Source organism: Actinomadura decatromicini (assembly GCF_008121305.1).
GTDB lineage: Bacteria > Actinomycetota > Actinomycetes > Streptosporangiales > Streptosporangiaceae > Spirillospora > Spirillospora syzygii.
The window spans coordinates 1,184,401-1,242,071 of sequence record NZ_VSRQ01000002.1 but is presented as its reverse complement, the minus strand read 5'-3'; the positions used below and the strand labels follow the sequence as shown (position 1 = coordinate 1,242,071).

Here is a 57,671-nt window from a genome sequence, read left to right as displayed (position 1 = left end):
CCTTGAGCGCGTCGATCGCGGCGCCCACCCGGTCGGGCCCGGGGATCGCCTTGTCGTAGACGGCCAGCGCCTTGGTCGCGGTGTCGCCGCGCGCGGACAGCTCGTCCTTCAACCGCCCCGCGCGGGTGAGCAGGTCCCTGCCGTACGCGACGACCTGGTCCTGGAAGGGCGCGAGGTCCAGCCCGGCCGGATCGACGTCGGTCAGCGGCAGGAGCGCCGCGACGTCGCCGAGCAGGCCGCTCAACGTCGTCTTCTGAGTCTTGGCGATCTGGTTCAGGTCTTTGAGGCGGTCGGCGAAGCGGGAGCGCAGGCGGCCGACCCGGTCGCGCAGCTCGCGCGGGGTCGATGGCCGCGGGCCCGGCTTGGTGGTGAGCAGCCCCTCGGCCTGCTGGAGGATCGTGAACCGCTGCTCGGCGGGCGTGGACGCCGGCAGGTGGTCGTACTGGTCGAGCAGCGCGTCGGCGGAGGCGAGCGCGCGGGTCATCCGCGCGGCGACCTCGGCGACGGCGGCCAGGACGGCGGTGAACACCCCGCGCCGCCACAGCGCCAGCTCGCCCCACCCGCTGCGCACGAGCCCGAACCCGCCCGCCGTCACGGTCAGCTTCGCGTACCGGGTGAGGAACGTGTCGATCCCGCTGACCAGCGCGGCGCGGGCCGGGTCAGCGCCCTCGGGGTACAGCGGCCCGAGGTCGGCGATGAAGTCGGCGACGTCGTCGCTCAGGTCGGTCAGGGCGTCCAGGACCTTGGCCGGACGTTCGCGCGGCAGCGACACGGCGTCGTCCGCGGCCCGGTCGGGCGGCGCGCTCCCGGCGGCCGGGGCCAGGTCGCTCGGACGCAGCGGCCGCGCGGTCGTCAGCAGCGTCCGCAGGGCCGCGACCAGCGGGGACAGCTCGAAGAAGCCGATCTTCCCGGCGAATCCGGGGCCGTTCTGGTCGGAGATGCGGGTGGTGTACTCGATCGTCAGCTCGACGTCCGGGCGCGGCTTCGCCTGCTCGATGACGACGCCGAGGATCCGGTCGTCCAGGTCGGTCATCGCGGCCTCGTCGGCCGGGCGCAGCGCCCAGAGCAGGTCGATCGGTTCGAGCCCGGTCTCCTGCTGGGTGACGAGCCGCTGCTTCTTCGTGCCGTCGCCCGGATCCCGCCAGGTCACCAGCGCGGCCACCGACGTGGGGTTCGGCAGGACGGCGGGCAGCCAGGCGTTCACGCCCGGCTCGGCCATGCCGCGCGGCGCTCCGCTGCCGGGCGGGCGGCCCGCCATGAGCTGGAGGCCGAGGCGGTGCGTCAGGGTGGTGCCGCTGCGCGGCGTCTCCACGACGGACGGTGCGGGCGCGACGCCCTCCTTTGCGTAGGCGTCCAGCGTCGCCGCGGCGCGTTCGGGATGGCCCTGCAACGCCTGGTGGGTGCCTTCGGCCACGGCGAGGTCGGCGAGCGCGTCGTGCACGTCGCGGAGCGCGTCGATCTCCTTGCCGATGTCGCCGACCACGCCCGCGTCGGCGGGTTGCAGGTCGGTGAAGCCGAACGGGTAGGGCTGGTCGGCCGCGGGCAGCGCGTTGACGTGCCGGAGCAGCGCCAGCCCGTCGATCACGTTGCGGGCCTCGACCTGTTCGACGCGGCGCGGCCGGGCGGGATCGTCCGGCGCCGGGACGGTCTCGTCGATCTTGTTGGCGCGGAGCGGGAACTTCAGCCGGAGCCCGGCGATGTACCGGTCGAGCCCGGCGCGGCGGTCGTGCAGGCCGCGCTCGAAGCGGTAGCCGAGCAGCGCGCCGAGCGACTGGCCCTGGCGCATCCCGTCCAGGATCGTGAGGGCGAGCCGGACGCGCTCGGAGCTGAGGTTCACCGCGAACGCGCTCGTGTCCGGCGTCCTGTTGGCCAGGTATCCGGCGCGGAGCACGGCGGCCGTGCGGGCGTGGGCGGGCGACGGCGTGTGGACGTAGCCGCCGTTGGCCGGGTCGAGCGGGATCGGCGCGGTCCCGAACACGGTCGCGAGGTCGGCGGGCGGCGTGACGTGGTCGACCTCGTCGCTCGTCCGCCGGGCGACGTTCTCCAGCCAGCCGTACGCGCCGAGATGGACGCCGCGCTTCGGGGCGTCCGTGCCGCCGGGGCCGTACCGCAGTTCGGCCAGCCGCTCGTTCGCCAGCCCGAGCCGCCAGGCGTCGAGCCGGTAGGTGGCGCAGTCGACGTGCTCGGCGAGCACCCGCTCCAGCCGCGCGGTGGGCAGCCCGGCGAGCAGGCCGAGCGCCTTGGTCTGCTCGTCGAGTTCCGCCGTGGCCGGGTGGGTGCCGAGCACCGTGCGGAGGTACTCGTGCACCAGCACGGACTGGCCGCCGGTCATCGCCGGGTCGGTCGAGTAGAGCGTGCGGTACCGGCTCTCGCTCAAGATCGTCTGGCCCGGTCTGGGGATCTTGATGTGCACGAACGGCGCGTCCCGCGCGTCGGGCGCCGCGACGCCCGGCGTGGCGAGGGCGAGCCGCCGCGCGGCCTCCGCCCAGCCGAGCAGCACCGCGTGCCGCGCCAGCAGGTACAGCAGCGCGGACGGCGGCAGGTTGTCGAGGAAGCCCTTCTCCTCGCGCACCTTGTCCAGGTCGTCGCGGGCGTTGTCGGCGAGCCAGCTCAGGTAGTTGCGGCCGTCGCCGGTGTACGCGCGGATCGGATCGGTCTCCGACAGCGGACGGTCGTCGACCAGCGGGGCCAGCAGCGGATGGTGGACGTCGGTGAACAGCCGCCGCAGCAGGTCGGGGTCGGCCGCCGGGTCGCTCGTCGGACGGCCGAACCGGGCGAGCAGCGCGCGGATCGGCTGCGGCATGGTCAGCTGGCGCTCCAGGGCGTCCTTCACCTGGGGGCCGAGCGCGCGGAGGTTCTCGCGGTTGAAGACGTCCTCGACGCTCTGCGCGTAGCGCTGGTGGAACTCCGCCGACGTCGGGTGGAGCGCAAGGATGTCCAGGAGCGCCTGGTGCGGGTCGTCGGCCGTGCCGTCCAGGTGGGTGACGTGTGCGAGCGCGTTGTGCCAGTCCTTCGACGCCTCCGTGAGGACGACGTTCAGCGCCTTGCGGTGTTTCGCCGCGTCCGGCCAGGCCAGCCGGGAGAACACGGTCGTCGGCAGGATCCCGTACGGCTGGCGGCCGATCTTCACGGCGGAGAGCGGGCCGCGTCCGGACACGTGCGCGAGGAAGAACGACCTGGTCTGCGCGATCTGGTCGTCACCGAGCACACCATTGAGCAGCGACCGCAGGTAGTAGCCCCAGGTCGCGGGCCACAGCGCGGTGTGCGCGGCCCGCGCGTCGCGGCGGTCGGTGCCCTCGGCGTTCGGCACCCCGGCGAGCACCGCCGGGTCGAGGCCGAGCAGCTCGGCGAACCACTCGCCGTCGGTCTTCGTCGTCCAGTCGGCGGCGGTGGCGGCGAACCCGGCCGCCGTCGCGAACCCCGCCTCCGCCTCGGCCTTGGCGTCCTGACCCGCCGGGGCCTGCTCGGTGTTGTTCGTCGGCGTGCCCTGCGGCAGCAGGCTGAACCCGGCCGGGCTGCGGAGCTGGCGAGTGAGCAGCCCGCCGAGCGCCGTCGCGGACTGCTCCGGTGTGACCTGCTCCCGCAGGCCCAGCACGACGAGCCGGTCGACGCCGTTCTGGAACGCGGATTGGAGGGGGATCCGGATCCCCATCCCGGCGTTGACGGCCTCGTTGAAGTCGGTCAGCCAGCGCAGCGCGGGCGGCACGGTCAACGCGCCCGTGGTCTCGTCGATCCTGAGCTGGTTCGCCTTCGCCTCGCCCGGGTCGGGGCTGACCGCCAGCTCCGCCCGCACCGGGCCGCCGGGCTTCGAGAACACCTGCGTGCCGTTCACGTACCCGAACGCGACGAACCGGTCGGGCAGCAGCGTCGCCTTCGCGGCGACCGTCCAGGACTGCGGCGCGATCTGGTCGGCGGCGGGCGGCGGCAGGACGAGGAACGACACCACGACGTCGTCGCCGCTGGTGACCGGCGCGCTGTCCACACCCTGTGGACGGCGGGCCCGGATCGCGTCGGCCCGGGTCTTCCCGACCGCCGCGAGCAGCGCGATGTCGGCGTCCCGCAGCTTGGCGCGGTCGCCGTGCGCGCGCCAGACGGCCGTCCAGTACGCGACGGCGGGCTGGCGGTCGTTCGCCGCGGGCGGCGCGGCGCTGACGATCACCAGGACGGTCGTCGTCGGCGGCACCCCGGTCGGACGGTCCGCCGGGTTGGCCGGACCGTGGCCTTGCAGCAGCCATCCGGCGCGTCCGGCCGGGACGCGGGCCACCAGTTCGTGCCAGGCGGCCTGCTCCCCCACCGCCGCCCCGCCGGACGCCCACAGCCCCGTCCAGTAGGCGTCCAGCGCGGCGAGTTCGGCGCGGGTGGGGCGGGGCTCGAACTTGTCGATCGCCCACTCGTCGGGGAAGACCCGGACCAGCAGCTCGTCGCGGGTGAACCGCGTCTCCACGCGGACCGGGCCGAGCAGCACCGGGAAGTCAAGGCTTAGGACGGGCATCCGGCAGCATCTCCTGCGCGTGTACGGCCACCAGGACCGGTGCCTGGAAGAGGATGTAGGCGACGTCCGCCGAACTGATGTCGGACCGCCAGCCCACGAGGATCTTTTCGTCGTCCCGGCGCTGCTCCGCCTTCTCCTGGTCGTCCTCGTCGCCGTTGAACTCGGCGAGCACGACCTTGATGTCGGCGTCGAACTGGATGAAGCGGTGCCGGTCGTGCGGGTCCACGCCGTCCCACGTCAGGTCGTTCCACACCTCGACGGGGACCGGGCCGCCGGGCTGCGCCTCGTCCACGCCGAACCGCGGCTCGCCCGGACGCTCCTTGATCACGAAGAACCAGCCGAGGTCGCCGCCCTTCCCGCGCGCCTCGTCGGCGTCGAGGTCGAAGCCGAGCAGGTAGACGTCCGGCTCGACCTTGGCCTCGTAGATCGGCAGCTTGACCAGGTCCGGCGGCGGGGGCAGGTTCTCCGGGAGCTTCGCGAGCTCGCGCTCGCCGCTGGTGTCGGGCACGCCGCGCACGAGGGGCCAGACGGCCTTGTGCGCGTAGATCGCCGCGTTCGGATACTTCTTGAGCAGCTCGCCACGGATGAGCAGCACGAGGTCGTTCTTCCGGCGGCTGTTCCCGCCCAGCGGAGTGGTCGTGCTCCACTTGTGGATCGGCGGGATGTCGTACAGCCGCTCGCGCCGCTTCGCCGTGGACTCGCCCGGCTGGGACATCGCCGCCCTCGGGTCCCAGAACTGCCTGAACGGCGTGCCGCGCATGTCGGTCGGGAATTCGCGCCAGAGCATCTCCCGCGCCATCTCGTGATTGAGCCCGACCAGATACGACTCGATGAACCGGCGGTTGTTCTCCAGCAGGGTGATCGAGTTCGCCGGGATCAGCCCGAGGTTCGGCACGAAGGTGTCCACCGACATCTTCAGCAGGTCTTCGTACATCGGCATGTCGAACACCGGGTAGGCCATGACCTCGGTCAGCTCGGTCAGCTCGCCGCTCACGGGCCTGAGGCGCTCCGGCAGGTTCATCGAGGCGATCAGGTTGTCGACGACGGTCTTGTCCGAGCGCAGGCCGGTCATCATGTCGGCGGTCGCGTCGACCACGCCGAGCTTCGGCGGGTCCTCGACGTGGCCGCCCGTCGCGGCGTCGCCCCAGCCCGCGTACAGCTCCCGCAGCGCCTCCTTGTAGGCGGCGGCCTCCGCGCTGTCGTGGTCCCCGACCGGCGTGGTGGCGGCATCGCCGTACTCGCGCAGCTCGAACAGCGGGTTGCGGGCGAGGACGTCGACCGGGTCGCCGGGCGGCTTCGGCGGGAGCCGCGCGTCCAGCTCCGCCGGGGTGACGACGGCCGCCGGGGTGCCCTTCGGGGACGCGGCCGTGACCTCCAGCTCGTCGATCCGCGAGACGAGCGTCTCGGCGGGCCTGACCTCCGGGAACTGGAGCGTCCTCATCAGCCGCGAGCCCGGCCGGGTGATCCGGCGCATCGCCGGGGACACCGGGGCCGCCGCGACCCGGCTGCGCGCCACCTTGAACCCGACCGCCAGCTGCTCGCCGAGGCCCGCGAGACCTTCGCCGAGGGCGGCGAGACCGCGCTCGGGGGCGCGTTCGACCACTCGTCCGTGCGCGGGGGCGGTCAGCGTCAGCGTCCTGGCCGAGGGCAGCGGCGGCGGCTCGGCGTCGCCGGCGAGCGGCGCCGCGGGGACGGCGGGCGGTTCGAAGTGCTTGTCGTGCAGGCGGTTCCCGACCTCGCGCGCAAGCTGCGCCGCCCGGATCCTCTCGTTCGCCCGCTGGGCCTCGCCGAGCTGGTTCCAGGCGGCGTCCATCAGCTCGTCCTGCCGCTTCTGGACGACCTGCGCCCCGAACTGCGCGGCGACCCGGAAGCGCGGGTCGAGGTTGAGCCGGTGCACCCAGTCGCGCAGGACGTCGTCGCTCACCGGATGGCCGTCGCCGTCGACGAGGAGCTGCGGCGTGAGCGCGTGCCAGCGCCCGTACAGCGGCGGCGTGATCACCGGGTCGGGCTGCGCCGCGAGGCCGGAGACGTGCGGCGCGAGCGCGGCGTTCGCCGTCGTCGGCGGCTGGTGCTGGTACGCCTCGGCCAGGTTGATCAGCCCGGCCATCGCCCGCTGCCACTGGTTCGGGTACTGCGGCGCGGGCGGCGGCCGCAGCTTGTAGTAGTTGTCCCAGTTCTCCCACTCGTCGGGGTTCGCGTCGGAGTCGGGCAGTTGCAGCGCGCCGCCGAGCTTCAGCACGCCGTCCGGCTGGGTCGGCGTCGTGACGCCGGGCAGGCCGAAGCCGGGACTGCGGTGCGCGTCCATGTCCCGGCGGCCGACCGGCTCCTTGGCCTCCAGCGGCTTCAGCAGCCGGACGAGGTACTCGAAGTCGCCCACCTCGCCCGTGGTGAACGACCAGCGGTGGTAGTAGGGCAACTGGCCCGTGGCCACGGTCTGCGGCACGCCCCAGCTCGGCGTCATCGCGGGGATCGCGCCCGGCGCGAGGCCGAGCCCGGCGCGCCGCCCCGTCTCGAACGCGGGCACCAGGAACGCGTCGTAGGTCGTCTTGGGCGAGAGGTGGCGCGGGCAGACCACCCGTGAGCACGCGCTGTCCGGCGCGTCGCGCAGGACCCGGCCGAGGTTCGCCAGCGCCGCGCCCATGTCGTTCGGATCGTCGATCGCGAGCGGGATGTCGAGTTCGCCGTTGACGTGGACGTGCGCCCACGCCCCCAGCTCGGCGGCCGGTTGCAGCGCTCGCGGGTCGGTGACGCTGATGGACGGCAGGGGGCCGCCGCCGGGCTGCTCCTTGAACTCGGTCCCGGCCAGCACGATCAAGGCGAGCCACGGCGCCAGCCGCTTCGTGCCGCCGTCCGGCGGGGCGGGGCTGTACCGCCACGGGAAGACCTCGTCGTAGAACTCGATGTGCGCGAGGTAGTTGGGCTCGAACGTGGCGATGGACGGCAGCGGCTCGACCCGCGAGATCGCCCGCGGGTCCACGCCGATCACGTCGCCGGGGCCGTAGATCTGCAACGGCTGCTCGACGAGGCGGCTGGGCGGGTCGTCGCCGTCCTTGAGCGCGTCCCCGGTCAGCTTCAACCGGACGTTGATCGTGGCCCGGGGCGCGGTGCCCGGCGGCTGGGTGATCCGCGTCGTCAGGCCGGTGCGCAGCCAGGGCAGGAAGGAGTAGGCGTTCGCGCTCACGCACCGCTCCCGCGCCGCTCGGACGACTTGGTCAGCTCGGCGCCCTGCCCGGCGGCGGACGCCAGCCCGGTACGGGCCACGCCGCCCGCGACGAGCACCTTCGCGCCGGAGGCAGCGGCGGCGAAGCCCCACCGCCCTTCGGCGAGGCCCGCCACCTTCGTCCAGGCTCCGGCGGAGTACTCCAGGGCGCTGCGGTAGCCCGCCTCGTCGTGGAGGTCGTCGGCGCCGCCGACCACCAGGACCTTCCCCGAGCCGAGCGAGACCGCGCGGTGCGACGATCGTCCGGCGGGCATCGGCGCGGTCTCCTGCCAGGTCCCCTGGGTCAGGTCGTACACCTCGGCTGTGGCGCGGGCGAACGGGTCGAAGCCGCCGTCGCCGGACGCTCCGGGCGCGCTGCCACCGGCGACCAGCACGCTGGTCGCGGACAGCGCCGTCGCGGTGTGCGCGCTGCGCGGATGGCGCAGGCTGCCGGTCGGCGTCCAGGTCTTGGCGTCGGTGTCGTAGAGCTCGCAGAACGCCAGCGCCGGGTCGTCGCCCGTCCCCACCGGGACGCTTCCGCCGCAGACGAGGACTTTCTTGCCGTCCTGGAGGACGACGGCGGTGTGCCCGGTGCGGGCGTCGGTCATGTCCTTCGCGGCGGTCCACGTCTCGTCCGCCGGGTCGAACAGCTCGGCCGAGCGCACCGCCGTCACCGTGCCGCCCGACCTGGTCGTACTGCCGCCCGCGACGAGGACCTGGCCGTTCGACAGCAGCACCGCGCTGTGCCCCCAGCGGGCGGCGGCCATCGGATGCGCGGTCGCCGTCCAGGTGCCCTGCGCCGGGTCGTACAGCTCGGCGGTGGCCAGCGCGGGCGCGCCGGGACCGCCCCTGCCGCCGGTGACCAGTACCTTCCCGCTCGGCAGCAGGGTCAGGGCGTGCAGTTGCCGGGCCGAGCCGAGCAGGACGGGCGCCGACCACGTGCCCTGCTCGAGGTCGAACACGGCGCTCTGCCGCACGGCGGCGGACGCGGCGTCCGCACCGCCCGCGACCAGCACCTTCTTGCCGTCCTTGAGGACCACGGCGGCGTCGTGCTGGCCGGACCAGCTCACCGCCGCGACGTAGTCCGGAGCTGACGACCAGGCGTCGGCGGCCGCCAGCGTGGCAGCGGTCATCTCGTCACACCCTTCCTCAGGGGAGGTAGATCTCGGCGGTGGCGGCGAGTTCGGCGGGATCGGGGCCGGGCGCGGCGGCCCCGGCCAGGGCCAGGCCGCCCGCCACGAGCACCCGGCCATCCGCCAGGTCGACGGCCGGGAAGTCCCAGCGGCCGGTGCCGAGGCGGCCGGTGGCCGTCCAGGCGCCGGAGCCGGGGTCGAAGACGACGGCGTCGCGGTAACCGGCGGTCGCGCGGGCCCGTCCCGTCCCGCCGATCACGACGACACCGGCGGGCGTCAGGACGCTCCGGTGCCCGCTGCGGCCGCCGCCGGGGAGGTCGGCGACGCGCGTCCAGGCGCCGGTGGCCGGGTCGTACAGTTCGGCGGACGCCAGGCCGTCCACGCGGTACGGCACGGACGGCACCGCGTCTCCCCCGGTCACCAGCACCCGGCCGTCGCTCAGCACGGTCGCCTGGTGGCCCTTCCGCGGCGTGAGCAGGCTGCCGGTCGGCGTCCACGTCTTGGCGGCCGGGTCGTAGATCTCGCAGAACGCGAGGGCGCGCTCGCCCTCGCCGGTCGGCAGCGCGCCGCCGATGACGAGCACCCTGCCGCCGATCGGGACCGCCTGGTGGCCGGTGCGGGCGCAGCCCATCGGCGCGACCTCGGCCCAGGTGGCGGTGTCGGGGTCGTACAGCTCGGCCGACGCGAGCGCCGCGCCGCGGGCTCCGGTGCCGCCCGCGACGAGCAGCCCGTCGCCCGTCGCCGTGGCGGAATGGCCGTGCCTGGCGGTGTGCAGGCCCTGCGGAGTGCTCCACGCGGCGGCCACCGGCTCGAACATCTCGGCCGAGGCCAGCGGCGCGCCGTCGGCGCCGAGCCCGCCCGCGACCACGACCCGGCCGTCCGCGAGCTTCGTCGTCGTGTGCCGCCGCCGGGCCGTCGCCAGCGGCGGGGTCGCGTCCGCCCAGGCCGCCGCGACCGGGTCGTACAGGGCGGCGGTCGCCACGGCCTTCCCGGTGGCGTCGGCTCCGCCCGCGACGAGCACCTTGCCGCCGGTCAGCCGGACCGCGTCGGCGCCCGCGACGGCGGACGGCGGCGGGCCCGCCACCGACCACGTCCCCGGCTGGGCCGCCGCGCCCCCGCCGACCTCGGCCTGCGGCAGGACGTGCACCTGCCCGGCGAGCGTCGGGTCGGCGCGGATCCAGTCGGCCATGGCGTCGGCGGCGGTCGCCGCGCTGCGGAAGCTCGACGTGGTGGAGCCCGTCGCGGCGGGCGGGAACGCCTGCCGGTTGTTGCGCCGGTAGGCGACGACGAAGCGATCGCCGGTGACGCGGACGGTCTCGTCCGCCGGGAAGGGCTGCCGCAGCCGTGCCTCCCGCTGCGAGAGCGGCGAACGCGCGGTGCTGCTGCCCTCCAGCAGTTGGCCGAACACCGCCGGAGGCGGGCTGTAAAGCTTCGGCGTGCGGCGTGCGGCGGGTGCGTCCGCGGCGGCCATGCGTGCCGCGGCCGGTCTCGGCGGCCTGCTGTCGATGATGTGCATCTCGTAGCGCGCGCTGCGCCGGACCACGCGCGGCGAGGCGATCGCGCCCTTCTCGGCGGTCAGCTCGATCCCGGCGTCCTGCTTCTCGTACGCGGGACGGGACAGCTTCGCCGCGTCGTCCATGTCCTGGAACTGGGCCATGGCGAACTGGTCGTCCGTGACCGACGCCCGCTCCAGCCCGCTGCCCGCGACCGGCGCGACGCTGAACCGCTTGCCGTCGCTCGGCCGCTGCGCGCCGACCCGGTCGATCCGGACGTCGAGCGGCACGGCCCGCTGATGGATGAACAGCGTGCCGAGCGGATGCAGCACCAGCTCGTCGCCCTCGGGCAGCCGCCGCAGCGTGACCAGCGGGTTCGTGCCGCCCGCCGGGAGCCGGGTCTGCCAGCCCTCGGGCTTGCGGACCTCGCGCTCCAGCAGTTCGAGCACCGCGACCGGCGGCAGCGTGGTGGTGCGCTCCTCGCCCCACGAGATGTCGAAGTCGGCGGAGATCTCGAAGAACAGCAGGGAGATCGAGCCGCGGCCGTGCGCCCGCCACGGTGACGGGCCCTCCAGCTGGAAGCGCAGGTCGATGCTGAACAGGCCGACCCCGAACGCCTTCAGCGAGACGCCCGCGGAGATCTCGATGACGAACGCGAACGGCGAGAACCGGAAGAGCGCGTCGAAGGCGAGGTGCCCCTCGATGCCGAAGTCGTCGAAGCCGAGCCGCAGTTCCGCCTTCGCGCCGAACTGGGCGGTGTTGCTGGTGACCGCGAAATAGCCGGACACCCGGATGAGGCGTCCCGGCGCGTTCAGGATGTCCAGCGACACGCGCGGCGGGATCGGGAACGGCAGCGGCGGCGGTTTGAACGACGGGTGGAACCCACCGACCGAGAGGACGAAGTCGGGATCGTCGCCCATGTTGATGAGCAGGCCCATCCCGCCGTCGATGGTGATGGTCAGGACGCGGGAGTCGACCAGCTGCGCGTAGAACCACAGCCGCGACTTGTCGACCTCGAACGCGCCGATGAAGTTGACCTGGAGCTTGAGCAGCGGCACGTCCTCGCTCGGCAGGACGCATTTCAGCACGCCGAGAATGGCGATGTTGCCCGGCGGGATCTCGATGATCACGCCGAGCGAGACGCTGACCAGCGCCGGCGTGCCCCAGCCGATCTTCGCCATGGGCCCGACGAGGAACCGGCCGTCCTCCGGCGGGAAGAACCTCCGCAGGTCGCTGATGATCCGCGGCGCGTTCGCGACCACGTCGCGCGGGAACATCACGGACTCGATCGCCCCGCTCGCCACCCCCTCGACGAGCGCCGCGAGGTCCATCCGGCGGTTCAGGCCGAGGATGCCGCCGACCGCGAGCAGGGTGAACCCGAACCCGAGCTGGATCCCGCCGCCGCCGAACTCGGCGGTGAGGACGATCAGCAGCGAGAAGCCCGGCCTGCCGTCCGGCATCCGCGTGCTGATCAGCCCGATCGCCTTGACGTCGATGAACCCGGCGAACTCGAGCTCCAGCGCGCCGGAGTACTCGCCCCGGTCCGGGTCGAACGACAGGTATCCGCCGCCCACCACGATCCCGGTGTCGATCTCCAGGCCGACGCCCTTCGGCGGCTTGAACCCGAGCGCGAAGTCGACCGGGCCGAGGTTGCCGCCCCCGGCCGGGAAGCGCGGCTTCGCAACGATGCCGATGCGCTCGACCGACGCCTGGATCGGTCCGAGCGCGCCCTTGAAGTCGGTGGACACCTCGATCGGCAGCGAGCCGTCGGCGGGCAGGCCGACGCTCAGGTGCAGTGTCGTGATCTCCAGCGGGCCGAGTTTCAGGTGCAGGGGCAGCGCGAGTTCGAGCGTCTCGCTGCCCTCCAGCCGGACGCCGGCCGAGGGCGTCCACAGCAGCCGCAGGTCGAACCCGGTCTCGAACCTCGCGCCGACGAGCTTGCCGATGAAGCCGTCCGCGCCGGACAGGTCGATGACGAGGTGGCCGCCGGTGACCTCCACCTGGGCGGACGGTTCCGCCGTCGCGGTGCCGTCCGCGCTCGCCTTGGCGTTGAGCGACAGCGCGAGGCTCGCCGTCTCGAAGGTCAGCCCGCCGAGCCGCGTGTCGCCGAGGACGGTGATCGGCTCACCGGCCTTGCCCACGGTGAACGCGGCCGTGGCGTTGAGCGCGGCCGAGGGCGCACCCTGCGGGGGCACGATCGTCACGCCCAGCGCTGGTGAGAGGCGCACCTCCGAGCCCGCGGTGACCGTGCCGTCGACGCCGACGCTGAACACGGTGCGTTCGCCGAGCGGGAACTTCTGCGTCGCCTTGCCGGTGATGCCGAGCCGGGTCGGGAAGGCGAGGCCGCCGTCGCGCACGCCGACGATGAGCCCAGGCCCGAACAGGACGGCGCCCACACCGCCCGCGCCGGTGGCGATGTAGGAACGGTCGAGACGGCCGTCCCCGGTGTCGAGCAGTTGGGCGAGGAGTTGGAGCAGCACCTTCCCGTCGAAGCCGGGTGTGCCGAGGCCGTAGGCGTCGCGGAGCAGCGACAGCGGTTGACCGAGGAAGCGTCCGATCCGGTCCCAGCGGATCGTCCACGAGAAGTGCGGCGGGAACATGGGGTCGGCCGCGTCGCCCGGGACGTCGAGCCCTTCGAGCAGCCCGGACGCGGCGAGCAGCATCGTGAACTTGGGCAGCCGCACCCGTAACCGGTCGACGATCAGGCGGGTGACGATCCGGCCGGGCAGATCGTTCAGCAGTGCCTGGGCCCGTACGCGCTGCGCGGGCGTGACCGAAGGCGAGTTCAGCGCCGCCGTCACGCCGGTCTGCACGCTCGCCAGCCCGTTCAGGACGGCGTCGATCCGCTGCGCGACCGCCGCTCCGTTGGACGTGATCCCGATCGAGTCGTCGACCTTGATCGCCACGTTCAGCGCGGTGACGAAGTTGCCGAGGTCCTCGACCGCGCGGGCCGTGCCGGCGGCGGCGCTCGCGAGCCCGGCGAGCGCGTCGTCGTTGATCGCGACGCCGAACTCGACCAGCAGCTCGCCCGGATCGGCGAGGGCCCTGGCGAGCGGCAGCAGGGCGTCGCCGATCAGCGCCGCCACCCGTTCGAACGTTCCCGCCTCGCTCATGACGCGCTCACGGGGTCGCCGCCAGCGCGGCCGCGGCGTCGAGCTTGCCCGCGCCCCACACCGCGTTGGGCAGGACGAGCTCGGGCGGGATGTGGTCCTTCTTCGTCGTCGCGGCGAGGATCCGCTGCACGTCGCGGTAGGTGAGCGTCGGGTTCTTCTGGAACATCAGCGCGATGACTCCCGTCACGTGCGGTGCGGCCTGGCTCGTCCCGGAGAAGATGACGTGGCGGTTGAGCAGCCACCCGCCGAAGCGGGCCTTGATGTCGTCCGGGTGCGTCTCCTGCGAGGCCGCGGAGGAGATGATGCGGCGGCCGGGCGCGACGAGGTGGGGCCGGACCCGGTCGGGCGGCACCCCGGACGCGGCGTCCAGGCCGCGGCTCGAACCCTCCGCGATCGAGCCGTAGGCGCTGAAGTTCGCCCCCGGCTCGGACACGTAGGCGCCGACCGCGACGACGCTGCGGGCCGTGGACGGCGAGGTCACCGTGTTGTCGGTGATGTTGTCGCCGAACGCGAGCTGCGGCCACAGGTCGATGTTCTCCCGCTCGACCCACACGTCGACCGTCCCGGCCGTGCCGCCGATCTCGTGCAGCTCGATCGTCCACGTCCCCTTGCGGACGGGGCCCTTGAGCGTGACGTCGATCTTGCGTTTGCCGTTGTTCGGGTCGGGCTGCGGCGGGGACACGACGGTCGCGACCGGCGTCCCGCCGATGGAGATCACGCTCTGCTGGCCGGGCTGCGTCCACGCGCTCGGGGTCGACCGGGGCGGGGTGACACGTAACTCGATCCGCGCCGCGCCGTCGTACCAGAAGTAGAGCTGGTCGTCGACGCGGTCGTCGGACAGTTTGGTGCCGTTGGGGAAGACGATCTCTTCGACCTCCAGCCGGAACGACACGTTGGCGAAGGCGTTGATGGTCTTGCGGCCGTGGCGGCGGACGTCGCCCTCGTTCCCTGCGGAGACGACGATCGCCCGCCCGGGGACGGGATCGCCGTTCGCGTCGTGCATGAGCTTGTCGATCGCCAGCTCCAGCGCGGACGACCCGTCGCGCGCCCCCTCGTGCGTGCCGAAGCTCATGTTGATGACGCAGGGGACGCCCGCGGGCCCGCGCTGCGACGCGATCTGGTGGAACAGCGCGACCGCCTCGCTGACGGCCCTGCTGGAGACGAGCGTGGCCGAATTGGCGAAGACGATGTCCGCCTCGGGCGCGACGCCCACGAAGGTGAACGGCGCGAAAAGGCCGTCCCTTCCGGACCCGTTGCCCGCGGCGATACCGGCGACGTGCGTGCCGTGGTCGAACTCGGCGCTCGTCCAGATCGCGCCGATGCGGTTGTTCGCGACGACGTCGGCGACGGCGGCCTCGTTCCACCAGACTCCGTAGTTGAACCCGGCGGGAAATCCGAATCCGCTCGGCGGCTTCTGCCCCGCGCCGGGCGTGGAGAACTGGTCCCAGTAACCGATGATGCGCGACTTCGGCGGGGTTATGTTCGGCACGTTGAATGTGGGATGGGTGACGGTGAGGCGGTTGTCGATGATGCCGACCAGGACGCCTTTCCCAGTGAGTCCGGGGACGCCGCCCGCGTTGTACGGCGGCGAACTGGCGCGGAGCGTGGTCGCCTTGATCTCGCTCATGCTGCGGTCGATGTGCAGCCGCGTGCGCGCGGACGCGGCCACCCAGCGGACGCCGGCCGTCGCGGCGAGCCCGCCGACGTAGGCGAGGGCGATCGACCCGGTGACGAGGTCGCCGTGGACGTGACCGGCGTCGAGACCGGCTTCGGCCAGCGCCTCGGGATCGCCGTCGAAAGTGACGAACACGTCGATTCGCTCGTCCGGGTCGGCGCCGTTCTCCTCCCAGTCGAGAAGGGCGCGGAGCACCTCCGCGTCGCAGTTCGGGCCCGCCGCCGGAGTCGACGTCGAAGTGGTCGCCGCTAAACGATCAATATTGTCGGATCCGCCGCCGCCCACCGCCATGCCAGCCCCCTTCGCCCACGCCCCGCTCGAAAGGTGTCACAGAAAGCATTCGGGTGACAGATCGTGGCCGGACTCGGCCTCTCCGTAGTCCGTCTGCGGCCATGGCCGGACGGGCGGCGGCAACCTCGGTGTTCTCCTTCAGGACGGGAGGACGTTGTGCGTACGTCGGAAAACGTTGGCGGGGTCGTAACGGCCCTTGACCGCGGCAAGGCGCCGGTAGGTGTCCGGCGGGTAGGCGGCGGTGACGTCCGCGGGTTCGGCCGAGCCGAGGAATCCGACATAGGCGCCCGAGCCCAGCGCGTTCACCCGGGACCAGCGGCGCAGCGCCCGGTCCCGCAGGCCGGGCGGCGCCGCGTCCGGGATCATGAAGGCGGCCGCCGCCATGACCTCGGCGTCGCGGTGGGCGAAGGCCGTCGCGTCCCGGCCGACGCGCGCGACCGCGCCGCCCATGGCGCGCAGCGAGACCGCCGCTCCGCCGCCGCTGAACAGCTCGTCGACGGCGGCGACGCGCGCGTCGTCGAACGTGGTGAAGAAGGTATTGCGCACTTCCATTCGCAGTCCGGGAGGCATCGAGGTGACGTCTTCGAGGATGTCGGCGTAGGGCATGGCCTTGACGCCGTCGGAGGTGACCGGGGCGAGTGCCCTGAACGGACGCAGCGCTTCCTCCGCCTCGTCGCCGTCCGGACTTGCATAGCAGCACGCCAGCGTGACGGTTCCGGCATGGCCCGGCGTCGCGGGCATGAAGCTCAGCGACGTGGTCAGCCTCTCGTCGCTCGCACGCATCAGGTCGCGCCAACCGGCGATGAGTTCCGGCAGGTCACCGGCCCGGTAGGTGATCATTCCGAAATGCACGGAGGTGACCGGGTGGGCGATGAAGTCGAAGCCGACCGCGACGCCGAAGTTGCCGCCGCCGCCGCGCAGCGCCCAGAACAGGTCGGCGTGCTCGACGGCGTCCGCGCCGATCAGCCGGCCGTCCGCGGTGACGATCTGGACCGCCGCCAGGCTGTCGATCGCCAGCCCGTGCCTGCGAACCATCCAGCCGATGCCGCCGCCGAGCGTCAGCCCGCCGACGCCGACCTGCCTGGTGTCTCCGGCGGTCAGCCCGAGCCCGTGCGGGCGCAGGGCGTCGGCCACCGCGCCCCAGGTCGCGCCCGCGCCGACGCGCACCCGCCCGGAGGACGGGTCCAGCAGGCGCACGCCGCTGATCCGCCGCGTGTCGATGACCAGGCCGCCGCCGCTCGCGCTCAGCCCCGCCATGCTGTGCCCGCCGGACCGCACCGTCACGGCGAGGCCGGTGTCGGCCGCGTAACGCAGCGCCGCCGCCACCCCGGCCGCGTCGCGCGGACGGATCACCAGGTCGGGCGTGCCCTTCGCGAACAGGGTCGTCGCGGCCTCGGCGTAGCCGTCGTCACCCGGCGCCAGCACCTCGGCGGCCCTGTCGAGCGTTACGGAGGGACGTTCACTGCTCGAAACATGTGTCATGGGGCGATGGTGCCGACCGCATGTCTAATCGGTCGTCGCGCACAGGGCGTGTGTTTCCCCTGCTCCGCGCGTAGTCACCCTGCGCTCGAGTACTGCGGTGAGAGTAGGCGGCAATCGTTACGGAGACTCAGCGCGGGCAGTTCTTCCAAGTGAGCTCGTAGAGGATCCTGGGGCCGTCGCTGAGGGAGTCCATCGAGACGAAGCTGGTCTTGGACGGGTCCGAAGTTCCCTTGTCGACACGCAGTTCGGTGGTGAGAACGAGGCTGCGCTGCTCGCCGCAGGGCTGGAAGAGGAGTTTGTCCGCCGGCTCCTGGTAGGCGACTCTCCAGTCGTCGTCGTGGGGCCCGTTCAAAGTCTGCGCGACCATCCCGTTGCCGGGGAGACCCTGGAAGTAATGGCCGAATTTCAGGGTGGCGTTCGCACCGCTCTCCAGCGTGGCCCAGATCGGATGGTACGACGAAGAGATGGCGTAGGTGACGTCTTGCGGCGCGGTCAACTGCAGGGAGAGCTGGCAGTTCTTGCGGGCGTCGACCGGTCTCGACGAACCGCCCGCCTGCGCGAGGTAATCGGTGTAGTTCACCGTGAGCTTTCCATCATCCCGCGCGGCCGCCCAGACGGTGTCCTTCGGGCACCCCGAACCGGTGACCGTCCCGACCTTGACTGTGAACTGGATCGGGTCGTGAGCGGCCCGCGATCCGGCGGCGGCCGGAGCGGCCGACGCCGCGGTGACGGCGAGCGCCGCGGCGGCTAAGACGGAAACGGAATTCCTGCTGCGCATACGATTCCTCTTCACGCGAAATGGACACGCCAAACGGCGTCCGCAAAGGCGGCCCGACGCCGACCTCGAATGGAGGCTAACTTCGGCGTCGATCACTATCAACGGCCTTTTATTCAATTTCCCCGGCTACCCCAGGGCCGCGTCGATGTGAGTGGTGGTCCGGTGTTCGTTGAGGGTGAAGACGGAGCCCGCCCTGTTGCGGGCGATGACCTGGACGGCGAGGAAGACGTCCACGATGGTCGGCAGTGAGCGCAGCGATCCGCCGATCAGTTCTTCGGCCCGGCTGATCCGGTACCGCACCGAGTTGGGGTGGATGTTCAACTCGTTCGCGGTGTCGTTGATGCTGAGATTGTTCCGCAGGTAGACGATCAGCGTTTCGAGGAGATGGTCGCTGCCCTCCAACCTGGAGAGCAGGTCGTGCGAGCGCCTTATCAACTGGTCTTCGTCGGCGGTGCTGATGGCGATGTCGGCGACGGCGAAGTCCTCGAAGCGCTGCACGGCGGGGACGTCGGTCGCGCGGGTCAGGGCCAGGCGCGCGTCCCGGTAGCTGTTGCCGATCAGGTCCAGCGACGCCACTTTCCGGCCGATCCCTGCCGACGCCTGGAGTCCGCGTGCGCTGAGGACGCTGACGGCCTCGTCGACGAGACGGGTGTCGGAGCATTGCAGGAGGACGACGGCCACGCCCTCGTGCGAGCCGACGAGGTGCGGCGACGAGGAACTGGAGACGAGGCCGCGCAGGATCTGCGTGACGTCCCTCAACTGCTGCGAATGCAGTTCGGGGTCGAGCCGGCGCCGGCTCCAGTTCGGCAGGGCGACGGCGGCGACGAAACAGGGGCCGTGCGGCTCGAATCCGAAACGGCGGACATGGTCCCAGCCGAACTTCTCGTAGCCGTTGTTCGATACCAGCCGTTGCAGGACGTCGGCCCGCTGCAGCGCCTCCTCGGTCGCTGCGGCGCGGCGGCTGAGGGCGATCACGTCGAGCAGTTGCTCGACGGTGGTGATCAACTGGGACACGATCTCCTGCGACGTCGGGTGGCCGCGCCGCGCCAGCACGATCCAGCGGTGCGCCTCCTCCGGTCCGCTGATCAGGGAGGCCACGACGTACCACTGCCCGACGGTGAACTGCTGCCGTTCCTGCGACGCCTTGTCGATGCGCTGCCAGATGACGTTCGTCGGGCCGTCGCCCGTGGCCGCGAGGAGCCGCCCGTCGGGGTAGTAGAGGATCACCGTGCTGTTGACGAGCGCGCCGAGGCGGCGCAGCAGCGAGTCAGTCGGGTCGGGCGTCGACACGGCGGCGATGAGGCTCGACTGCAACGTGAGCAACTGCTGGTAGAGGACGAGTTCGCTGCGCGCGACGCGCTCGTTGACGGCGTCCTTGATGGAGCGCAGCGAGGCGTTGGCCGGGGCCGAGAGCAGCGGCAGTTCGTGGGCCGAGGCGGCCTCCACGATGGCCGCGGGCAGCCGGGCGGCGTCCGCCGCCAGCGTATGGACGATGCCGGCCGCGCCCGCCGACTTCGCGGCGGCGATGAGCGCCTCCGCGCCGCCCGGACTCGCGTCCTCGGCCAGCCCGCTCGTGAGCAGCAGCACCGCGCGATGCTCGGCCGCGGGAAGTCGCCCCAGTTGCAGCACCTCGGCGCGGGCGATCTCCGCGGACGTGGCGCGGTTGCCCCCGGCCTTCAGTTCGAGGCCGAGATCGACGTTGCGTTGCAGGTCTCCGATTGTGAACATCGCACTCGTCCTAAACGACACGTTGACGGGAGCGCATCCGACACTCTACGGCGTCGCAGCCGGTTTGTTCCATCCCGAAATCGCTGGTCAGAAGCCTGATGTGCGAGGGGCGACCGGACCGGCCCCGGCGACGCGGGCCGGTCCGGCGCGTCCGCTCATCCGACGGCGGCCGGCTCCTCGACCAGAGAGGCCCGGGCGCTCGCGACCGTCCTCTTCACCTCCGCGCCGAGATCGCTACCGGGCACCATTGCCTGGCAGTAGGCGTCGATGGCCTTGTCGCCGAGCGCGCTCCACTTGTCGAGCCAACCGCGGATCAGATCGCGGTTCGCCTTTCCATGGCCGTCCGACCGCAAGGCGTACTCGACGAGCGCGTGCGACCATTTCTGGGTGCGGTCGCCGTCGACGAGCTGGGCGCGGCACAGCAGTGCGAGCAGCGTGTCGCCGTTCTCCTGCGCGACGGCGGAAAGGGCCCGCAGCATCGCCGCGTCGATCGCGGGCCGGGCCACGAGATTCACCGCGACGAACTGCTCGGCCCAGTCCCAGGCGACGAGGGCGCGCTCCATCAGCTCCCGGAATCCCTGCCACGCCTCGTCGTCCTCCCAGCGGGCGCGTTCCCCGCTGCCGAAACCGGCCGAGGGGTGGGCGGCGGCGAGTTCCGCCGTCCGGTAGGCGACGCGGGAGACCCAGCGCAGATGGTCGCCGGACTCGAAGATGAAGCAGTTCTCGATCGTGCTGGACGGGGCGAGCGCCGCGAGATAGGCGGTCGACATCTGCACCGTGTGCAGCAGGTAGCGGCTCGGCGTGTAAAGGCGCGCGAGTTGCGCGACCCATTCGTCGGACAGCCCGCTGTCGTGCTCGTTCTTGCTGTGGTCGTCGAGCAGGCCGTCGACGTGCGACTCCTGCCCGTCCTGGATCATGTTGTAGGTCCGGTAGACGAGCTGGTCGGGGTCCCGGAAACCGTCCCAGTCGGCGTGCCTGAGCGGTGATTCATTGCGGTATTTGACGTACCACTTGCTCAGCGGGACGTCCGGCCCCATGGCCCAGGGCGCGTCGTCGTCGGTGCTCCAGAGGAGCTTGGTGGAGACGATCTCGTACTCGGTCGGACGGCGCCGGTTCTTCGCGAGGTGGCTCCACGTCTTCAACGGCTTGGCGACATCGTTGGCATCGCTCATGTTTCTCTCCTAATTGTGAATGCCGTCAGGACTTCGTCATGAAGTACCAACGCATGTACTCGTCGTGCGTCTCGATCTGACCCGAATAGCCGGTCAGATTGATCTCCAGTTCCTGCATGGAGAAAGCCCGGCCGAGCAGCATTTCCATCGTCTGGCGGCGGATCACGAGGCCGCCGTCCGCCTCGACGCGCACATAGGTCCGGTGATCCTCGACGACGATCTCCTTCTCCGGGTTGTCGAGCTCGATCGCCTCGACGGCCACGACCGAGATCTCGCCGCCGCGAAGCAGCGGACCCGCGAAATTCGATCTGTCCTGCACCGTGGTAGTGGTCATCTTTTCTCCTGTGTCAGGCGTGGGAATGCTTCGGTTCGATCCCCTCGACCGAGACGAGCACGGCGCCGCCGTCGACCTTGACCGGATACCGGGCCAGTTCCGCGTCGTCGGGATTCACGCTGCGTCCCGAGAAGGCGTCGAACTCCCAGAGATGGGCGCCGCAGGTCAGGATCGTGCCGTCGAACTCGCCCTTTTCGAGCGGATGCTCCTGATGCGGGCAGTTCTTTTGGAGGGCGCAGATGTCACCGTCGTCTGTACGCAGCAGCAGCACCTCGACTCCGGCCACCGAGCAGAGCCGCATCTCCCCTGCCCACAGGTCGTCCTCCGCGCAAACCTCATGGAATTCAGATTCCGGCGCCGATGTCATCCGCGCCCACCACCTTCCGAGCGCCGGTCCGCCGGCCTTTCACGGAAAGGGCCGGCGGACCCGGCGCGTCTCATTGGTCCTGGGGCACGAAGACGTCGATCTGCTGGAAGTGCCGGAGCCCGGCCTCCTCGACCGTCATCGTCCGGGGGAACGGCTCCGCGTCGTCGGTGTCGGTCGTCGGGCGGACGAGCAGCGTCGCGCCCGGCTTCGGATGGCGGGCCTGGTAACCCACCGCGGGGGCGAGGCACGCCTCCACGACCTGGTCCATCGTGTAGCCGGTCTCGACGTCGATGATCCGGGTGTGCGCGTCGTACTGAAGCCGTCCGATCACCGCAAGGGGCTTCGACATCTCGGACTCCTCTCGTTCTTTGAGGTGCTGGGAACGCGCGTTCTCAGGCGCGTTTTCAGGCGCGTTTTCAGGCGTATGCCCACGCGAGATCGTGCGCGTCGGTCCCGACCGGGCTGATGACGCCGGCGCCCATGTACTTGAGGATGTTCTCCGGCGTGTTCGGGGAGATCTCGCCGTTGTACATGCGGTCGGCGATGCTGTTGAACGTCTTGTACCGGTCGGGCTCCAACTCGAAGATCCACTTGCACACGGAACTGCAGAAGCTGTACAGCCGGCCTTCGTGGTCGAGCTGGTGGGCGCGGGCCTTCCAGACCGTTCCGCCCTTGTTGGAGATCGGGATCTGGCACATGTTGCAAATGGCCGGCATGCCGATCGCCTGGGACTTCTCGGGGTGCCCCGCGCGGATGTTCTCGATGATCACGTCCCAGTACTGACCGAACGTGTCGTTCCAGCCGGGGTACTTGTGCTCCAGCCAGGCCCGCTCGCGGGGGCCGACGTTGCCGGTGGGGTTCCACCACAGCGTGTTCCGCCACGCCCACGTCGCGGCGGCCTGGCAGTGGTGGTGGGTCTCGACGTCTTCGAGGAAGATGTCCCAGTACCAGGGCCGCTCCAGCCCGAGGTCGAGCAGCTGCCGCTCGAACTGCTCGCCGACGAACTCGGTCATGTACTCCTTGAAGGAGCGGTCGCGCTTGTCGAGCGGAATCCAGTAGTCCATCGGGATTCCGGTGAGGATCGCGAAGAGCCGGTGGATGCGCCAGAACGCGATGTCGACCGCCTGCTGCGCCTCGGCCTTCCGCCCGTTCTTGATGAGGATCTTGAGGACGGGCGTGCCGATCTGCGCGTGCCGCGCCTCGTCCGACTGGATGCTCGTGATCAGGTTGGAGAACGTGAAGTCGCCCATGTTGGCGGCATCCGCCGAAAGGCCGATCATCTGGATGTTCGTCAGCCCGGTTTCGAACGCGAAGTTGAGCATGACCGAGGTCGTCACGGCGTCCCGGGTCATCATCACGTCGTCGAGCGCGTGCCGGCCGGCGATCGCGGCCCAGTTCTTGCTGTGGTGCGCCTGGTGGGCCCAGTCGAACTGGCGGTCGAGGGTCACGAGCTGGTGCGGGAAGTAGAGCTGGATCTGCCCGTGCCGCATCTCGTCGAGCATCCCGAACGTCGCCATGTTCCGCATTCCCGGCGCCTTCGAGAAGCGGGTCATCCGGGCGTCGGACTGGCACGCCGCGTACTCCGACAGGGCGATCGCCCCGTAATGCAGCTTGAGCATGCTGAGGTACGCGGGGTCGGCGTCCTCGTAGTAGCGGGACCGCGCGAGAGCGGCCTTCACCGAGTAGGCGCCCGCGTCCTTCTCCCGCTGCACGCTCACGTACTCGCGGTAGGAGACCTTGTAGGGCTCGTCGAACGACTCCCATTCCTCGATCGGGATGCCGTAGGGGTCGCTCTGGTCCGGCGGGAACAGCTCGTCGATGTCGACGTACCGCGGCGTCCAGTTCGTGTCGCGGGCGATGTCGTACCAGCTCGATCGTTCCAATAGCGCCATGTGAGATCGTTCCTCTCTCGTTTTTCGGCGTGCCGAACACGCCAGTCGGCGACGACCGTGAATTGTCGGTATGAGTTGCTGCTACTCGCCGGCCCAGTGCGAGCGGCAGCGCTCGTGCAGAATCGCGCGATATTTCTTGGTGGTTTCCGGAAGGAGCTCTCCTGAGCCCCAGTCGACGATCACGCCGTATTGCCGGACGAGGTCATAGGCCGTGAGCTCCCCGTCCTTGTACCGCTGGGCGACGTGCTCGGGGTCGGTCTCCAGGAGGCCCGCCCGGGTCGCGCGCAGCCTCCGGCGTTCGGCGGCGGTCGCGACGTCGTCGACCATGTAGAGGTCCGGGTCGCCCGCGTCGCGGACCACCACCACCCCGTAGTCCTTGCGGGCCCGCTCGATGGAGACGTAGCCGTCGACGACGTCCTCGCAGACCGACCGCGGGGCCCGGCGGAGCGGATCGCCGTATCCGCCGCCGCCCGCTGACGGCCGCTCCAGCGAGTCGCCGGGGACGACCGGCACCCGGGACGCCAGGGCCCCGAGGTAGCGCTCGTCGGTGGAGGCCGGGTTGATCCACAGGCCGTGCGGGCAACTGGACGATCCGCCGAGGCTGCCGACGATCACCGATTTGGCGCGGTCGGAGCAGTACGACAGGATCGCCCCCTCGCAGTCGGTGAGCATCACCTCCTTCACCATTCCGAGCCCGCCCCGGAATTCGCCCGGCCCGCCCGAGTCGGTCTTCAATTCGCAGACGCGGGTCATGATGGGAGAGGTGAGCTCCTGCATCTCGGTCGACTGCAGGGCATGCCCGACTCCGAATATCGAGGCCGTGGCGTTCGAGCCGTCCTTTCCGTTGCGCCCGCCCCAGCCCCCGGCCATCCAGTCGTAGTACATGAACTGCTCCCGGCCGTGCGGACGCGCGTCCCGTCCGCCCAGCAGGACGTATTCCAGGTTGAACGACGTGGCGATCGCGCGCTCGGGCATGATCTGTGACCAGATCTGGAATATGGCGTTCACGATCTTCTCGTACGGTCCTGCGTAGAACCCGGTGACGGCCCTCGGCCAGGCCGCGTTCACCACCGTCCCGCGCGGGCCGAAGTCCACGGTGAGGGCCCGGTAGAAGCCGGAGTTGAGCGGTACGTCGGGGAAGAACGTCTTGGTTCCGGCGATCACGGCCGAGTAGCTGCCGCCGAACGCCGAGTTGAGGAAGCTCCCGATGGCGGGATGCGACCCGCCGAGGTCGTAGTGGACGCCGTTCCCCGAAATGCGCATCCGAACTTTGATCGGGACGAGGCCCTCGCCGCCGCTCGGGTCGTTGTCAATGTAGTCCTCGGCCTCCCACGAGCCGTCGGGCAACGCCGACACGCGGCGGCGCACGACCCTTTCGACATACGCCTGGGATTCGCCGAAGGCCGCGATGACCGTCCCCCGGCCGTAGCGTTCGATGAGCCGGTGGACTTCGCGCTCGCAGACCCGGGTCGCCTCGGCCTGGGCGCGCAGATCCCCTTCCGCGTCCTCGGGAGAGCGCGTATTCGACGCGATGAGCCGTCCGACGTCCGCCAGATAGCGGCCGCGTGACCAGATTCGCACCGGGGTGATGCGAAGGCCCTCGCCGAAATGCTCCGTCGCGCTGGGGTCGAACGAGCCGGTCGCGGCACCGCCGACATCGGCCCAGTGGCCGTTGCATTGGGCGACGGCGATCAGCGCACCGTCACTGAATATCGGCCGCAGGACGCGGACGTCGTTGAAGTGCGTGCCGCCGGAGTACGGGTCGTTGAGGATGAATACGTCGCCCTCGCAGATGTCGCCGCGGAAGGCGTCCAGCACCGCCTTTGCCGCGAAGTGCAACGTTCCCACCTGCACGGCGACGTCCGAGCTGCCCTGGGCGACGGTGTCGCCGTTGGCGTCGCACAGCCCGCCGGAGAAGTCCCGCGCGTGGATCACGAAGGAATGGCAGGTGCGCAGCAACTGCTCGGCCATCAGATCGACGGCGGTCATGAAGGCGTTCCGGAGGACCTCGGCGGTTACTGGATCGAGGGCGTCCGCCTGCTCGTCCTCGATCATCCGAAGCGGTACACGCTGAGTGGTCATCGCGCCGCCCCCTCCACGTCCATGGAAATGCGGAGGTTGCCCATCTGGTCGACGGTCGCCGTCCAATCCGGCGGGATCAGCGTCGTCGAATCGGGTTGGGCGATGACCGCCGGACCCGTGACCTTCGCGCCGGGGCAGAGGTCCGACCGGCTGTACACCGGCGTCTCCAGCCAGCCCTTCGGCTCGATGAACCTGACCATCCGCCGCCCCACGGGTTCGATCGGCTTTCCGGTCCCGGAACTCAGCACGCCGAACCGCGGCTTCTCGATGATTCCGAGAGCCGAGACCGACAACTGGTAGAGATCGACGTCGCCGTGCTCCTGGTTGAACCCGAATTCCTCGCGATGCTGGACGTGGAACTTCTCGACCAGTCCGCCGATCGCCCGGACCGGCTGGTCCACGGCGATGGGCATCGAACGCGACTGCCCGTGGTACCGCATCTCGATGAACCGCTGCATGCTGATGCGTTCGGGCTCGACTCCGTCCTCAAGAAGGCTCTTGCGGGCATGCGACTCCAGCCTCAGGAACGTCGACTCGATCTCGTACGGATCGGCAGCCTGCGCGTTCCGGATGAACATCGCGCTGAAGTCATGCCTGATATCGACGAGCAGGCAGCCGAATGCCGAAGTGACACCCGGATGCGGCGGAACCACGACCGCCGGGAGAGAAAGTTCGCGGGCCAGATGGACCGCGTGCATCGGACCGGCACCGCCAAAGGCGACGAGCGCAAAATCGCGCGGGTCTTGGCCGCGACGAATCGAAAGGATCTTCAAAGCGTCCGCCAGGTTCGCCGACGCGACGCGCAGTATGCCGACGGCGGCGTCCTCAAGGGAGCAGTTGAGCTCCCTGGCGATTTTGCTCACCGCCCGCTTGGCGAGTGCGACATCGAGAAGCTGCGATCCCGCCGCCAATGACGTGTCGATCTGCCCCAGGACGAGTTGGGCGTCCGTGGTCGTCGCGGCCGTCCCGCCTAGCCCATAGCAGGCGGGGCCGGGGGCCGCGCCCGCCGACTGCGGGCCGACGCGAAGCGCGCCGCCGTCGTCCACCCAGGCGATCGAGCCGCCGCCCGCTCCGATTGTCAGGACCTCGAGGTTCGGGAAGCAGATCGGATGTCCGAAGTCGACCGACCAATTCCGCACGACCTTCAATTCACCGCCGCAGACGATGGAGATGTCGGCGCTCATCCCGCCCACGTCCAGGGCGAGTGAGTTCTCGTAGCCGCAGGCCAGCGCGATGTGCTTGCTCGCCACCGCGCCCGCGGCGAGGCCGGAGGACGCGAGCCGCGCGGCGTGCTTCTGCGCGGCCTGCGTCGTCATCACGCCCCCGCCGCCGTGCATCAGATGAAGCCGGCCGTTGTACCCGGACTCCGCGAGCCGCTTTTCAAGGCTGCTGGCGTAATGGCCGATCAGCGGCGACAGAAGGGCGTTCGCGACGGTGGTCGAGAAGCGTTCGTGTTCCAGGATCTCGTCCAGGACGGCGCTGGAGATCGAGACCGCGACGTCGGGCAGCTCGGCGCGCAGGAACTCCAGCATCGCGATCTCGTGCACCGGGTTCACGTAGGAGTTGACGAAGCAGACGGCGACCGTCCGCACCTGCCTGCGCCGGAGCGTGTCGACCAGTTCCTTGGCCTCGGCCATGTCCAGCGGCTCGATCACCCGGCCGGTCGCGTCGACCCGTTCGGTGACGACCAGCCGGTCGCGGCGCGCGATGTAGGGAGGGGCGACGTCCTTGTAGGCGTCCCACAGGTCCTCCTTCGTTCCCCGCCTGATCTCGATCACGTCGCGGAACCCGCGGGTCGTGACGAGGGCCGCCCGCGGAAAGGTCCGGTTGAGCAGCGCGTTCGTGGCGACGGTGGTGCCGTGGCAGAAGAACCAGGTGTCGACCAGGTCCGCACCGGCCTGGGCGATGCCGCGCATCACCCCGTCGATCGGGGACTCGGCCGTCGTCGGCACCTTGGCCACGCGGGGCGCCTCCCCGTTCTCCCCGAGCACGCAGACGTCGGTGAAGGTACCGCCGACATCGACCGCGACACGCAATGCCATCCGATCCCTCCTCGGCTCGCTGTGCGGGGCATTTGCCCTGGTCGTTGGACTAGATACTCGCCTGGGCCTCCAGGGCGGGCAATAGTGAAGAGTGAGAGAACGGAGCGACCGGATTGTTCAGCTCTCCCACCGACCGGCCGCGGATTCGCGATCGCCCGCGTACGTGGGGCTTGGGCGCCGCGGCGGACAGGGCCGCCCGCCGGAGGGGCCGCGGCGACGGAAGGCGCCGGTCGGAGACACGCACAATCCGATCACCGCGTTCTCTCAATCCTCACTATTGCCCGCCCCGGGGGCCCGGACGAGTATCTAGTCCAGCGACCAGGGGTTACGCCCTGATCGCGACCGTCACTGAGAGGCGTGTTGGCAGGAACCGCGGCCGCGGGAACGTGTCCAGCCGGCGATTCGAGGAACCCATCATGAGCCGATACAACGCCGCGGGCCGGCCCGCCGGGCAGACGTACACGAGCTGTGTCACCGGGGCACGGACCAGTCGACTCGACCTCACCGGGACGAACCGTCCGGTGGCCGCCGCCCGCCGGCACACCCGCGACACCCTGCTCCGCTGGGGCCTCGCCCCAGAACTGATCGACGACGCGCTTCACCTCGCGTCCGAGCTGGTCACCGCCGCCGAGGGGGACGCGGCGGAGGGCGCTCGGGAGTTCCAGCTCACTCTCCAGGCCGGTCACGTGAGCATCGCGGTCGAGGACGGCAACCGCCGGGCCTGACGACGAACACGATCCGCTCCCCGTTGGCGGAAGCCGCGAGGAATGCCTTTCCCATGCCGTCATTCGTGTTTTCGACGGCCTCGCGCCCGTTCCGCCGCCGCCGACTCACCAGTGGTGTGAACGACGAGGCGATCCCGCCTTGTCCCTATCCCCTGATCACATCCCCCCAAGGAGATGGCAATGAGCGAACGCCTGACACCGGGAAACAGACCGCTCCAGATCATCGACCACGACGACCCGGAGGTCGTGCGCAGCGCCGCGACCGAGGACTACGCGCTGCACGTCGCGCCCTTCACCTGGCGTTCCGGCCGGGTGTCGCTGCTCATGGCCTGGTACGCGTTCGCCAGCGCGATGTTCTGGCTCATCGTCGGCGCCACCGTCGCCCTCGTCGTGGGCACCGGGGACACCCTCATCGGGCTCGGCCTCTCGGTACTCGCCTACAGCGTCATCGGCGGGCTGATCAGCCGCTACGCGGCGCGGACGGGCGTTTCGAGCGCGCTGTTCTCGCGCTGCCTCTTCGGCTATCTCGGATCGGTGATCGCACCGCTCGTCATCGGCGCGACCGCGCTCTACTACGGCGTGTTCGAGGGCTCGGTCATCGCGTCCGTCCTGCACCAGTACACCGGGACGGGCTCCATCGAGCTGTGGTACTTCATCGTCGCCGCCTACAGCATCCCCCTCGTCGTCGGCGGCGTGCGGAAATGGCTCGACAAGATCAACGGCATTCTGCTGCCGTTCTACTACATCGGGCTCATCGTCGTCATCGTCTGGGCGATCGCCCGGCACGGCTACTCCAATGACTGGCTCACCGCCGGACCGGTGGCCGACGCGAACCTGCACGCGCCCGGCTGGTTCTTCGCGTTCACGACCTACATGGGCGTCTGGATCATGATCCCGTTCACCTGGGACTACGCGCGGCTGGCCAGGACGGCCGACGCCCGCTACCACCGGTGGCTGACCTTCGGGCCGCTCTTCTACATCCTCACCCTGGTGGTCAACGCGGTCGTCGGGATCTTCCTGGCGAACACTCTCGTGACGAACGGCCCGCTCAGCGAGCTCTCCGCGGTCGACGGCATCGTGAAACTCGCGGGCATCTTCGGGGTCGCGCTGGTGTGGATCAGCCAGACCAGAATCAACACGGCCAACTACTACCTCGCGAGCATCAACGCCGAGAGCTTCTTCGCCCGGCTGCTGAGGATCCACCTTTCGCGGCGCGTCTGGGTCGTCGTGATCGGCGTCGGCGCGTTCGGGCTCATGCTCACCAACCCGATCTCGTATCTGCTCAAGGCGCTGCAATGGCAGGGCGTCTTCGTGGTGGCGTGGATCGCGATCGCGCTGGTGTACCTGGCGTTCGCGCGGCGGGACGGGCGCGCCGCCGAGGACTTCGAGTTCAGGCCCGGCCGGATCCCCGCCTTCAACGCCGTCGGGCTCGTGTCCTGGCTGGTCGCGTCGGCGGTGGGCGTCACGCTGGCCCAGGCGGGCGGCTCGTTCGGCGCGACCTGGTCCGCGCCGATCACGTTCGTGCTGGCGGCGGCCATGTACGCGGCCGGACGCTTCGCCACCGGGGAGCGCCACGTCGTGCTGCGCCGCCCGTTCGACCCGCGCGCCGAGGTCGACGACCCCTGGGAGGCCCGCGTCCGGTGCGCCTCGTGCGACCGGCACTACATCGCGCAGGAAATGGACCGGAATCCCGCGACGCACGACCACGCGCCCATCTGCGCCGAATGCGGCAGCGACGACCTCGCCTACCTGCGCGCCTCCTACGCCGAGGCCCGGTCCGGCACGGTCGGCCGCCCCGACGCGGATCTGGTCGCCACCGACTGACCCGGTTGTTCACGGACGTGCGGAACCGCACGTCCGCGAACGGTCATTGACTTCCACACAGGGCTAGTGAAGGACGTGCGATGCAGCAGAGCACTATCGACACCATCTACCCGCCGACCGGGTCGCTGATCGGCGGGGAATGGCGGAAGGCCCGCTCCGGCGCGACCTTCCCCGTCCACGACCCCGCGACCGGAGAGGTCATCGCGACCGTCGCGGACGCCGACCCCGAGGACGCGGCGGACGCCATGGAGGCGGCGGCGGCGTCATTCCCCCGCTGGTCGGCGACGCCGCCGAAACAGCGGGCCGCGCTGCTGCACAGCGCCTTTCTGACCCTCCAGGAAAGGGCCGAGGAATTCGCCCGGCTCATCACCCTGGAGATGGGCAAGCCGCTGGCCGAGTCGCGGGCCGAGGTCGCCTACGCCGCCGACTTCCTGCGGTGGTACGCGGAGGAGGCCGTCCGTGTCTCGGGGACGTTCCGCACCGCCCCGGACGGCACCGCGCGCCACCTCACCCTGCGGCAGCCGGTCGGGCCCTGCCTGCTGGTGACACCGTGGAACTTCCCCCTCGCGATGATCACTCGGAAGGTCGGGCCCGCGCTCGCGGCGGGCTGCACGGTCATCCTTAAACCGGCGGAGGAGACACCGCTCTCGGCGCTCCGGTTCGCGCACGTGCTCACCGAGGTCGGGGTGCCCGCCGGGGTGGTCAACGTCCTGAACACGAGCCGTCCCGGCCCGCTCGTGGAAACCTTTCTGCGTGACAGGCGGATTCGCAAGCTGTCCTTTACCGGCTCCACCGAGGTGGGACGCGAACTGCTGGAACAAGCCGCGCCCGGCGTGCTCCGGACCTCCATGGAACTGGGCGGCAACGCGCCGTTCATCGTCTTCGACGATGCCGACGTCGACGCCGCCGTAGAGGGGGCGGTCGCGGCGAAACTCCGCAATGGCGGGCAGTCCTGCGTCGCGGCGAACCGCTTCGTCGTCGCCGACTCGGTCGCCGCGCGGTTCGTCGATGGGCTGGCCGAGCGGCTGCGCGGGCAGGTCGTCGGCCCGGGGACCGACCCCCGCTCGACGCTCGGGCCGATGATCAACGAGAAGCAGCGGAACCGTGCGGTCGGCTTGGTCGACGACGCCGTGTCCCATGGGGCCGTCCCCGCCGTGCACTACCGAACGGCGGGCCCCGGAGACGCCTTTCTCAACCCGGTCCTGCTCGACCGGGTGCCGTCCTCCGCGCGGATCGCGCGGGAGGAGATCTTCGGACCCGTCGCGACGGTCTACCGTTTCTCGACCGAGCAGGAGGGTCTCGCGCTGGCCAATGCCACCGAATCCGGATTGGTCGGCTACGTCTACACCCGAGACCTGAACCGCGCCCTCCGAGCCGTCGAGGCGATGGAATGCGGAATGGTCGGGGTGAACCGGGGATACGTCTCCGACGCCTCAGCGCCGTTCGGCGGTGTGAAGCAGTCCGGCCTGGGACGCGAGGGCAGCGAGGTCGGCATCCAGGAATACCTGGAGACCAAGTACGCGTCGATCGACGCCGGGGCTCTCGCATGACCGCGTCCGGGCGTCCGACCGCCGTGATCGTCGGCGCCTCGGTCGGCGGCGTCCGGACCGCCAAGGCGCTGCGCTCGGCCGGGTACGCGGGCGAGATCGTCCTCGTGGGCGCCGAGGACCACCTGCCCTACGACCGGCCGCCACTGTCCAAGGGCTTCCTCGCCGGGACGGCAGCGCGCGAGGACCTGACGCTGCTCGGCGAGGACGCGGCGGCCGCCGCCGGAATCCGGCTGGCACTCGGAACCCCCGCGACCGGCGTGGACATGGCAGGCCGCGCGGTCGAACTGGCCGACGGCCGCCGCCTGAGCTTCGACGAACTCGTCATAGCGACGGGCGCCCGGCCGCGTCCGTCGCCGTGGGGCGCCCCGCGCGGCCTGCATGTCCTGCGGACGCTGGACGACGCCCTCGCACTGCGCGCGGACCTCGGACGAGGCGGGCCGCTGGTCGTCATCGGCGCCGGTTTCATAGGCGCCGAGGTCGCGGCCGCCGCCACCGGATTCGCGGACGTGACGCTCGTCGACCCGATGCCCGTCCCGCTCAGCCGCGTACTGAACCCCGTGGTCGCCCGACGCTTCGGCGACCTCCACACCGCGCGCGGGGTGACCACCCGGTTCGGAGTCGCCGTCACCGGCGTCGAGACCCGCAAAGATGGCCTCATCGTCCGGTTGGAAGACGGGACCGAACTCCCGGCCGCCACGATGGTCGTGGGCATCGGAGCGGTGCCGAACGACGACTGGCTTCGCGGCTCCGGCCTGACCATCGCGGACGGCGTCGTCTGCGACCGCTACTGCCGGGCGCGCGGCGCGCGGAACATCTACGCCGTGGGCGACGTCGCCCGCTGGTTCGATCCCCGCCGCCAAGGGCTCGTCCGCGCCGAGCACTGGACCAACGCCGTCGAGCAGGCCGAATGCGTCGCGCACAACATCACGCACCCGGACGATCTCCGGGCGCACGAACCGACCGAGTACATATGGACCGACCAGTATGACTGGCAGATCCAACTGGTCGGCCGCACCGGGGGGAACCTCGATCACGTCACCCTTTCCGGCGCCGATCCCGACCACAGTTTCGCGGTCCTGTACGCCCATTCCACCGGTGATTTCGCCGGTGCGGTCACGGTCAACTGGCCCCGCGCCGCCATAGCCTGCAGAAAGGCGCTGCGCGCCCCAGTCCCGCTCGACATCGTCCGAAAGACCATCACGACCGCCCGCGGAAGAACCAGGCACCTCCCCGATCATGGCTGAAAGGGGGATTTGCGGATAGCGTGGCCGTCGCCTGGTGGCGATCAGGCGACCAGGTGTCGGACGAGACTCCGGCGTTCGACCCCACCCCGAAGGGATCGAGACCCCCGCATGACCGCCAAGCTCCCCCCACGCGACGGTCGCGCAACCGCGCCCGTCGGCGCCGCCGCCCCGCCATCCCGCCTAGTGCTCGCCGCGACGTTCTTCGCCTTCGCCGTGCTGCTCACAGCGTGCGGCGGCACGTCGAAGGCCAGTGATCCGGCGGAGGGCAGGCCGAAGCAGACCGCGTCAGCCGATCACAACGCCGACGACGTCATGTACCTGCAGATGATGATCGCGCATCGGCGGCAGATGCTCGACATGGTCCGGCTGGTCCCCGACCGCGCCAAGCGCGCCGAGGTCAAGAAACTGGCCGCGACCCTCGAAAAGGACAGCGCCGGCGAGGTTCAGAAGATGACCTCGTGGCTCACCGCGTGGTCGAAGCCGACCACGATGCAGGGTTCGGCGAACTCCCACGCCGCCCACGGCGGCATGCCCGCCATCGGCCCGGTGGAGATGGAGTCCCTGCAAGAAGGCAAGGGCCGCACTTTCGACAGCACGTTCCTCAATCTGCTCCTCGGCCATCAGGGGAACGCGACCGAGATGTCGCAGGTGGAATTGAAGAAGGGAGTCAATCCCACCACGCGAGCGTTCGCCAGTGACGTCGTGAAACGCACGAGCGACATGGTCAGCAAGCTCCTCGGACTCCTGAACAGCTGACGCCTTCCCCGGCGGCCGTGAGCGCGGCGCCCGAAGACGCGCTCACGGCTCGGCGGGACGCTCGCACGACACCGCGACCGGAGAACGCTCCCCGTTCCTCGCCGCCGGAGCGTTCTCCCCCCGGTAGAGGATCTTGGTGGTGACCTCCTGGTATCCGAGGTCGGAGTAGAACCGCTGGGCATGGGTGTTGACCGTGTCGGTCGTCCATTCGACGCGGCTGCACCCGTGCTCGGCCGCCTTCTCGAAAACGGCGCGCATGAGCGTGACGCCGATCCCGGCCCCCCTGCGCGAGCCGGTCACGTACAGCTCTTTGAGAAACAGGCTGCTGGTGAATCCGACGGCGGGCCAGTGGAAGGACCAGGACGCGAGCCCCACCGCGTCGTCGCCGTCGAAGGCGAGGAGCACGCGGGCCGCGGGCGTTTCCCCGAACAGCGCCTGCCGCACCTGCTCGGTGCGTTCTTCGGGCGTCCCCTGGAGGGTGGCGCCGTAGAAGAGGTACATCTCCTCCAGCAGCGCGCGGACGGCGGGGACGTGCTCGGGGGTCGCGGCGGCCACGGTCACCGTCACTTGGAATGCCTCCTGATCTCGGTGGGTCGGTGTCGGGTCGGTCCTATCCGGGGACTTCGCTCGTCTCGGCGTCGGGACGGTCGACCTCCAACGTGTCGGCCAGAAGTCCGCGGGTGTAGGCGTGCTCCGGCGCGCTGAGCACCGACTCGACCTCTCCCGACTCCACGACGCGCCCCTGGCTGAGGACGACGACGCGGTCGCCGATGCTGCGCACGACGGCGAGGTCGTGGGTGATGAACACCATGCTCAGCCCGTCGTTCTGCAGCGTGCGAAGCAGTTCGACGACGGACGCCTGGACGGAGACGTCCAGCCCCGACGTGACCTCGTCGCAGATCAGCAGCTTGGGGTCGCAGGCGAGCGCGCGGGCGATGGCCACCCGCTGGCGCTGGCCGCCGGACAGCTCGGCGGGGTAGCGGTCCGCGAGCCGCCACGGGATCTCCACGCGCTCGAGGGCCTCCTGGGCCTTGGCGCGGGCGGCCTTGCCGCGATCCCCGTAGAAGTGCTTCAGCGGAACCATCACCGAGGTCGCTACGGTCTCGCGGGGGTTCAGCGAGCCGTAGGGGTTCTGGAAGACGTACTGCATCTGCTGCTTGATGGCCTTGGACCGGTCCCGCAACCGCAGCGGAAGCGGCTTCCCGTCCAGCTCCAGTACGCCGGTCTGGGATTCGTGGAGGCCGATCAGGCAGCGGGACATGGTCGTCTTGCCGCTGCCCGACTCGCCCACGATCCCGACGCACTCGCCCGGAGCGACGTCGAAGTTGAGGTCGAACAGGACCTGCGTCCGGTCGTAGGAGGCGTTCAGGTTCCGCACACTGAGCACGGACGCCCTGCCCTCCTCGCGGCTCTCGATCCGCCGCAGCGGCTCCTTGACCTGGCACGTCTGGTTCTGCCGGACGTGCTCGACGCGGACGCAGCGGGCCGCGCCGCCGGTGGGCGCGGTGACCAGCGCGGGCACGGCTTCGCGACAGCGGTCCTCGGCGTACCCGCAGCGGTCCGCGAACACGCACCCGTCGAACTTGGCCCCCGCCGCCGGCGACCGGCCGGGGATGGGGACGAGCGGCAGCCGCTGCCGCGTCGACGGCACCGATTCGAGCAGCGCGATGGAGTAGGGGTGCGCGGCGGTGAGGAGCACCTCGTCGCGCGTCCCCGTCTCCAGGATCTGCCCCGCATACATCACGGTCACCAGGTCGCCGACCGCGCCGACGACGGCGAGGTCGTGCGAGACGAAGACGGCGGCCATGCCGTTGTCGGCGCAGAGGCGTCCGACCATCTCCAGGACGCGCGCCTGGGTGGAGACGTCCAGCCCGGTCGTCGGCTCGTCGAAGACGATCAGCTTCGGGCCCTTCGCCACGGCCATGGCGATCGCCACCCGCTGCTGCTGCCCGCCCGACAGCTCCTGCGGGTGGCGGCGCAGGAACGCGTCGTCCGAGGGCAGGCCCACGGCCTTGAGGACCTCGCGGATCCGCGGCAGGTTCTCCTTCTTGCCGCCGAGCATCCCCTCGGTGAGCTGGGTGCCGATCCGCATCGCCGGGTTGAGCGCCGTCGCGGGGTCCTGCGGGACGAAGCCGATGAGCTTCTTGCGCGCCTCGCGCAGCTCGTTCCGGCCGAGCGCGAGGAGGTCGACGCCGCCGACCACGACCTTGCCGCCGACGATGTTCGCGCCGCGCTTGGCGAAGCCGAGCAGGGCGAGCGCGACCGTGCTCTTCCCCGAGCCCGACTCGCCGACGAGGCCCATGACCTGCCCGCTCTCCAGGGCGAACGACACGTCGTCGACGATCACGCTGCCGTCGTCGAGCGCGACGGTGAGCCCGGTGACTTCGACCGCGTTCATGAACGAGTCCCTTCGGTGCGGCCGATCACCCGCGCGGCGCCTTCGGCGAAGAGGTTGCCGCCGATCGTGAACAGGGCGACGCAGACGGCGGGGATGAAGACGGCGAGCGGCTGGATCGCGAGGCCGTCCTTGTTCTCGCTGACCATGAGCCCCCAGTCGGAGGCGGGCGGCTGGACGCCGAAGCCGAGGAAGCTCAGCGAGGCGAGGCCGACGACCGACCACATGAGCCGCAGCCCGATCTCCACCATGAGCGGGGAGGTCACGCTCGGCAGCACCTCCCGCATGAGGATGTGCCGGGACGACAGCCCGACCGTCCGCGCCCACATGACGTGCTCGCGCCGCATCACCGGACGCGCCGACCCGCGCATCACGCGCGCCATCCCGGGCGTGAGGCCGATCGCCACGAGGACCACGAGGATCCACCGGCTCGGCCCGACCATCGAGATGAACAGGATCGCCATGATGATCGTCGGGAACGTCAGCAGCACGTCGACGACCCGCATGAGGAGCATGTCGACGATCCCGCCCGTGAAGGCCGCGACCAGCCCGATCGTGGTGCCGAGCGCGACGCCGAGGGCTGTCGCGGCGATGGCCATCCAGGTCAGGTTGGCTCCGCCGCTGAGGATGCGCGAGACGATGTCCCGGCCCAGCGAGTCCGCGCCGAGCAGCAGCCCGTCGCCGGGCGGCGCGTACGGCTTCGCCATGACGGCGGTCGGCGAGTGCGGCGCGAGGAAGGGGCCGACGATCGCGAACACGATCATCGTCAGCAGCATGATCAGGCCGAGCCTGGTCTGCCGGGAGGTCAGGACGCGGCGGGCGAGGTTCCTGGGCGGAGCCTGAACCCCCTGCTCCCCTTGCTCCCTGGGTCGCGTTCGGATCATGGCCGACGCTCCTTCGTCTGTCATCGGGACTTGTTCAGGGTTCCGAGCACGTCGGCGAGCTGGTTGAAGCAGAAGAACGCGGCCGCCATGAGCATGATGATCGCCTGGACCATGGGCAGGTCGTGGCCGGCGACGGCGTCCACGAGCGCCGAGCCGATGCCGGGATAGCCGAACAGGTACTCGATCACGACCGAGCCCGCGATCGTGTAGGCGGCCATGATGCTCGCCGCCGGGATGCTCGGCGCGAGCGCGTTCGGCAGCGCGTGCCGGAACAGGATCCGCCGCGTCGACAGGCCCTTGATGGTCGCGAGCTGGACGTACTCGCTCTCCAGCACGTCGATGAACGAGACCCGCACGAGGCGCGAGAGGTAGGTGACCCCGACGAGCGTCATGACGGCGAGCGGCATGATGAGCTGCTTCGGATGCTGCCAGGGCGCGTCCCCCGGCGGGATCAGCGAGACCGGCGGCAGGACCTTGAAGACGACGGTGCCGAACACGGCGATCACGAGGCTGCCGAGGACGAAGTCCGGCGTCGCCGTCACGACGAGCGAGGTGCCGAGGTAGGACCGGTCGAACAGCTTGTCCCGGAAGACGGCCGCGAGCAGGCCGACGAGGAGGGACAGCGGGAGGATGAGGAGCATCGCGATGACGGTCAGCGTCGCGGAGTTGAAGATCCGCTCGGAGAGGAGCTCCGACACCGGCTGCCCGCTGACCAGCGAGTTGCCCATGTTGCCGGTGAGGACGTTGCCCAGCCAGTCCCAGTACTGGGTGAGCAGCGGCTCGTCGAGCCCCATGTTCTTGTTGAGCTGGGCGATCTGGTCGGCGGTCGCCCCGGCGCCGAGGATGATGTGCGCGACGTCGCCGGGCATCGCCTGCGTCGCCACGAAGACGATGACGGAGATGCACCACAGGGTCACCACGCCCATCAGCCCGCGCTGGACGATGAGCCACGCGATGGTGGCCCGCCGGTTCCGGCGGCGGCTCGGGGCCTTGACAGGCTCGACCGCGTCGATCGCCTGTTTGGTCGTCATCTCAGTGGCCATTGGCAACAATCCCGTTCAACGTGTCCGGTCGCCGTTTGGGTTGGGGGTGTCCGCTTGTGACCGTCCGGTCCGAGCGACGCCCGGGGCGGCCGCCGCCGGAACCGGAGATCGCCCCTGGCCCTCCCAGGAGGGCGATCTCCGGTTCGCGGCACACGGCCCGACTGCTCAGTCGATGGTGACCTTGGTGAAGTCGTACAGGTTCCCCGAGGGGAACTCGGGGACGAGACCGTGCACCTTGGAGGAGTACACGCTCACCGTGGGGTTCGTCGCGGCGAGGATACTCGCGCCCCGCTCGTACTCGATCTTCTTCATCTTCTTCTCGATGTCGCACTGCTCCGTGGCGTCGGAGGTGGCGTAGAGCTTCTTCGCCAGCGACTCGAACTCGGGGTCGTGCCAGTGGGTGTGGTTGAGCGCGTTGTCATTGCTGATGATCTCCGGCACGCCCTCCAGGTAGGGGCGGGTGTCGTAGCCGGTGTAGAAGGTCCGCTCACCCCACTTCTCGAGGTAGGCGCCCAGCTCCATCTTCTGCACCTTGATGTTCACGCCGATCTTCTTGGCGTCCTCGGCCAGGATCTGGACGAGCTGGAGCATGCCGGGCTTGTTCGCCGCGGTCTCCAGGCTGATGCTGAGGTTGGACTTGCCGGCGTCCGCGAGCAGCTTCTTGGCCTGGGGAAGGTCCTGCTGCCGCTGCGGGACGTCCGGCACGCACTGGTCGAACCCGGAGTGGTCGTTCGCCAGCTCCCCGAGGCCGTCGAAGGCGTTGGACAGCGCGAGCTTGCGGTCGAGGATCAGCCGCATCGCCTGCCGGACGCGCACGTCCTTGAAGGGCTCGACGTCGGCCCGCATGCCGATGCTGACCTTCAGGTTCACGTCGCTCTTCATGACCTTCAGGCCCGGCGTCTTCTCGATCGTCGGAAGCGAGGTCTGCAGGATGTTCGAGCTGGCGTCGATCTGCCCGCCGATGATCGCGTTGGTCGACGCCTCCGCGGTCTTGAAGCTGATGACCTTGACCTTGTCGACCTTCGGCTTCGTCCCCCAGTAGCCGTCGAACCGCTTGACGGTCGTCTCCCGGCCGGGCGAGAACGCGACGAGGCTGAACGGGCCCGTCCCCATCGCCTGCTCGGGCGTGGACCCCTTCTTGTAGAAGATGATGTTGCTGTTGGTGACGGCGAACTCGAACGGCCCGTAGGGCTTGGGCAGCTTGAACTTCACCGTCAGGTCGTCGACCTTCTCGATGCCCTTCGGGTCCATGAAGTCGACGTAGTTGCGCTCGATGAGCGCGTTCTTCTTGTCGAGGATCCGGTTGAACACCGCGATGACGTCGTCCGCGCCGAACGGGCTCCCGTCGTGGAACTTGACGTTCGGACGGAGCTTGACCGTCCACTCGGTGTTGTCCTTGTTGTGGGTGATGCCCGTGGCGAGCGCCCACTGGTAGCCGCCGTCCTTGGTGCGGTGGGCGAGCGGCTCGAACAATGCGGCGTTGCGGACGTAGAAGTCCTGCGACCGCACGTTGGAGTAGGCGTCGATGGTGGAGATCGTGCTGGCGACCACGCCCACGCGGAGCATGCCCCCGGACGCACCCCCCGATCCCTCCGAAGAGCCCGAGGAACATCCTGCCGCGGCGAGGCTGACGGCCATGGCGAAGGCCACGGGCGCGAGCATCCGGGGACGTCTCCCGTGCTCCTTGCCGACCAATCGACTCAACATCCTTCCTCCTTGAAAAGACGCTGGTGGGGGTGGATGGGAGCTCTTGCCCGGAACAAGGTCGGTGGGTGTCCTTGGGGTGCCGTGCTCCGTGAACGTAGCGCGAACAGGAGTTCTCCCTGTCCGATCGATTCCGGCTGTTTGTATGACGTACCAAATCAGACGTACTAAGCCGAGTCAACCATGCAAAGCGGACAAAATCAGCTGAGATCGTCACGTTGTCGCTGTTGACAGGCGGTCGCGGTGCACGGCTACCGTGCCCGTACGCCCGCTGTGGGGGTGGTTGACCCCATCCTGAGCGTATGACTATATTACGTCATACAAAGTGTGAGGAGACGGCATGCCTGAGACCGGACCGGACCTGCGGATCGAACGTCCCGCGGAGACCGTTCCGCAGCTCGTCGTGCGCAGGGTCCGGCAGGCCATCCTCGAAGGCACGCTGTCGCCGGGACGGCGGCTCACCGAGCGCGAGCTGATGGAGCTCACCGGCGTGAGCCGCACCTCCATCCGCGAGGCGGTCCTCCACCTCCAGACCCTCGGCCTCGTCGAGACCTCGGGCCGGCGGGGCGTGCGGGTCGCGGTACTGGGCAGCGACGACGTCCGGCAGCTCTACGAGGTGCGGGCGGCGCTGGAGTCCGAGGCCGCGTCCCTCTTCGTCAAGCGCGCCACCGACACCGAGGTCCTGGAGCTGGTCAAGCTCACCAGGCCGTCCAAGAGCGACAACGATCAGCTCGCGTCGATCTACCACTTCGACGAGCTGCTGCTGGCCGGGGCGCGAAACGCCCTGCTGGCGTCCACCCTCGCGCCGCTGCACGCCCGCATCCACGCGCTGCGCCGGCTGTCGCTCAGCATCCCCGGCCGCCGGGAGCGGTCCGAGCAGGAGTACCGCGACCTCGTCGCGGCGATCACCGACCGCGACGCCGACCGCGCCGCCCAGCTCGCCCGGCTGCACGTGGACGCCGCCAAGGAGGCCGCGCTCGCGGCCATCGCGAAGCTCGAAGAGGAACGGGCCTCGGGATCATGACCTCCCCGGCCGGGCGCCGCTCCACCGCGCGCCCGGCCTGACCGCGCGGCACCCCCGCGGCGGCACACCCCCGAGAGCCGCTCCCGACTCGGGCGGGCAAGCAACGCCAACCGACCGGAGAGACGCATGCAGCACGAGCCAACCGACATCGCGATCGTCGGCGTAGGGCAGTCGGACTTCCGCTCGCTCTACGCCGCCTCGGACCGGCCCCGCGACGCCTTCGCCCTCGCGGCGGGCGCCCTGCGCGAGGCGATCGAGGACTGCGGGATCGACAAGGACGAGATCGACGGCCTGCTCACCTGCCGCATCCCCTACGACCGGCTGGCCACCGTCGCCGGGCTGCCGCACCCCCGCTTCGTCCACGACCTTGAGGGGACGGGGCGGATGAGCGGCATCGCGCTCCAGGAGGCCGTCGCGCTGATCTCCAGCGGCATGGCCGACGTGGTCGCGTGCGTCTACGGCAACAACGGCCGGTCGGCGAAGGTCAAGTACGGCGGCGACGGCGGCGGCCCGACCGCCGCCTACGACGAGATGTACGGCATGACCTCGCCGGGCGCCTACGTCGCCCTGATGTACCAGCGGTACCGGGGCATGTACGGGGCGGGCGAGGACGCGCTGGCCCCGCTGGCGATCAACAACCGGCGGCACGCCGCGCTGAACCCGGTCGCCGTCCTGCAGAAGGAGTTCACCCGCGAGGAGTACCTGAACTCCCGGTACATCGCCGAGCCGCTGCGGCTCCTCGACTACTGCCTCATCAACGACGGCGCCGTCGCGTTCATCGTCACGTCGATGGAGCGGGCCAGGTCGCTGCGCAAGCCGCCGGTGCGCGTCGCCGCGACGGCCGGGATGGGGCACGTCACCAACTACTACACGGCCGAGGACTTCTTCTACTCCGCTTGCCAGGACGTCGCGAGCCGGCTCTACGAGCAGTCCGGGATCACGCCGGAGGAGGTCGACTGCTTGCAGATCTACGACAACTTCACGCCCACCATCCTCTTCACCCTCGAAGGCTTCAACCACGCGCCGCGCGGCGAGGCGTGGCAGTGGGTGGACGAGGAGAAGATCCGCCACGACGGGCCGCGCCCGCTGAACACGGCGGGCGGGCACACCAGCGAGAGCTACATGCAGGGCTGGGCGCACCACGTCGAGTCGGTGCGCCAGCTGCGCGGCGAGGCGGGCGCCAGGCAGGTGCCGGGATGCTCGACGGTGCAGTACATGTGCGCGTCGCCGATCGTCACCTCGCACATCCTCACCAACGACGGGGCGGTCGCGCGATGAGCACCCAGAGCACCCAGAGCACCCAGAGCACCCAGAGCAGGGCCGAGAGCTACGAGGCGCTGCTGCCGGAGATCACGCCGGAGAACCGGCCGTACTGGGACGGCCTCGCCGAGAGCGAGCTGCGGTTGCAGAACTGCGACGCGTGCGGCGAGTACCGCTTCCCCGACAGCGAGGTGTGCCCGCGCTGCCTTTCCGGCTCCTTCACCTGGCGCGCGGTCAGCGGCAAGGGGCGGCTGTGGTCCTGGATCAGGATGCACCAGCGGTACCTGAGCGCGTTCGACGACGTCAGGCCGTACCTGGTGGCCTACATCAAGCTCGACGAGGGCCCGCCCATCATCAGCACCCTGGTGGACGCGCCCGACGACCTCGCCTTCGACCTGCCCGTCCGGGCCGTGTTCGAGCCCGGTTTCAGCGAGCGGACGATCCTGAAGTTCGCCGTCGAGCGTCCGGAGGACTCCGAATGAGCGCGGGATCGGACGAGCGGCTCGTCCTGCACGAGGACCTCGGCGGCGGCGTCGCGCGGATCACCCTCAACCGGCCGGAGAAGCGCAACGCGATGAGCCGCGCCGCGCGGTCGGCGCTGCTGGACGCCCTGGACGCCTGCCACGGGACGGCGCGGGTCATCGTCCTGACCGGCGCGGGCACCGCCTTCTGCTCCGGCGTCGACCTCAAGGAGTCGGGCGAGGAGGGTCCCGGAGCCGACGACACCGTCGAGGGACGGCGGACGAGCTGGCACACCGTCCAGGAGAGGATCCGGCGGCATCCGGCGGTCGTCATCGCGGCGGTCAACGGGTTCGCGCTCGGCGGGGGCGTCACGCTGGTCAACTCGTCCGACCTGGCGATCGCGGCGCACGAGGCCCAGCTCGGCATGCCGGAACTCGGGTTCGGCCTGTATCCCGGGCTCGCCGGGCCGTCGACCCAGCTGCGGCTCTCGCCGAAGCGCGCGGCCTGGATGGTGCTCACCACCAAGCGCATCAGCGGCACCAAGGCCGCCGAGTGGGGGCTCGTCAACGAGGCGGTCCCGCTGGCCGAGCTCGCCGACGCCGCCGTCGCGCTCGCCCGCGAGATCGCGGAGTTCGACCCGGTCAGCCTCGACTGGTCGAAGCGGGCGCTGCACGAGATCCCGCAGCACATCACGGACTGGACGACGGCGCTGCGCTACGGCGAGGACGTCCGCGCGCAGATCCTGACCCGCAGCGACGTCCTCTCCGACGGCGCGACGACCTACCGCCGCGCGGTGGGCAAGGCGGGCGAGAACGGAGCGGGCGAGAACGGAGCGGGCAAGGACGGCGGGCGATGACCGCGACGCCCTTCTCCAGCGACTTCCTGTACTGGATCGCCCTCGACTTCGCCGGCTCGGACCCGGCTGACATCGAGCGCTTCAACCGGTTCTACGACGAGACCCACGTCCCGGAGGTCTTCGCAAGGCATCCGGGCTTCACGTCCTCGCACCGGTACGAACTCCAGGTGCAGGACGCGCGAGGCGACTACGGCGCGAAGTACCTCGCCGCCTACGAGGTCGAGAGCGCGGAGGGCGCCGACGCCTACCTCGCCTCCACGACCGCGCCCGCCGGTACCCATCCCAGTTACAGCGACGACCCGCCGCTCTGGCCGGACCTGCTCACCCACCGGTGGCGGGTCATCTACGAGAAGGCGATGGAGACGTCGCCCGCGACGGGCACGCCGGACGCGATCTACATCATCGGGATCGACCCGCCCGACGACATCGGCGACGGGCTGGCCGAGTTCGACGAGTTCTACACCGGCGTCCACGTGCCCGAGGCGACCGACAAGGGCGGCTTCAGCCGCGGGAGCGTCTACAAGCTGCGGCACGCGCTGGAGCACCCGGACCCCGGCTGCCCGCGCTACCTGGCCGTCTACGAACTGGCGAGCGCCACCAGGGAGCAGGTCCTGGAGACGCTGCGCACTTTGAGAGCGGAGAAGGTCTGGTCCCCGGGCCCCGCCTCCTGGTCCAGGCACAAGACGCCGTGGCGGCTGTGGTACCGGAACATCGCGTTCACTCCACGTCCGACGACATCGGCTCAGGCGACCGTTCCGCAACCTCGCTGAGGGAGAAGCGTGTTCATTCTCGACACCCAGATCCACATGTTCCTGCCCAACACCCCCGAACGGCCCTGGCCGGACATCGGGGAGTCCTACAACGGGAAACCGGAGTCCACGCCCAAGCAGATCCTCCCCCGGATGGACGAACTCGGCATCGATGCCGTGGCGATCGTCCCGGCGATCTGGGCGGGCGACGACAACGGGCCCGCGCTCGGCTGGGCCGCGGAGCACCCGGGCCGGTTCGGCGTGATGGGCCGGTTCAACCTCTGGGACCCGGACCGCGAGCGCATCGAGCGCTGGTTCGACAACCCGTGGATGCGCGGCATCCGGATGAGCTACCCGGACTTCCGGGGACGCGACTGGATCGACGTCGACACGTTCCCGTGGTTCTGGGAGGCGGCGGAGCGGCTCGGCATCCCGCTGATGCTGCTGATCTACGGGCCGGAGGTCCGCAAGGTCGCGGCGATCGCGGAGCGGCACCCCGACCTGCGGCTGATCGTCGACCACATGGGCCTGATCATCGGCGACCCGGACACCCAGGACCTCTGGGCGCACATCGACGACATCTTCCCGCTCGTGAAGTACCCCAACGTCTACATGAAGTTCTCCGCGATCCCCGACTACACGAACGAGCCGTACCCCTATCCGTCGCTGACCCCGACCCTGCGCCGCGTCTACGAGGCGTACGGGCCGCAGCGGCTCATGTGGGCCTCGGACACGACGCGGGTCCGCGGGGCGACGTGGCGGGAGAACCTCGACCACGTCCGGTACACGCTCGACTTCCTCAGCGAGGAGGACAAGGTCTGGATACTCGGCCGGACGGCCGCCACGGTGCTGAACTGGCCCCGTCCCGAGGGCGGCTGGGAGTGGGAGCGCACCGGCCCGGGCGCCGCCGGGACGGCGCGCTAGCCGATGACCAGACCCGAGGAGGAGCGGGACGGCGACACCGGGGCGGCGCTGCGGGTCGTCGAGTTGGCGGGCGGCGTGGCCACGCGGGTCTGCGGCCGGATCCTGGCCGGGCTCGGGCACGACGTGATCCTGTGCGAGCCGCCCGGCGGGGACGCGCTGCGGACGCGGCCCCCGCTGGACGAGCACGGCGTCGGCTTCGCCTTCGCCAGCGTCGACGCCGGCAAGCGCAGCGTCGTCGCCGACCTGGACACGCCGGACGGCCGGACGGCGCTGGCCCGCATGCTGGACCGTGCCGATCTCCTGCTCACCGACCTCGGCCCCACCCGGGCCCGGGCGGTCGGCCTGACCGCGCCGGAGATCCGCGACGCCTGGCCGGGCCTCGTCGCCGTGAGCATCACGGCGGCGGGCCTGGACGACCCGCGCTCCGACCACCCGGCCGACAGCCTGCTCGCCGAGTGCTACGGCGGCCTCGCCTCCATGATCGGTGAGCCGGACCGGTCCCCGCTGAGCCTCGGCGGCGAGCAGGCGGCGCACGCCGCCGCCTTCGCGGGCCTCCTCGGCGGCATGCTCGCGCTCCGCCGCGGTTCGGGCGACGTCGTCGACGTCGCCTTGTGCGACGTCGCGGCGTACATCGACTGGAAGAGCGACATCGAGGCGGCCTTCGCCGGTACCTCGCCGACGCGCACCGGGGCCGCGTCGGGGCAGTGGCGGATCGTCCGCGCGGCGGACGGCTGGGTCGGCGTCATCTTCCAGCCCGAGCAGTGGGATCTGCTGATGGACCTGGTCGGCGGGTCGGCGCCGGGACCGTCCCCCGAAGGATGGCGGGAGATCGAGAGGTGGGCCGCGGGCCTGCCCAAGCGGACGGTCTACGAGCGCGCCCAGGCGCTCGGGCTCGCCATCGGTTTCAGCGCCGACCTGGGCGACCTGCTCGACGACCGGCAGTACGGCTCGCGCGACTTCTTCCGTACGCCTCGCCAGGACGGCCGGACGTCCGCCCCGGTCGGGCCTCCGGTGCGTGCCACGGGCCTGCCGTGGCGATCGGGCCCGCCGCCCATGCTCGGTGACGGCGCCGTAACAGCCGAGGCGCCGTCACCGTCCCACCCCCGCGGAGGGACGTCCCGGAACGGGCGGGAGGCGCCGCTCGCGGGCGTGACCGTGCTGGACCTCGGGACGATCACGGCGGGCGCGGCCACCGGACGGCTCCTCGCCGACTACGGCGCCACGGTGATCAAGGTCGAGTCGGCGGGCCGTCCGGACCCGTTCCGGCAGTGGCCGGTGGCGGGCCGCGCCCCGGGCGCGGACGGCCGCGGCGTCTCCCCCATGTTCGAGTCCAACAACGCGGGCAAGCTGGCCGTGGTGCTGGAGCTCAAGACCGAGGCCGGGCGCGCGGCGCTGCACCGGCTCGCCGCGCGCGCGGACGTCGTGATCGAGAACTTCACCGTGGGCGTGACCGAGCGGCTCGGCGCCGACTTCGAGACGCTGCGCGCGGTCAACCCGCGGCTCGTCTACCTCTCCCTGTCGAGCCAGGGGCAGGACGGTCCCGAGGCGGGCCGCAGGTCGTACGGGTCGACGCTCGACCTCCTGTCGGGCCTGGCCTCGGTGACGGGCTACCTGGACGGCGGGCCGATGTGGTCGTCCGCCGAGGTCAACTACCCCGACCAGGCCGCGTCCCTGTTCGGCGCGGCCATCGTCGCGTACTGCCTGGAACGTGACGTTCGCGGCATCCACCTGGACGTCGCGCAGCGGGAGCTCATCACCTGGACGCTCGCCGACCGGATCGCCGAGCACGCGGCGACGGGCGCGCTTCCCGGGCCCACCGGCAACCGGCGTCCGGGCGCCACCCCGCACGACGTCTACCCCTGTGCGGGCGACGGCGAATGGGTCGCGGTCGCCTGCCACCACCAGGCCGGACGCGACGCACTCGCGGAACTCGTCGCACCCGACGAGCTGGCGGGGAAGTCCGAAGAGTGGTGGTGGCAGCACGAGAGTTTCGTGGACGAGTTGGTCGCGGCATGGACCCGCGCCCGTTCCCGGACGGAATGCGTCGCCGCCCTGAGCGACGCGGGCGTGGCCAACGCGCCGGTGCTCGCGGCGACCGAACGCGGGCGCGAACCGCGGTTCCGCGACCGGCGGGTCTTCCTGGGCGACGGCGAGTCGCGCCGCAAGGGGTTCCCGTTCACGATGCGCGACCACACTCCCCCGGACCCGGCTCCGGCCCCGACCCTCGGCCAGGACCAGGACGTGGTGCTCGGGGACCCGACCCTCACCGGCCGGGCGGAGACCTCGGCCTGACCGCGCACCCCGCCGGCGCCCGCATGATCGCTCATGCGGGCGCCGGCGCGGTTCACCGGACGTCGATCGCGAGGGTCTTGACCTGGCTGAACTCGTCGATGACCCAGCGTCCGCCGAGCCGGCCCCGGCCGGAGTGCCGTCCGGCCGCGCCGCCGAACGGCAGGCTGTACTCCCAGTAGTTGGTGGTGTCGTTGACCACCACCAACCCGCAGTCGATGCGTTCGCCGATCTGGAACCCCTTGGACAGGTCGGTCGTGAACAGCGCGCCGACGAGCCCGAAGTCACCGGCGTTCGCGGCGGCGATCATGTCCTCCTCGTCGTCGAAGACCGTCAGCGAGGCGATCGGGCCGAAGGTCTCCTCGGAGAAGACGGCGGCGTCACGCCCGACCGAGCTGATGACGGTGGGGTGGAAGAAGAAACCGTCCTTTTCCGCGATCCGCTCGCCACCGGTCACGACGGTCGCGCCGCGTTCCCGGGCGTCCGCGATCAACCGTTCGTACCGGGCGATGCCGGATTCCAGGTGGACCGGCCCCATCGTGACGTCCGGGTCCAGCGGGGACCCGACGACCGTGTCGTCGGCGCGCTTGGCGAGCAGTCGCGCGAGTTCGTCCGCGCACGACGCCGCCACGAGCACTTTTCCGGCGGCGCTGCACACTTGCCCGGCATTCCAGAACGCCGCGTTGGAGATCGCCGCCGCCGCGATTTCGAGGTCGGCGTCGCCGAGAACGACGATGGGCGAGTTTCCGCCCAACTCAAGGAGGAGTTTCTTGTCCCAGGCCGATTTGGCGATGGACCGTCCGGTGCCGCTGCCGCCGGTGAAGCCGACCGCGACGATTTCCGGATGGGTCACCAGATGGCCGGCGACCTCGACCTCGTTCGTGATCACCAATTGCAGCAGTTCCTGCGGGAAATCCGCGGCGAGCAGGATCTCGCGGAATTTCGCCGCGACGACGGCCGTGGTGGGCGCCGGCTTCCAGACGACGGCGTTGCCGGACGCGAGGGCCGGGCCGATGTACTCGACCGGGATGTTCACCGGGAAGTTCCACGGGGTGATCACCGCCCAGACGCCGAGCCCTTCGCGGCGCACGACGACCCGCTTGTTCGGGTCCTCCACCTGCGGCGACTCACCGCTCAGGGCGAGCACCGACTCCGCGGCCATCTCCAGCCCGCGGACCGCGAACAGGATCTCGCCGCGCGCCTCGGCGACCGGCTTCCCGTGTTCGGTGGACAGTACTTCGGCGAGTTCCTCGTGCGAGGCGAGCAGCGCCTGCGCGGCCGAACGGCACCATCCGGCACGGGTGGCGGGCCGTACGCCGCGCGTTTTCCGGAAGGCCGCCCCGGCACTCGCGACGGCGATATCGACGTCCCGTGTCGACGCCGCCTCCAAATTGGTGAACGGCTGCCCCGTGGCGGGATTCAGCGCCGGGTACCGCGTGTCGCTTTCGCGCCATGATCCGTCGATCCAGGACGCGAAGGACTCGGCAGCCGAAGACGCGGTAAATGACATGAGCATCCTTTCCTAGACGTCAATATCGTATCAATTTCCACGCCACGCGAATAGGCCCGCGGCCGTCCGGATCCAGGGGCGGACGCCCGATTACCGGAGTCGCCTCTCGACATCCCATGGCCGGACGATCGCGCCGATCCGCGAACCGAGGCACGCCGTGAACCGGCCACCGCTTGACGGAGACCGCGCCCGCTCAACTCGGCTCCCCACCACCGACGCGACCGAGATCCCCACCGCATTCGCACTGTTTTCGACTCTGAAATGCCGAAAGGAGGCGTCGCCATTGATATATCGCCGTCCCGGACCCTCAATTCGGCGAGGCGCCGCGAGCGAGCGGGAACGCCGTCTTTCCGGTTACGCACCCGGAAGACAGGTCGACCTGACTGTTGCTTGACAACTTTCTTACCGTTTGGGCCCGACGGCGCTTCTTGTCGGTGCCGCGTGTTTCGATCCTGACCACGGCTTCGTCACGGGGCGGGAGAACGGGAGGGTTCATGAATCGGAACCGATCCGCGGAGGAGTTCGGGGCTTTACGGCCGTGGTGGCTGCCGGGCGGGTTGGCGCGGCCCAGAAGGCCGCGAAGCGCCGCGGGGTGGGTCGGGTGGCTACTCTTACTGTTGATCTCTATCTGGCTCCTGGCGTTCCTGTGGCGCCTGTCGGTCGCCTATTGGTATCTGTCACTGCCCGCTCTCGGACTGATCGCGGTCGGCGCCGACCGCTACTGGCGGTCGCTGTGGGCCGCCGAACTGGAACGCCGGGAGAGGGTCGCGTCGTACAGCCTGACGTTCGACCAGATGAGCGACATGCACTGGCGTGAGTTCGAGCTCGCCGTCGCGCATCTGATGCGGCGCGACGGGATAAGCGCGGAACACACCGGCAAGACGGGTGACTTCTCCGGCGATGTCGTCGGCTTCGACGCCGCGCTCGGCGAACGCTGGATGGTCCAGGTCAAGCACTACGGCCCGAACAACAAGGTCAGGTCCGACGACGTTCAGAAGGTCGCGGGCGCCGCCTGGCACGTCTACCAAGCCCGGTTGACGCTGGTGGTCACCACCAGCGGATACACCCGTGACGCTCTCGCCTTCTCCGCCAAGGCTGGAATCCACCTCATCGACAAGGCCGCCCTCGTCCGCTGGGCCACCGACGGGATCCATCTCCACGAGGTTCTCGGTATCACCGCGAAAGCCGACTACGGGACCGCCAGTTGACCCTCGCCTGCACGGTCGCGCCACTGAACGCGGTCCGGCGAACAGGCGCGGTGCCGGTGGCCCGCACCGTGCCGTGTGCGGGGTCGCGCGACCGGCGGGAGGGCGGTCGGCGGCGGCCGGGAACTGGGCGAACGCGGCTCCGAGGGCAACCCTGGCGTCACCGCCCGTGGCGGGACTGGTTCAAGTGACCAAAGAGTCATGGCCAAGACTGGCAGACAGCGCAAAGCGGATGCGGGCCCCAGCGCGGCAGAATTAGCTTGATACCGAGATATCAGACGCCGGCCGCTGTGAGGTGATTGCCATGATCATTGGTGTGCGCAAGGAGGATCCGCCTGGCGAGCGGAGGGTGGCGGCGACCCCGGACACCGTTACCCAACTGCAGAAACTCGGATACGAGGTGGTCGTCGAGTCCGGCGCCGGCGCCGGGTCGGGCTTCGCCGACGACCGGTACGAGGCCGCGGGCGCCGCCATCGGCGACGCGGACGCCGCGGACGCCGCGGACGTGGTGCTGTGCGTTGGCCCGCCGGAGCGGTTGGACGCGCTGCGCCCGGGCGCCACTCTGATCGGCCTGCTGAGCCCCCGGTTCAAGCCGGAACTGGTTGAGGAGCTCGCGAAGCGCCCCATCACGGCGCTGTCTTTGGACGCGGTGCCGCGGATCTCCCGCGCGCAGTCGATGGACGTCCTGTCCTCGATGGCGAACATCGCCGGATACCGGGCGGTGATCGAGGCCGCGCACGAGTTCGGACGGTTCTTCACCGGCCAGGTGACGGCGGCGGGCAAGGTGCCGCCCGCGAAGGTGCTGGTCGCGGGCGCCGGTGTCGCCGGGCTCGCGGCGATCGGCGCGGCGAGCAGCCTGGGCGCGATCGTCCGGGCCACCGACCCGCGACCGGAGGTAGCGGACCAGGTCCGCTCGCTCGGCGGCGACTATCTCGCCGTCGCCGAGCCCGAGGCGGACGACGCCCCGGACACCGGCTACGCCAAGGAGATGTCGGACGACTACAACGTCCGCGCCGCCGCGCTCTACGCCGACCAGTGCCGCGAGGTCGACATCATCGTCACCACGGCGCTCATCCCAGGGAAGCCCGCGCCGAAGCTGATCACCGCCGAGATGGTCGCGACGATGCGGCCGGGCTCGGTGATCGTCGACATGGCCGCGGCCAACGGCGGCAACGTCGAGGGCACGGTCCCCGGCGAGCGGGTCGTCACCCCGAACGGCGTGATCATCCTCGGCTACACCGACCTGGCCGGACGGCTGCCCGCGCAGGCGTCGCAGCTCTACGGCACCAACCTGGTCAACCTGATCCGGTTGATGACCCCGCAGCGGGACGGCGCGCTCGTCCTGGACTTCGACGACGTCGTGCAGCGGTCGATGACCGTCGTCCGCGAGGGCGAGCTGACCTGGCCGCCGCCCCCGGTGGCGGTGTCGGCGGCGCCGGCCGCCGTGCAGCCCGCGCCGGAGGTCGTGCCGGAGACCCCGTCCCGCACGGCGGACCCGAGGGTGCGCCGGGTCGGCGTCGCCGCCGCGGCCGCCGCGCTGTTCGGCCTGATCGCGCTCTCGCCCGCGGCGCTCCAGGTGCACCTGACCGTGTTCGCGCTGGCCATCGTGATCGGCTACTACGTCATCGGGAACGTCCACCACGCGCTGCACACCCCGCTGATGTCGGTGACGAACGCGATCTCCGGGATCATCGTGGTCGGCGCGCTCGTGCAGATCAGCTCGGGGAACGCGGCGATCACCGTCCTCTCGCTCGCGGCGATCCTGCTCGCGAGCATCAACGTCTTCGGCGGATTCGCGGTCACCCGCCGCATGCTCGCCATGTTCATCAGGAGCTAGGCAATGACGATCGCAACCGCGGCCACGGCCGCGTACATCGTCGCGGCACTGTTCTTCATCCGCGCGCTGGCCGGGCTCTCCCGGCACGAGTCCGCCCGCCTGGGCAACACCTACGGCATGCTCGGCATGGCAGTGGCGCTCGTCGCCACCATCGCCCTCACCATCGACGACGGCATCGACGTGCCCGCGTTCGCGCTGCTCGTGGCGGCGATCGCGGTCGGCGCGCTGATCGGCCTGAACCGGGCGCGGGCGGTGGAGATGACCGCGATGCCCGAGCTCATCGCGCTGCTGCACAGCTTCGTCGGGCTGGCCGCCGTCCTCGTCGGCTGGAGCGGCTACCTGCACGTCGAGCGCCACCCCGGCGGGACGGAGGCCGCGGCGCTCGCCCGCGAGGACATGCTCGGCATCCACAGCGCCGAGGTGTTCATCGGCGTCTTCATCGGCGCCGTCACCCTCACCGGCTCGATCGTGGCGTTCGGCAAGCTGTCGGGCAGGATGAAGTCCGCGCCGCTGATGCTGCCCGGCAAGAACCTCCTCAACGTCGGCGCGCTCGTCGTGTTCGCCGCGCTCACGGTCGTCTTCGTCGTCGAGCCCCAGGCGTGGGCGCTCGTCGCGGTCACGGCGGTGGCGCTGCTGCTCGGCTGGCACCTGGTCGCCTCCATCGGCGGCGGCGACATGCCGGTGGTCGTCTCCATGCTGAACAGCTACTCCGGCTGGGCGGCGGCCGCGTCCGGGTTCCTGCTCGGCAACGACCTGCTGATCATCGTCGGCGCGCTGGTCGGCTCCTCGGGCGCCTACCTGTCGGCGATCATGTGCAGGGCGATGAACCGGTCGTTCCTGTCGGTCATCGCGGGCGGCTTCGGCCTCGAAGCGCCCGCCGCGTCCGGTGGCGAGCAGGGCCGGCACCGGGAGATCACCGCCGCGGAGACCGCCGAGGCGCTCGCCGGAGCCTCCTCGGTGATCATCACGCCCGGCTACGGCATGGCCGTCGCCCAGGCGCAGGGCCCGGTCGCCGACCTGACCGCGCGGCTGCGCGCCCACGGCGTCCAGGTCAGGTTCGGCATCCACCCGGTCGCCGGACGCCTCCCCGGCCACATGAACGTCCTGCTCGCCGAGGCCAAGGTGCCCTACGACCTCGTCCTGGAGATGGACGAGATCAACGACGACTTCGCCACCGCCGACGTGGTCCTGGTCATCGGCGCCAACGACATCGTCAACCCCGCCGCCGAAGAGGACCCGACGAGCCCCATCGCCGGAATGCCCGTCCTTGAGGTCTGGAACGCCCAGCAGGTCATCGTCTTCAAACGCTCGATGGCCACCGGCTACGCGGGCGTCCAGAACCCGCTCTTCTTCCGCGACAACACCCACATGCTCTTCGGCGACGCAAAGGACCGAGTAACCGACATCCTCCAGGCCCTAAAGCCTCTAACCCCCACCCGCGAAAAAGCAGGCACCCCCTCCTGACCACGGGGCACACGACCGCCCCTCGGGGGGCGCAGTGGCTCACTCCCGATGACGGGCCGAGGGCCTCGCCACTCGGTGCCACGTCGGACTCACGCCGGTTCGGTCCCGCTCGCGGGCAGGAGCGGGGCGCGAGCCTATTCGGCCTGCTGGACGGCGGCGGTGACGTCGCGCACTAAGGACCCGTCCTGGGCTTGGGCGACGATGCTCATGAGCTGAGCCGTGCTCAGCTGAATGAAATGACCGAAGTCGTCGGTGATGACGATGCGAGCGGACGGGTCCGAGGCAGGGTCGACCGACAGCCGGGGACATCCGCACGTGCACTGATCGCAGAAGGTCGCAACCGGGATGAGATGGTCAAGCGAGCTATTCATCTGACGTAACCTCCCGTATCACCTCACTCCCGTGCACAACTATCAGTCAAGCAACCAGTAAAGTCAATAGCTCTTAGCGGACCTCCATCGGACGACGCCTGGTGATCAATCAGTCAGGGCCGTGAGCCGTGCGGCGGCAGGGGCTGGTGCATGGCCTGCCAGAGGGCGCTCCGATACTCGTTCTCGGATTCCTGGCCTCTTCCCACCCGTTCCAGCAACCGGGAGATGCTCAACCGTGTGGCCACCGTGTCCGGATGCCCCTCACCAAGGCACTCAGCTTGAACATTGAGGACCGCGCGATACTTCTGGAGCGCCGCCGCCGCGCTTCCTTTCTGCTCATAGATACTGGCCAAATGGTACCTGGCCAGCAGCAGGCAGGGATGTGCGCGCGGAAGCCGGCGATCATATTCCCTGATCACGCGCCTCAGCAGCGCGACGGCGCGAGCGTCCTGGCCGCCGGCGTGGAAGGCGGCAGCGAGGTTCCCGTAGGTGATCAAAGTGTCCGGATGCGAGTGCCCCAGGGTCCGTTCTTGGACGAGCAGTACCTCTTCATAGACCCGGCGAGCCTCGCCGACCCGCCCCATCTCCACGAGGACACCGGCGATATTGTTCTTGACGGCGAGCAGGCAAGGGTGCTCGGAAGTGAAGATCGCTAGATAACCGGCCTTCGTCTGCTCAAGTGTCTGCATGGCTTCGTTGAGTGCACCCCGGCCATGAAGCAGCGCACCGATATTGGCCTGAACTCCGAGTGTGCTCGGATGGTTGGGCCCCAAAGACCATTCTCTGCGATCGAGGACGGTCCGGTAGAGGCTCTCCGCCTCTTCCAGGGAACCGGCCCGGTGAAGCAGCACCGCGAGGAAATGCCGGAGGGCCAGGCGTGTGGGGTGCGCTAGGTCGAGGGTCGCATCATGGGTTCGGAGGAGCTGCCGAATGCTGACCTCGGCGTCGCTCAACCGCCCCGTGTCATACTTGACGGCGGCGAGCCCGATCTGCAGGTTGATGGTCTCGGAATGCGCCTGCCCAAGAACACGTGAGCTGTTCTTACAGGCTCTGATCAAAGCTTGTTCAGCTTCCTCGAAACGTCCCACGGCGCGCAACGCGCCACCTAGTGCCGTTATGGTGGCCAACGTGGTGGGGTGTGATTCCCCCAGCGCCTTTTCGCCGGCCTGCCGCGTCCGCTGGAGAATTTCGTTCGCTTCGTCGAAGCGTCCCATACTGCACAACGTCGCGCCGAGTGCCGACCGAGCCGCCAGTGTCTGGGAATCTGTCGGTCCCAGTAATTTCGTGCCGGTGGCTATAACACCATGTAGTAATTCCAGTGCCTCTTCGAAACGGCCGGTATCCTTGAGCACCATGGCCAGGTCGATCTTGGGCCCCACGGTGATCGCCGCCGACCGGTCATCACTTCCGCTGTGCATGGAGATTGCACTGCGTATCGTCGACTCCGTCTCGCCGAGCCGACTCTGTTCGCGTAACACCTGAGCCAGGCCGATCATGGCACGGACGGTGGCGGCCGAATACTTATTGCCCGCCCGGCAACGCCCTTCTATAACTTGCCGTAGGCATTGCTCCGCCTCGCTGGGCTTGCCCAAGCCTCGCAGCACCGCCGCCAGGAGCTCAAGGGTGTCGAGGGTGAGCGCATCGTCCAGCCCGGCCTTGCGCTGCCTGGCAGCCAGTACCGTCGTCAGAAGGAGTTGCGCGTCGCCCAGTTTCTCTCGAAAGATGAGTACGCCCGCGAACGCTGCGGCTGCTTCGAGGAATACATCATCTTCTTTCGGCAGTTCTTGGCCGAGCCGCATAGCGGCACGGCCAAGTTCCTCGGCCGTCTGGTAGGCACCGGTTCGCGCCAAGTACTCCATGGCCTGCCGAGCCGCCGACAGTGCGCTGGATATCGCTTCGGGAGGACTCTCTGGAGGTAGATTGGTGATGAGGGAACCAATATGTGGTGCCAGCATGAACCACAGGCGCCAATCGAAGACCGGCGCCTGGAACTGGGCCTCCAGTGCCCGGCGCAGTGTGGCGGCGGCCGCGGTTCGCACGAGTTTCTGCTCAGCGACGCTCGCATGATGGAGCGACTCTCTGCACGCCGCCGAAATCATCGGATGCAGCAGAATCGACGGTTGATCTGATTGACCATGGTCGACGTCGACCGACTTCAAGTCGATCAGTCCCAGCGAGCTGAGAACGCTCAGTGCCTGGCGGACGTGATCAGCGGCTTGAGTGGGATTCAGCACGCCGAGTTCACTCAAGGCCGACGCGTCCAGCACGGTGGGTGAAAGAGGGATACCCGAGGCGAAGTGCGCGAGAATGGTCAACAACCGCGGAAGATGCACGGTTTCATCCGAGCCCTGCCATCTTCGCAGAATGCAGATCAGCGGACGTAGCGGCTCGTCGCCGTCTGTCGGCTCCGCTGACATCGGGGAGGCTAGCAGCGTACTCAGGTAATCCGCATGCGAGACTCCCGCGAATACCGAGGTCAACTGCCGACCGGTCAGTTTGAGGGCCAGCGGTATGTTGTAGAGATATTGGGTCAGCCGGCTCGTGGCGCCGACGTCACCACCACCCAAGTCGAGTGACCGAAGCATCTGCACCGCATCATGATCATCGAGCGGCCGGATCAGTTCGGTCTCGACATTCCGAGCCGTGATCTCCTGCTGCCGCGTGGTGACAAGCGTCATCCCTCTGCCGCTCGGCCTTATCCAGGCGCCACCACTGCTGTCCCGAGAAAGAAGTCGGTCCAGCATCGTCCGGTCGTCGACATTGTCGAAGACGAGCAGCCAACGGTCGCCGGCCTGCTCGAGATGTTTCCAGATCAGGTCCGGCAGACTCTGCCTGCCGGCTCGCGCCGCGGCGAGTTCGGTACGGTCGATTCCCAGGCTCGCGGCCACGGCGAGCATGCCGGGATTGATCAGGTCGGCGGCGCCGTGAACCCACCAGACGTTCAGCCCTCGGGTTCGGGCCGTTCGAGCGAGGGCAAGGGCGACGCTGCTCTTCCCGACCCCGGCCGATCCGGTCAGAAAGCGAATGACCGGGGCACCTCCGGAAGGCCCGACCAGAGCCTTCTCAAGGCGGCGGAGCAATGAGTCGCGCCCATGCAGTTTGGCCGGCAACAACTCCAACGGGGGCTCGACCAGGCGCTTCAACTCCTCCGGTTGCCAGGTGATCGCCTCCCAGCCGGGCACCGAGGGCGGCCTGACAGATCTTGCCGACGTCAAGCCTCCCTCCAGGATGAGGTTCGGCAGCAGAACCGATCGCAGGGCGCTGACAAGGGACTCAGAATTTTCCGTGCCTTCGGCCGCAGGCAACTCAGGTGCGGCTGCGGCGAAATGGGACCGGCCCATGTTGAAGTCGGCTGATCCGGAATACCCGGGGCTCAGCCAAAAGGGATCATCTATGCCCGGTGAACTCGCCCGCCGGGCGACACGCTCAACGGTCTGAGCCAGCTGGGACAGATCGTCGCGGAAGTCGGGCGTGTCCGTGCGCGACCGCCGTTGCTCTTCGATCCACCTACGGACGAGGTAAGCCTGGGTGCGTATGTCCAGAGCCGCGTTCGGTCTTTCGAGAACGGCGAAGATGGACAGCAGTTCGCCCTGTAAACGCTTGAGCCCCGTGGAGGTCGGTGGCCGCGAGGTGCACTCGGCCAACTCGGACCGCAGATCAGCACGAATGTTCGGTGAACACACCGCCAAGACCAGCGCCTGTGCGGTCCGAAAGGGGAGCTCTGTCCGGTCATCTACCATCGTGATCCCCCACGGTGGTTCCGTTCGGCTCGCGCCGGTTCCCCGCCCCCGCATGCTGATACTGACTATCGTTCATCCTGCACCTTGCGCGCCAGAGAGTCACGCTTTTCCTGAAATTTGGCGGGATTCGGACGACCTGAAGCCCTCCACGCCTCGATGAGTTTGTCGCATGCTTCCAGGGCGTCAGCGACGTTTCCCGCGATGTCCAACCAGGTGACCAGTTCCTCTTGGACGCGGAGGGTCAATAGGGCTTGGGTCCCGTGCTGCCACGCGTAGTGGTCATACAGGGACCCGTACATTTGGGCCGCACTAACGGGATTACCGGTCTTTCCGGTCCAATGGGCGAGGGCGGCGGTGCTCGTCAGAGTGTCCGGGTGAGCTTCGCCAAGCACTTCGCGGCGATCGTCGACCAGCACTTGCAGCCGTTCGACGGCCTCCCGCTGATCGCCCATCAGTCCGATCACATTCGCGAGGTGGTGTCTCGTCGTCAGTACGTCCGCATGCTGGAGACCCAGCCGCGCCTGCCGGGTCTCCAGCAGCCGCTCGTGCAACATACGGGCGTCCGGGAGTCGGCCCGCCCGG

39 protein-coding genes (2 of these 39 only partly in view) are annotated in these 57,671 nt (G+C 69.9%); 15 read left to right on the top strand and 24 right to left on the bottom strand.

Annotation, left to right across the window (positions count from 1 at the left end; all coding sequences use genetic code 11):
- The 15 genes from FXF68_RS13425 to FXF68_RS13355 form a co-directional block, all read right to left on the bottom strand.
- Window positions 1–4,492, bottom strand: partial view of a hypothetical protein gene (locus FXF68_RS13425; protein ID WP_148759223.1) — the 5' portion only. The gene continues 755 nt to the left of window position 1, outside the view; 4,492 of the gene's 5,247 nt are visible here — the first part of the coding sequence; it begins with the start codon at window positions 4,490–4,492; its stop codon lies beyond the left edge, outside the window.
- Entirely contained in the window at window positions 4,473–7,673 is a 3,201-nt protein-coding gene (locus tag FXF68_RS13420; RefSeq protein WP_148759222.1) for a hypothetical protein, read from the bottom strand. The genes FXF68_RS13425 and FXF68_RS13420 overlap by 20 nt, the downstream gene beginning before the upstream one ends.
- Complete coding sequence (locus tag FXF68_RS13415; protein WP_148759221.1) at window positions 7,670–8,824, bottom strand: Kelch repeat-containing protein; 1,155 nt, start codon at window positions 8,822–8,824, stop codon at window positions 7,670–7,672. The genes FXF68_RS13420 and FXF68_RS13415 overlap by 4 nt, the downstream gene beginning before the upstream one ends.
- 16 nt (window positions 8,825–8,840) lie before the next feature.
- Window positions 8,841–13,430 carry a DUF6603 domain-containing protein gene (locus tag FXF68_RS13410; protein WP_148759220.1) on the bottom strand — a complete coding sequence of 1,530 codons (4,590 nt, stop codon included), beginning with the start codon at window positions 13,428–13,430 and terminating at the stop codon, window positions 8,841–8,843.
- 7 nt (window positions 13,431–13,437) lie between these two features.
- Window positions 13,438–15,396 carry a S8 family serine peptidase gene (locus FXF68_RS13405; protein ID WP_148759219.1) on the bottom strand — a complete coding sequence of 653 codons (1,959 nt, stop codon included), beginning with the start codon at window positions 15,394–15,396 and terminating at the stop codon, window positions 13,438–13,440.
- Window positions 15,397–15,534: 138 nt separating this feature from the next.
- The gene (locus tag FXF68_RS13400; protein ID WP_148759218.1) at window positions 15,535–16,878 is read right to left on the bottom strand and encodes an FAD-binding oxidoreductase; all 1,344 of its coding nucleotides are present in this window, start codon (window positions 16,876–16,878) and stop codon (window positions 15,535–15,537) included.
- Between the two features lie 127 nt (window positions 16,879–17,005).
- Window positions 17,006–17,656: a DUF4360 domain-containing protein gene (locus FXF68_RS13395; protein WP_148759217.1), complete on the bottom strand. Its 651-nt coding sequence runs from the start codon at window positions 17,654–17,656 to the stop codon at window positions 17,006–17,008.
- A gap of 126 nt (window positions 17,657–17,782) precedes the next feature.
- Window positions 17,783–19,384: a PucR family transcriptional regulator gene (locus FXF68_RS13390; RefSeq protein ID WP_148759216.1), complete on the bottom strand. Its 1,602-nt coding sequence runs from the start codon at window positions 19,382–19,384 to the stop codon at window positions 17,783–17,785.
- A 155-nt stretch (window positions 19,385–19,539) separates the two neighbouring features.
- Window positions 19,540–20,556: an aromatic/alkene monooxygenase hydroxylase subunit beta gene (locus tag FXF68_RS13385; protein WP_148759215.1), complete on the bottom strand. Its 1,017-nt coding sequence runs from the start codon at window positions 20,554–20,556 to the stop codon at window positions 19,540–19,542.
- Window positions 20,557–20,581: 25 nt separating this feature from the next.
- Window positions 20,582–20,890, bottom strand: a complete 309-nt coding sequence (locus FXF68_RS13380) for an MmoB/DmpM family protein (protein WP_148759214.1) — start codon at window positions 20,888–20,890, stop codon at window positions 20,582–20,584.
- Window positions 20,891–20,903: 13 nt separating this feature from the next.
- Entirely contained in the window at window positions 20,904–21,257 is a 354-nt protein-coding gene (locus FXF68_RS13375) for a Rieske 2Fe-2S domain-containing protein (RefSeq protein ID WP_148759213.1), read from the bottom strand.
- A gap of 70 nt (window positions 21,258–21,327) precedes the next feature.
- The gene (locus FXF68_RS13370; protein ID WP_148759212.1) at window positions 21,328–21,606 is read right to left on the bottom strand and encodes a toluene-4-monooxygenase system B family protein; all 279 of its coding nucleotides are present in this window, start codon (window positions 21,604–21,606) and stop codon (window positions 21,328–21,330) included.
- A gap of 67 nt (window positions 21,607–21,673) precedes the next feature.
- Window positions 21,674–23,149, bottom strand: coding sequence for a YHS domain-containing protein (locus tag FXF68_RS13365; protein ID WP_148759211.1), 1,476 nt, complete (start codon window positions 23,147–23,149; stop codon window positions 21,674–21,676).
- Between the two features lie 81 nt (window positions 23,150–23,230).
- The gene (locus tag FXF68_RS13360) at window positions 23,231–25,231 is read right to left on the bottom strand and encodes a hydantoinase B/oxoprolinase family protein (protein ID WP_222869912.1); all 2,001 of its coding nucleotides are present in this window, start codon (window positions 25,229–25,231) and stop codon (window positions 23,231–23,233) included.
- Window positions 25,228–27,273, bottom strand: a complete 2,046-nt coding sequence (locus FXF68_RS13355) for a hydantoinase/oxoprolinase family protein (protein ID WP_148759210.1) — start codon at window positions 27,271–27,273, stop codon at window positions 25,228–25,230. The genes FXF68_RS13360 and FXF68_RS13355 overlap by 4 nt, the downstream gene beginning before the upstream one ends.
- 416 nt (window positions 27,274–27,689) lie before the next feature.
- On the opposite strand from FXF68_RS13355, the gene FXF68_RS13350 reads away from it, so the two are divergent.
- The 5 genes from FXF68_RS13350 (at window position 27,690) to FXF68_RS13330 (ending at window position 33,372) form a co-directional block, all read left to right on the top strand.
- On the top strand, window positions 27,690–27,998 hold the full coding sequence (locus FXF68_RS13350) for a hypothetical protein (RefSeq protein ID WP_148759209.1): 309 nt from the start codon (window positions 27,690–27,692) through the stop codon (window positions 27,996–27,998).
- A gap of 180 nt (window positions 27,999–28,178) precedes the next feature.
- On the top strand, window positions 28,179–29,822 hold the full coding sequence (locus tag FXF68_RS13345; RefSeq protein ID WP_148759208.1) for a purine-cytosine permease family protein: 1,644 nt from the start codon (window positions 28,179–28,181) through the stop codon (window positions 29,820–29,822).
- Between the two features lie 80 nt (window positions 29,823–29,902).
- Complete coding sequence (locus FXF68_RS13340) at window positions 29,903–31,372, top strand: NAD-dependent succinate-semialdehyde dehydrogenase (RefSeq protein WP_148759207.1); 1,470 nt, start codon at window positions 29,903–29,905, stop codon at window positions 31,370–31,372.
- Window positions 31,369–32,616, top strand: coding sequence for an NAD(P)/FAD-dependent oxidoreductase (locus tag FXF68_RS13335; protein ID WP_148759206.1), 1,248 nt, complete (start codon window positions 31,369–31,371; stop codon window positions 32,614–32,616). Before FXF68_RS13340 ends, FXF68_RS13335 begins: the two co-directional genes overlap by 4 nt.
- 108 nt (window positions 32,617–32,724) lie before the next feature.
- Window positions 32,725–33,372 (top strand): DUF305 domain-containing protein, encoded by a 648-nt coding sequence (locus FXF68_RS13330; protein ID WP_148759205.1) that lies wholly within the window; start codon window positions 32,725–32,727, stop codon window positions 33,370–33,372.
- 42 nt (window positions 33,373–33,414) lie between these two features.
- On the opposite strand, the gene FXF68_RS13325 is transcribed toward FXF68_RS13330, so the two are convergent.
- From FXF68_RS13325 to FXF68_RS13305, 5 genes are all read right to left on the bottom strand, one after another.
- On the bottom strand, window positions 33,415–33,939 hold the full coding sequence (locus tag FXF68_RS13325; protein WP_222869911.1) for a GNAT family N-acetyltransferase: 525 nt from the start codon (window positions 33,937–33,939) through the stop codon (window positions 33,415–33,417).
- Between the two features lie 43 nt (window positions 33,940–33,982).
- A complete protein-coding gene (locus FXF68_RS13320) occupies window positions 33,983–35,770 on the bottom strand; it encodes an ABC transporter ATP-binding protein (RefSeq protein ID WP_148759204.1) in 1,788 nt (595 codons plus the stop codon).
- Window positions 35,767–36,651 carry an ABC transporter permease gene (locus FXF68_RS13315; RefSeq protein WP_148759203.1) on the bottom strand — a complete coding sequence of 295 codons (885 nt, stop codon included), beginning with the start codon at window positions 36,649–36,651 and terminating at the stop codon, window positions 35,767–35,769. Before FXF68_RS13315 ends, FXF68_RS13320 begins: the two co-directional genes overlap by 4 nt.
- Before the next feature lie 20 nt (window positions 36,652–36,671).
- Entirely contained in the window at window positions 36,672–37,694 is a 1,023-nt protein-coding gene (locus FXF68_RS13310; protein ID WP_222869910.1) for an ABC transporter permease, read from the bottom strand.
- A gap of 165 nt (window positions 37,695–37,859) precedes the next feature.
- Window positions 37,860–39,260, bottom strand: coding sequence for an ABC transporter substrate-binding protein (locus tag FXF68_RS13305; protein WP_187437894.1), 1,401 nt, complete (start codon window positions 39,258–39,260; stop codon window positions 37,860–37,862).
- A 478-nt stretch (window positions 39,261–39,738) separates the two neighbouring features.
- Between FXF68_RS13305 and FXF68_RS13300 the strand changes: the two genes are divergently transcribed.
- The 7 genes from FXF68_RS13300 (at window position 39,739) to FXF68_RS13270 (ending at window position 46,965) form a co-directional block, all read left to right on the top strand.
- On the top strand, window positions 39,739–40,422 hold the full coding sequence (locus FXF68_RS13300; protein WP_148759201.1) for a GntR family transcriptional regulator: 684 nt from the start codon (window positions 39,739–39,741) through the stop codon (window positions 40,420–40,422).
- Window positions 40,423–40,548: 126 nt separating this feature from the next.
- Window positions 40,549–41,700 carry a thiolase family protein gene (locus tag FXF68_RS13295; RefSeq protein ID WP_148759200.1) on the top strand — a complete coding sequence of 384 codons (1,152 nt, stop codon included), beginning with the start codon at window positions 40,549–40,551 and terminating at the stop codon, window positions 41,698–41,700.
- Window positions 41,697–42,164 (top strand): Zn-ribbon domain-containing OB-fold protein, encoded by a 468-nt coding sequence (locus FXF68_RS13290; protein WP_187437893.1) that lies wholly within the window; start codon window positions 41,697–41,699, stop codon window positions 42,162–42,164. Before FXF68_RS13295 ends, FXF68_RS13290 begins: the two co-directional genes overlap by 4 nt.
- Window positions 42,161–43,000 (top strand): enoyl-CoA hydratase/isomerase family protein, encoded by an 840-nt coding sequence (locus FXF68_RS13285; protein WP_148759198.1) that lies wholly within the window; start codon window positions 42,161–42,163, stop codon window positions 42,998–43,000. Before FXF68_RS13290 ends, FXF68_RS13285 begins: the two co-directional genes overlap by 4 nt.
- Window positions 42,997–43,770 carry a DUF4286 family protein gene (locus FXF68_RS13280; RefSeq protein WP_148759197.1) on the top strand — a complete coding sequence of 258 codons (774 nt, stop codon included), beginning with the start codon at window positions 42,997–42,999 and terminating at the stop codon, window positions 43,768–43,770. The genes FXF68_RS13285 and FXF68_RS13280 overlap by 4 nt, the downstream gene beginning before the upstream one ends.
- 9 nt (window positions 43,771–43,779) lie before the next feature.
- The gene (locus tag FXF68_RS13275) at window positions 43,780–44,673 is read left to right on the top strand and encodes an amidohydrolase family protein (protein WP_148759196.1); all 894 of its coding nucleotides are present in this window, start codon (window positions 43,780–43,782) and stop codon (window positions 44,671–44,673) included.
- A 3-nt stretch (window positions 44,674–44,676) separates the two neighbouring features.
- Complete coding sequence (locus FXF68_RS13270) at window positions 44,677–46,965, top strand: CoA transferase (RefSeq protein ID WP_148759195.1); 2,289 nt, start codon at window positions 44,677–44,679, stop codon at window positions 46,963–46,965.
- 52 nt (window positions 46,966–47,017) lie between these two features.
- Here FXF68_RS13270 and FXF68_RS13265 read toward each other — a convergent pair whose 3' ends face one another.
- Complete coding sequence (locus FXF68_RS13265; protein ID WP_187437892.1) at window positions 47,018–48,472, bottom strand: aldehyde dehydrogenase family protein; 1,455 nt, start codon at window positions 48,470–48,472, stop codon at window positions 47,018–47,020.
- 617 nt (window positions 48,473–49,089) lie between these two features.
- Here FXF68_RS13265 and FXF68_RS13260 point away from each other — a divergent pair.
- From FXF68_RS13260 to pntB, 3 genes are all read left to right on the top strand, one after another.
- Entirely contained in the window at window positions 49,090–49,680 is a 591-nt protein-coding gene (locus FXF68_RS13260; protein WP_187437891.1) for a restriction endonuclease, read from the top strand.
- Window positions 49,681–49,981: 301 nt separating this feature from the next.
- Window positions 49,982–51,514 carry a Re/Si-specific NAD(P)(+) transhydrogenase subunit alpha gene (locus FXF68_RS13255; RefSeq protein ID WP_148759192.1) on the top strand — a complete coding sequence of 511 codons (1,533 nt, stop codon included), beginning with the start codon at window positions 49,982–49,984 and terminating at the stop codon, window positions 51,512–51,514.
- Window positions 51,515–51,517: 3 nt separating this feature from the next.
- Entirely contained in the window at window positions 51,518–52,978 is a 1,461-nt protein-coding gene (gene pntB, locus FXF68_RS13250) for a Re/Si-specific NAD(P)(+) transhydrogenase subunit beta (RefSeq protein ID WP_148759191.1), read from the top strand.
- 134 nt (window positions 52,979–53,112) lie between these two features.
- On the opposite strand, the gene FXF68_RS13245 is transcribed toward pntB, so the two are convergent.
- The 3 genes from FXF68_RS13245 to FXF68_RS13235 form a co-directional block, all read right to left on the bottom strand.
- Window positions 53,113–53,349, bottom strand: a complete 237-nt coding sequence (locus FXF68_RS13245) for a hypothetical protein (RefSeq protein WP_148759190.1) — start codon at window positions 53,347–53,349, stop codon at window positions 53,113–53,115.
- A 113-nt stretch (window positions 53,350–53,462) separates the two neighbouring features.
- Window positions 53,463–57,089 carry a tetratricopeptide repeat protein gene (locus FXF68_RS13240; RefSeq protein WP_187437890.1) on the bottom strand — a complete coding sequence of 1,209 codons (3,627 nt, stop codon included), beginning with the start codon at window positions 57,087–57,089 and terminating at the stop codon, window positions 53,463–53,465.
- Between the two features lie 65 nt (window positions 57,090–57,154).
- On the bottom strand, window positions 57,155–57,671 hold the final stretch of the coding sequence (locus tag FXF68_RS13235) for a tetratricopeptide repeat protein (RefSeq protein ID WP_148759188.1). Its footprint extends 1,064 nt past the window's final position; only the last 517 of its 1,581 coding nucleotides appear in the window; its start codon lies beyond the right edge, outside the window; its stop codon occupies window positions 57,155–57,157.

Excerpts from the sequence above, each read along its gene's own strand:
- FXF68_RS13330 (WP_148759205.1), top strand. The coding sequence starts at position 32,725 with ATGACCGCCAAGCTCCCCCCACGCGACGGTCGCGCAACCGCGCCCGTC.
- FXF68_RS13345 (WP_148759208.1), top strand. The coding sequence starts at position 28,179 with ATGAGCGAACGCCTGACACCGGGAAACAGACCGCTCCAGATCATCGAC.
- FXF68_RS13310 (WP_222869910.1), bottom strand. The coding sequence starts at position 37,694 with ATGGCCACTGAGATGACGACCAAACAGGCGATCGACGCGGTCGAGCCT.
- FXF68_RS13415 (WP_148759221.1), bottom strand. The coding sequence starts at position 8,824 with ATGACCGCTGCCACGCTGGCGGCCGCCGACGCCTGGTCGTCAGCTCCG.
- FXF68_RS13365 (WP_148759211.1), bottom strand. The coding sequence starts at position 23,149 with ATGGCGCTATTGGAACGATCGAGCTGGTACGACATCGCCCGCGACACG.
- FXF68_RS13265 (WP_187437892.1), bottom strand. The coding sequence starts at position 48,472 with ATGTCATTTACCGCGTCTTCGGCTGCCGAGTCCTTCGCGTCCTGGATC.
- pntB (WP_148759191.1), top strand. The coding sequence starts at position 51,518 with ATGACGATCGCAACCGCGGCCACGGCCGCGTACATCGTCGCGGCACTG.
- FXF68_RS13335 (WP_148759206.1), top strand. The coding sequence starts at position 31,369 with ATGACCGCGTCCGGGCGTCCGACCGCCGTGATCGTCGGCGCCTCGGTC.
- FXF68_RS13285 (WP_148759198.1), top strand. The coding sequence starts at position 42,161 with ATGAGCGCGGGATCGGACGAGCGGCTCGTCCTGCACGAGGACCTCGGC.
- FXF68_RS13380 (WP_148759214.1), bottom strand. The coding sequence starts at position 20,890 with ATGACCACTACCACGGTGCAGGACAGATCGAATTTCGCGGGTCCGCTG.
- FXF68_RS13295 (WP_148759200.1), top strand. The coding sequence starts at position 40,549 with ATGCAGCACGAGCCAACCGACATCGCGATCGTCGGCGTAGGGCAGTCG.
- FXF68_RS13390 (WP_148759216.1), bottom strand. The coding sequence starts at position 19,384 with ATGTTCACAATCGGAGACCTGCAACGCAACGTCGATCTCGGCCTCGAA.
- FXF68_RS13305 (WP_187437894.1), bottom strand. The coding sequence starts at position 39,260 with ATGCTCCGCGTGGGCGTGGTCGCCAGCACGATCTCCACCATCGACGCC.
- FXF68_RS13400 (WP_148759218.1), bottom strand. The coding sequence starts at position 16,878 with ATGACACATGTTTCGAGCAGTGAACGTCCCTCCGTAACGCTCGACAGG.
- FXF68_RS13280 (WP_148759197.1), top strand. The coding sequence starts at position 42,997 with ATGACCGCGACGCCCTTCTCCAGCGACTTCCTGTACTGGATCGCCCTC.
- FXF68_RS13245 (WP_148759190.1), bottom strand. The coding sequence starts at position 53,349 with ATGAATAGCTCGCTTGACCATCTCATCCCGGTTGCGACCTTCTGCGAT.
- FXF68_RS13385 (WP_148759215.1), bottom strand. The coding sequence starts at position 20,556 with ATGAGCGATGCCAACGATGTCGCCAAGCCGTTGAAGACGTGGAGCCAC.
- FXF68_RS13315 (WP_148759203.1), bottom strand. The coding sequence starts at position 36,651 with ATGATCCGAACGCGACCCAGGGAGCAAGGGGAGCAGGGGGTTCAGGCT.
- FXF68_RS13350 (WP_148759209.1), top strand. The coding sequence starts at position 27,690 with ATGAGCCGATACAACGCCGCGGGCCGGCCCGCCGGGCAGACGTACACG.
- FXF68_RS13355 (WP_148759210.1), bottom strand. The coding sequence starts at position 27,273 with ATGGCATTGCGTGTCGCGGTCGATGTCGGCGGTACCTTCACCGACGTC.
- FXF68_RS13340 (WP_148759207.1), top strand. The coding sequence starts at position 29,903 with ATGCAGCAGAGCACTATCGACACCATCTACCCGCCGACCGGGTCGCTG.
- FXF68_RS13290 (WP_187437893.1), top strand. The coding sequence starts at position 41,697 with ATGAGCACCCAGAGCACCCAGAGCACCCAGAGCACCCAGAGCAGGGCC.
- FXF68_RS13405 (WP_148759219.1), bottom strand. The coding sequence starts at position 15,396 with ATGGCGGTGGGCGGCGGCGGATCCGACAATATTGATCGTTTAGCGGCG.
- FXF68_RS13255 (WP_148759192.1), top strand. The coding sequence starts at position 49,982 with ATGATCATTGGTGTGCGCAAGGAGGATCCGCCTGGCGAGCGGAGGGTG.
- FXF68_RS13375 (WP_148759213.1), bottom strand. The coding sequence starts at position 21,257 with ATGACATCGGCGCCGGAATCTGAATTCCATGAGGTTTGCGCGGAGGAC.
- FXF68_RS13240 (WP_187437890.1), bottom strand. The coding sequence starts at position 57,089 with ATGGTAGATGACCGGACAGAGCTCCCCTTTCGGACCGCACAGGCGCTG.
- FXF68_RS13320 (WP_148759204.1), bottom strand. The coding sequence starts at position 35,770 with ATGAACGCGGTCGAAGTCACCGGGCTCACCGTCGCGCTCGACGACGGC.
- FXF68_RS13370 (WP_148759212.1), bottom strand. The coding sequence starts at position 21,606 with ATGTCGAAGCCCCTTGCGGTGATCGGACGGCTTCAGTACGACGCGCAC.
- FXF68_RS13395 (WP_148759217.1), bottom strand. The coding sequence starts at position 17,656 with ATGCGCAGCAGGAATTCCGTTTCCGTCTTAGCCGCCGCGGCGCTCGCC.
- FXF68_RS13300 (WP_148759201.1), top strand. The coding sequence starts at position 39,739 with ATGCCTGAGACCGGACCGGACCTGCGGATCGAACGTCCCGCGGAGACC.
- FXF68_RS13360 (WP_222869912.1), bottom strand. The coding sequence starts at position 25,231 with ATGACCACTCAGCGTGTACCGCTTCGGATGATCGAGGACGAGCAGGCG.
- FXF68_RS13410 (WP_148759220.1), bottom strand. The coding sequence starts at position 13,430 with ATGAGCGAGGCGGGAACGTTCGAACGGGTGGCGGCGCTGATCGGCGAC.
- FXF68_RS13270 (WP_148759195.1), top strand. The coding sequence starts at position 44,677 with ATGACCAGACCCGAGGAGGAGCGGGACGGCGACACCGGGGCGGCGCTG.